The organism is Silvania confinis (assembly GCF_025564085.1).
Taxonomy (GTDB): domain Bacteria; phylum Pseudomonadota; class Gammaproteobacteria; order Enterobacterales; family Enterobacteriaceae; genus Enterobacter; species Enterobacter confinis.
In genome coordinates, this window is record NZ_JAMGZJ010000076.1 from 56778 (window position 1) to 114179 (window position 57402).

The window sequence follows — 57402 nt, forward strand, 5'->3', positions numbered from 1 at the left end:
GACGTTCTGGAAACCCATATCCGTATTCTGGAGCAAGGGGTTTAAGTTTTGTAGTAACGCCGGGCGGCACTGCGTTTGCCCGGCCTGTTTTTGATCCTACCTGCTATGCTTAGAGTCTTACGTGTTTGCTAACCGGAGGACGAAATGGGTATTTTCAGCTTCGTAAAAGAGGCAGGTGAAAAACTGTGGGACAACCTGACGGACCACAAAGGGCAAAGCGATAAAGTCGCAGACCATCTTAAAAAACTCAATATACCGGGTGCCGATAAGGTGCAGGTCAATGTGACCGACGGTAAAGCCAGCGTCACCGGCGACGGGCTGACGCAGGAACAGAAAGAGAAAATCCAGATTGCCGTGGGGAATATCGCGGGCGTCAGCGAGGTGGAAAACAATATCACCGCCAGCGACACCAGCGGCGAAGCCACCTACTACCAGGTGAAATCCGGCGACACCCTCAGCGCCATCTCAAAAACCGTGTATGGCGATGCCTCGCAGTACAACAAAATCTTTGAAGCTAACCGGCCTATGCTCTCGAGCCCCGATAAAATTTATCCCGGGCAGACGCTGCGTATCCCGAAAGCCTGATCGTTGCGGCCCTCTCCTTACAAAGAGGGCCGTTCTGTTTACCAGTACAGCTTCCAGCTCTGAGTACAACGCACCAGCGCTTCGACGTAGAAATAATCCCCCCAGCTGGCGCACTCATCCACGCCCTTATTGCTGGCCAGATGGTAAACCGAGTGCTTCAGCACGCCGTTACCTTTCTCCGTTTTGCCCATCAGATAGTGCTTCGTCAACGAGGACATAATGCCCTGCGCCCACGCCTGATAACGCTCTCTGTCCGGGTCGGTGACCGGCAGATGTTTCACCAGCTCCAGCAGGCCGCACACCGCAATCGCCGCTGAAGAAGCGTCGCGCAGCGCGTCGGTGCCCACCAGCGCCAGATCCCAGTGGCAGACGTAATCTTCCGGCAGACGGTTGAGGAAGTAATTCGCCAGCCGTTTCGACAGGGCGATCATCGTTTCGTCGCCGGTGTAGATATAGCTCAGCAGGAAACCATAAATCCCCCACGCCTGACCGCGCGACCAACAGGAGTCGTCCGCATAGCCCTGCTGGGTATTGCCATAGCGCGGCGCGCCGGTTTTCACATCCATATAGTAGGTGTGGAAGGTCGACGCGTCTTCGCGGATCAGGAATTGCGCCGCCTGCATCACGTGGGCTTGCGCCGCATCAGCAAAGCGCGGATCGCCGGTCTGCTCGGTTGCCCAGTACAGCAGCGGCAGGTTCATGTTGCAGTCGATGATCATCCGTCCGGCCTGCTCGGGATCGCTCAGATCGCCCCACGCCTGGATGATCTTCGCCTTCTCATGGAAGCGTTCAAGCAGTGCTTCAGCCGCCAGTAGCGAGAAACCCCGCGCCTCGCGGTCGCCAGTCAGTCGCCAGGCCGCCACGCAGGAGAGCGTGTACAAAAAGCCAAGATCGTGGGTGTTAGTGTCGTTGCGACTGGCGATCCGCACGCCAAACGAACGGGTGTGTTTTTCCGCCATCGCGCGGAATTTCTCGTCGCCGCTCATCTCCCACGCCAGCCACAGCTGCCCGGTCCAGAAGCTGGTGGTCCACTCGACGTTTTCGGTCAGCGGATAGTACCCGTCCTGACAGGTTTCGGCCGGGAACTGCTCACCGAACTCGGTTAAATGACGGCTAATCAGCTCAAGAATGTGGCTGCGTGCGGAACGTAATTCGTCGTTGAACGCACGTGCCTCGACCGGGACAGGAATATCAGCCAACGGCTCCAGGGCGATATGATTTAACATTTTTCGGTTCCTTCTTTGACGGCAAAAATTAATGTGATGAAGGTTGTTCTGCTACGTTCAGCGTCCGGGTGCCGCGCCATTTGCTCTGACAGGCCGACAGCGTAAAGGCAGAGATAACCGTAAAGGTCAGCGCCGTTGCGCCCATGATGATATAGGTCTGCTCGAAGCCGATGCGGTCATACATATAACCCGCCGGGGATGACACCACCACGTTGCCGACATACAGCATCGCCTGATAGCCCAATAAATACATGGTGGCGTTAACGCGTTTATCGAAATGCTCGGCGATATATTTAAATACCGATACCAGCAGCAGACATATTTCCAGGCCGTAAAGCGGTTTCAACACCGAAATTAACAGATGGGAATCGCACATCCCGGAAATAATCAGTCGTGCACCGACAATCAGGCCGACGATTAATAACCCGCGCTTAGCACCTATAAAGTTGACGAACAGCGGGATCACCATATACATCACGAATTCCATGCCAGACTGGACGGTACCCAGATAGCCAAACACCGCATTGCCCTGATGAATATCGTCGAAGAAGGTGACGAAATAGCGGGAGAATTGCTGTTCGGCGATAAACATCATCCACGCCACCCCCGCTACGTACAGGCAGAAGGCCCAGAACTTGCGGCTGCGCAGCAGAGCGTAGACGTCTGACGGGGCGATTTTGTCTTTGGTCAGCACCTCGTCAGCATGAACGGAGTTAGTGTTCACTTTCAGGTTTAACAGGACGATCAGCATGATGACCGAGGCCACGCTGCCCATAATAAAGTTGTACGACGGTGAGAGGTTAAACAGCAGGCCCGAGAACGAGGACGCCACCGCCCAGCCCAGCGATCCCCACATGCGGATCTGGCCAAACTCCATGCCATTAAGGCGGCTGAAGCGATCGGAATAGGACTCGCACGCCGCCACGCCCGCATACCAGGCAAAGCTTAAATAGAGCGCGCCGATAATAATCCCCAGTAAGGTGTTGGACATTAACAGCGGCTGGTAAACATAGATAAAGAACGGGGCCATCAGGGCCGACATCGCCACCACGAAATAGAGCAGATATTTGCTCATGCCGATCTTATCCAGAATATAGCCGTAGATCGGTTTCAGGATCACCGAGAAGATGCCGTTCACCGCAAATACAGTGCCAATCACCGAGCCGCTGAGATTGGCTTTTTGTCCGAGCCAGATGGCCAACAGGCCAATACTGGCGGACCAGGTAAAGAAATAGAGAAAAATAAAACTGCTGATTTTGTAATATTCAGTTTTGTTACTCATACCATCCTCGCCGATATTCAGGTCCAGGGCTTATAAAAAGAACGACAGCTGACGTTCGCTTCCAGGCTGATGAATAACGGCCTGGTTATTGTTGATTTCGAGCTGCGGGCTTACCGCCGATTGACTCGCATTCGCGCAGGCCATCACCGCGCAGCACAGCCAGCTTTCCCCTTGCGGGAGCGTGGTGGTGAGCACCGGTATTGAGGCACATTCTGCAAACATGATGCTGCTGTTCGGCGGGGTGACGATGCTGTCAGGCTCGCGGGTAATGGCCGGTGAGAGATCGACGATCGCGCTACTGCCGTTGGCGGCGTTCAGCCAGCTGCCGCGCCTGAGCCGCTGATGCTCGGTTTTGGTAACCGCAAAACCCCCCTCAACCGTTTGCAGGGTGCGGGCACTGTTGATGCGGTGCAGGCGCAGATGCCACTCGCCGAACGGCACCAGCCAGGTGTCAATCGTGACGTCCTGCCACGGCGACCAGCGCGAGAAGATGTAGTTTTCATCCACCCTCACCTGCTCGCACTCACGGCGGCCGCGGAAGTAGTTATCGCCATCTGCCAGCAGCAGCATCGAGTCGCAGGCGGCGTGCTTAATACCAAAGCGCCCGCGCTCGATGGTGAAACCAAAGCGGCTGGAGTAGGCAAATTTGGTGTATTTCGCCTCGGTGTTGACGTAGTTGTTCAGCTCCAGCTGTCCGGCGGTGAGCATGGTCACGTGGTCAGCCTGCATCAGGATCTGCTGGGCGTGCGGGATCACGCGCTTTTCGGCCAGCGCTGGCAGCGGTTGTTCTTGTGCCTGCCAGAACGGATGCGTGTCCGGCAGCGCCAGGATCAGGTAGGTTTTCAGCGCCCAGTACGGCGAGCCCGGCGAGTTGTAGTCCTCACACATCGCCAGATTTGGGTAAGCAAAGCCGAGGGTTAGAATCCCGTCGCGATCGGTAATCGGCTGCTGCTGCCACCAGCGCAGATGACGGAGGATCACCCCTTTCACAATCCCCGGGGTGAAGACATCCAGCCCGGAAAAGGCCACCGCGCTCCAGAAGGCAACCATTGCAAAGCGATAGGTCAGGCTACGACCAAACGGCACCGAGGCACCGTCGGCAGCAGACAGGTAAATAAAGTCTTCGGCGAACTGGCGCGAACGCTGGCGCAGGATGTTAGCGCGCGCCTCATCGCCGCTCAGGGTGGCGTAGATCAACCCATAGAAGTGAAACGCCATCGAGATGTAATAATCTTTCGGACGGCCCACACCGTCGGAATACCAGCCATCGCCCAGGTAGTAGGCGTCGATCATCGCAAAGCGACGGTCGATGGCCTGCTGGTCGTAGGGCAAACCGGCGCGCTTAAAGCCGAGCTGGACCATGATGGCGAAGTAGTTCCAGTTGCTGTCCGGCATCTGCGCATCAGTGATTTGGTTCAGCCACGCGTGCAGGTTGGCGAGTTCCGGTTCGCTAAAGTGCGCCGTGAGCTTGTCCTGCAGCAGCGTCAGCCCCAGGCCATAGGCCGCCATCTCCACCAGCCGCTGATCGTAAGGCTGGGTTTCACCCCAGTAGCCCGGGCTTTGTGGATCGGTACCGATTTTGATCGCCGCGAGGTATTTGTCGCTGTACGGCGTGCTGTCGCCCGCCGCCATCAGCGGAAACAGGCCCCACAGCACCCGGGATAATCCTTCCATTTGCGCCACGTCGGTGGCGTAGTGCGCGCAGGTATCGCCCAGCGAAAAGCGGGAACTGCCCGCCGGAAACTGCCGGTCTACCGCCGCCAGCAGGGTGTTCAGGGCCGCCACCAGATCCTGACGGGTAGACAACGGATTTGATTTTTCTTTCTGTGCCGCCAACATGCGCTCGTCCTCGTAATCAACTGCGGCAAAGAATAGTGAATCAGCAAGGGGCAGAAATGTTAGCCCGGTCACACGCGTGAGAGATGAATAAACCGGCAATTGAGGAAATTTAAAAAGGTGGTTTATAAAGGGCAAGGGAAAGGGAAAAGTTGAGTTTTATTGCACTATGCGCCACACGCCAACTGCGGAACATCTTGAACTTATAACGCTGAATGACACCCTCGTGTCGTTCAGCCGCCTGTTCGCCAACACCGTGCGTTATCACCACTGGCACCAGTGCCTGGAGATCCTGTACGTCGAAGAGGGCTTTGGCATCGCGATTGTCGATAACCGCCACTACACCATGCGCCCGGGTCGGCTGTTTTTCTTTCCCCCCTTTACCCTGCACAAGGTGATGGTCGATCCCCAGGCCGAAGCGAACTACCGGCGCACCATCATTCACCTCGACCAGCATGCGGTGCTGAAGGCATTACGTGATTTTCCCCAGACCCAGCAGCGGCTGCAAAAGCTGTCTCAGCGCGGAGGAGAAGCGTGGGTGGCGGATATGGCCCACTGCCATGGCCATCTCAATCATCTGTTTAGCTGCTATCAGCCGCCGATGAACAGCGAGCAGGTGGCCGGTCTGCTGATCGGCCTGTTTGCCATGCTGCCGCACGATGATAAAGGGCAAACCGGTAACAGTCAGGGGATCGCCAGCCAGGTGATGTTCTGGCTCGATGAGCACTACCGGCAGAAATTCAGCCTCGATGCGTTGGCAGGTGAACTGGGGAAATCGCGCAGCTACGTGTCGCGAAAGTTCCATGCAGAAACGGGCGAGAAAATTCACGATTATCTGAATACGCTGCGGCTGCGCAAAGCCTGCGAAAGCCTGCTGCACTCTGATGCCAGCGTGCGCGACATCGCCGCGCGGGTGGGGTTTTCGGATGTGACGTACTTTATCAGCGCCTTCAAAAAGGGCATCGGCGAGACGCCCTTACAGTACCGGAAGAATCACCTAAGCACTCTTCTTCCCCGGCTTTAAGCCGCGATGGAATTCATTGATACGCTTGATGGATTTAATACTGCGCTGCGGCGCAGTGGACGCCACCGACAGTACGATCATCTCCAGGCACAACAGCACCGTTCCGTGCAGCGGGATTTTGCCTTTTTCGCCGCCGCGCGGCACGTGGATCACCACGTTCGCTTCTTTGCTAAAGCGGGAATCCAGCGCGTTGGTCAGCAGTATGGTCGGAATGCCCAGCCGCTTCGCCTCACGTAGCGTCGTTTGCCCCTCGCGATGGGCGGATTTCTGCGCCATCATCACCAGCACGTCGCCGCGCTGTAGGGCAATAAGTTGCTCAGCCAACCCGATCCCGGTGCGGTTGAGCGGTGTGGCGGGCAGCCCCATGCGGCTGAACATGCGGGCGGTGTATTCCGCCAGAACCCCCGACGCGCCAATGCCAAAAATGGCCACCTGACGCGCTTCGCTCAGCAATGCCACCGCCTGCGCCATCGCGTAACGATTGCCCGGCTCAGACAACACCTCGCAGGTGTGCTGATGGCCTTCCAGCACAAAATCGATGCTGGAGTTGACGTCGCTGGTCAGAATATTGACCGTGGTGGAGATCTTTTCGCTGGAGCTGACCGCCGGGCCAAACCAGTGCTCCAGCGTTTGCTTCAGATCGCGCAGCCCGGCAAACCCCAGCGCCTGGATGGCCCGCACCACGGTGGCATCGGAGGTTTTAAGCTGCCCGGCAATTTCCATCGCCGTTTGCTCCATCACCGCTTCGCGGTTCTCATTGATGTACGTGGCGACCTGATTCAGGCGCGGCGTCAGCTGGTGCGCGCGGGCGCGAAAGCGATCGCCATACACATCCACGCGCGATTTATCTTTGCGGATCATTTCGCCTCCGGCAGCGGACGGCCTGCGATCTGCGATTGCACCTGCGCCGCCATTAAGCCCAGCGAGGCGAAGGAGTTGGAGATCGCCTCTTCACGCGAGATCAGCACGTAATGTCCGGTGCGGCAGGCGTTGAGGAACTGGCACCAGCCGGGCATTACCGCCTCCATCGCCGCCAGCTCGTCCTGCGGCTTGCCGCCGGTATCGCCGCGCCAGGTGGCGAAGACAAAATCAGCGTCCAGCTCCGGCAGGCGCTCGGCGCTCACGTCGATCCGCCCGCCTTCCGGGATGCTATCGATCAGCGGCGGGAAGGTAAATCCGGCGTCACGTAGCACCCGGCCCAGCGAATGGTAGCTGTGCATGGCGGTGATTTTTCCCTGGTTGGCCTGAATCACGGAGACGGAGATCTTGCGGGCATCGAGGGTGGCCTTCAGCGCTTTGATCTGTTCCTGGTAGCGGCGTTGCAGAATGCTCAGCCGCGCCTGGGTACCGGTCAGCTGCGCCAGCTTGCGATAGATTTCCGGCGCGCCGCCGTCCAGATGATCGATACTGACCGTCGGGGCGATACGCGCCAGTTGCGCCACCGGCGTGTTGCGGGTCGGCTCGGTGATGATCAGATCCGGCCTGGCGGCGGCAATGGCTTCAATATCAATATCCGCCGTGCCGATAAACTTAATGTCAGAATTATCAAAGTCGACCCCGGTCAGCATTCCGCTGGATCGAATAAAATGGCTGCCGTCCGGGCGCGTGCGTCCGTGGCTGGCGATGGGCGGAACCCCCAGCTCAATCAGCGGGATGGTGATGTCGAGATCGTGCAGCGACACGATGCGTTTCGGGTGGGTGGGCACTTCCACCGCGCGGCCTAAATCATCGGTAAATGTCTGAACAGGTTGTGCCGCGCCGACGGAAAACCCCGCCAGCAGTAGCATCGATAACAGTATGCGCATCGCGCTTTCCCCTTTTAAAAGCGATCCCGACGCTGCCAGAGCAGCACCAGGAAAAACGGCCCGCCAATCAGCGAGACAATAATGCCCGCGGGCAGCTGCAGCGGCAAAAACGCCAGCCGCCCGAGGTTATCCGCCAGTACAACCAGCAGTGCGCCCAGCGTCGCACTGCCTGCGAGCAGCGTGGCCTGGCCGCCGCGCAGTAAAAATCGCGCCATGTGCGGGGCGATCAACCCGACAAATCCGATGCTGCCCACGCAGGATACGCAGGCCGCGGTCAGTAACACCGGGGCGATGACCTGCAGCAGCGCCAGCCGGGCAGTGCGCACGCCCAGCCCGGTGGCGGCCTGGTGGCCCAGCAGCGCCACATCTGCCGCGCGGGCGGTGAACAGCAGCAGTGCAAAGGCGGGAAGCGCCCAGCCAGCCGCCACACCCACCAGCGTCCAGTTAGCCGCATGCAGGCTTCCGGCCAGCCACAGCAGTGCGGTCTGCACGTCGCGCACGTCGGCTGTGGTCATAAAGACCCCGATGCCCGCCGCAAACGCCCACGACACGCCAATACCCACCAGAATAAAGCGCGGACGGGAGATATCCCGGGCCAGCAGCAGAACCAGCAGCGCCGTTAACAAACCACCCGCCATCCCAATGACCGGACGCCAGACCACGCCCAGCGACGGGAACTGAAAAATCAGCAGTAACACCGCCACGCTGCAGCCTTCTTTCACGCCAATCAGACCGGGATCGGCCAGGCCGTTGCGGGTGATGGACTGCATCGACGCCCCCGCCACCCCCAGCATTGCGCCACACAGCAGCGCCATCAGCAGGCGCGGCAGCCGAATATCTTCAACGATATAGCGTGCGTCAACGCTCAGCGCATCCGGATAAAGCAGCCCGCGCGCTATCGCCGACGTGGGGATTGGCAGCGACCCCTGAATCAGGCCGTACAGCATCATGCCCAGCACCAGCAGGACCAGTACCGCCAGCACAAGCAGCGCCTTAGGGCGAACCACAGCACAAAAGCGACCAACGCGCAGCGGACGCAGGCCCGCGCGCAGGATTGCCCGGCTCATTTAAAAATCCTCGTCGCCATAATGATAAACACCGGGGCACCCACCAGCGCAGTTACCACGCCGGTCGCCAGCTCATGCGGCGCAAACAGCGTTCGGGCGGCGATATCAGCCAGCAGAAGAACCAGCGCCCCGCAGCAGGCTGACAGCGGCATCAGCACCCGTAAATCGACCGACACCAGACGGCGGATAATCTGCGGCACCACCAGGCCAATAAAACCAATCGGCCCGGCCACCGACACCGCCGCGCCGCAAAGCAGCGCAATCGCCAGCAACGCTAAAATACGCGTGCGCATCAGAGAAACGCCCAACCCCTGCGCCATGCGGTCGCCCAGCGCCAGCATGTTCAGCGACGGGGCCAGCCCGATGGCAAGCACAAAGCCAATGGCGGACACCCAGGCGGCGGTGCGGGTCGCAGCCCAGTTTAGCCCCGCCAGATCGCCCGCCAGCCAGGTGCGCATCGCCAGCAGGGTTTGTTCATCGAGGATCAGCACCGCAGCGGTCATTGACGAGGCAAATGCCGACAGCGCGACCCCGCAAAGGGTGACTTTCATCGGCGTCAGCCCGGTTCGTCCGGCAGACGACAGGCCAAACACCAGCAAAAATAGCGCTCCCGCTCCGACCGCGGCAATGATCGGGCGACCCACAGGCAGCGTCAGCCCCAGCGCGCTGGTCATCACCACCGCCAGGGCCGCACCGGCGTTGAGGCCCAGAATATGCGGCTCGCCAAGAGGATTGCGGATCACCGCCTGCAATAGCACGCCCGCCACGCCCAGCGCGGCCCCAATCATCAGAGCAGCAGTCAGACGCAACAGGCGCAGATTGATAATCACGTTATGGTCAAAGCTGCGCGGATCGAACGCGACAAAGGCCTGCACCACGGTCTGCGGAGGAATAAAACGCGCGCCAATACCAAGATGGACAATCGCGCCCAGCAGCAGCAGGCCGATGAATACAGCAGACGCCAGGCTGGTGCGCATCATGCCTTTCCGCTACGTCGAAACGGCAGAAAGAACGGTTTCCCGGTGAGTGGATTGATCGACATGTGTACGTCAACGTCGAACACCGCGCCGATCAGTTCAGGCGTACAAACATCGTCTTCGTTGAGCACGCCCTGCACTTTCCCCTCGCGTAAAAAGACCAGCGTATCGCCGTAGTTCACCGCAAAGTTGAGATCGTGTAACACCACCACCACGGTACGCCCATGGTGACGGGTTAAATCGTGCAGAAGCTCGAGGATTTCAACCTGATAGCGCAGGTCAAGGAAGGTGGTCGGTTCATCAAGCAGGATATAGGGGGTGTTTTGCGCCAGCGCCATCGCAATCCAGCAGCGCTGGCGTTGACCGCCGGAGAGGCTTTCGACAGGGAGATGAGCATAATCGAGCGTGCCGGTTAAGCGCAGCGCCTCTTCCACCGCCTGTTCATCGGCATCGGTCCACTGGCGCATAAAGTTTTGCCACGGAAATCGCCCGCGCGCGACCAGCTCAAAAACCGTCAGCCCTTCGGGCAGCAGCGGTGACTGCGGCAAAATGCCGAGCTGACGCGAAACCGCTTTAGTGGGCTGGTGATGAATGGCTTTGCCATCGAGCAGTACCGTACCGCCCATCGGCTGCAGCAGACGCGCAATCGTACTGAGCAGCGTGGATTTCCCGCAGCCATTCGCCCCCACCAGCACGGTCATTTTCCCGGACGGAATGGTGAGGGAAATCCCCTCAATGATGATTGTTTTCTGATAGCCAGCAGAGAGGTTGTCGAGCCTCAGTCCCTGCTCTGTCGCGTTTTGAGCCACGTGTGTGCCAACTTAATCCAGTTACAGACAAATAAAAATAAAACTCATTCTCATACGATTTTGCCGCTGGGCCATGTAGTAGTCAAGGGGATAAACACCCTGGAAAAAGCAGGGGTAAATATCACTACATTGCCCAGGAGTAATATTAATTATTGGTTATTTTTCAATTTGTTAATTGGATATTCATTTAGGAGTATGTCGGGCATTCTGGCTGTAGCTGATTTTTGCTTTTTTCCATTTACTACTACATTTCCGCGTGGTTGAATGATTCTCAATTACATACCCGCACCCACTCAGGCGAACGGGTAGCGCTGTACGGGCAATGACACACCAGCTTCACCCGCGAGCATTCGCAGGGTATTTCGGGATAACGATTAAATGCTTAAGTTCACACCTTCCTTCTCTGGGGTAAAAGGGCGCGCGCTCTTTTCACTGCTGTTTATCGCGCCGCTGGCGCAGTCAGCAGAAAAAACAACGACAAAAGACGGCGAGACGTTAACCGTTATCGCCACACCCGGCGCCAGGACCGAAGCCACAAACGGCTATCAGCCGCTGAATACCTCCACTGCCACGCTGACCACTATGCCGATGCTGGATATTCCGCAGGTGGTGAATACCGTGAGTGACGAGGTGCTGGAAGATCAGCATGCCACTACGCTTGACGAGGCGCTGTATAACGTCAGCAACGTGGTGCAAACCAACACCCTGGGCGGCACTCAGGATGCGTTCGTGCGCCGGGGTTTTGGTGCCAACCGCGACGGCTCAATCATGACTAACGGGCTGCGTACCGTGCTACCACGCAGCTTTAACGCCGCGACCGAGCGCGTGGAGGTGCTGAAAGGCCCGGCGTCCACGCTGTACGGGATCCTCGATCCGGGCGGTCTGATCAACGTGGTCACCAAACGCCCGGAAAAAACGTTCGGCGGGTCTGTCTCTGCGACGTCCACCAGCTTTGGCGGCGGTACCGGGCAGCTGGATGTCACCGGCCCGATTGAGGGCACGCGGCTGGCCTATCGCTTGACCGGTGAATATCAGGATGAAGACTACTGGCGCAGTTTCGGCAAAGAGCGCAGCACCTTTATCGCCCCCTCGCTGACCTGGTTCGGCGACGATGCGACCGTGACGGTGCTCTATTCCCATCGCGATTATCAGGCCCCGTTCGATCGCGGAACGATCTTCGATCTCAGCACCAAAAAGCCGGTCACTGTCGATCGTAAAACCCGTTTTGACGAGCCGTTTAACATTACCGACGGCGAGTCGGATCTGGCGCAGCTGAACGCGGAATACCGCCTGAACAGCCAGTGGACCGCCACATTCGACTACAGCTTTAGCCAGGACAAATATACGGATAATCAGGCCCGCGTGATGGCCTATGATTCTGCCACCGGTAACCTGACGCGGCGCGTAGACGCCACCCAGGGATCGACCCAGCGTATGCACTCTACCCGCGCAGATCTGCAGGGGAATGTTGATATCGCCGGGTTCTACAATGAGATCCTGACCGGTATCTCCTATGAGAATTACGATCTGCTGCGTACGGATATGATCCGCTGTAAGAACGTGAAAGGGTTCAATATCTATAACCCGTCCTACGGCAGTCTGGATAAGTGTACGACCGTGTCTGCCGCCGACAGCGACCAGACTATTCAGCAGGAAAGCTACTCCGCCTATGTGCAGGATGCGCTGTATCTGACGGATAAATGGATTGCGGTCACCGGGATCCGCTATCAGTCGTATACCCAGTATGCGGGCAAGGGCCGTCCGTTTAACGTCAATACCGACAGCCGCGATGACCAGTGGACGCCGAAAGTCGGCCTGGTGTACAAAGTCACCCCTGCGATGTCGCTGTTCGCTAACTATTCGCAAACGTTTATGCCGCAGTCGTCCATTGCCAGCTATATCGGCAATCTGCCGCCTGAAACGTCAAATGCTTACGAAGTGGGTGCTAAGTTTGACCTGTTCGACGGCGTAACCGCCAACATCGCCCTGTTTGATACCCACAAACGCAACGTGCTGTACACCGAAAGCATCGGTGACGAAACCTATGCCAAAACCGCCGGCCGCGTACGGTCGCGGGGCGTAGAAATGGACGTGGCAGGTTCGTTGACCGAGAACACCAACCTTATCGCCAGCTATGGCTACACGGATGCTAAAGTCGAGGAAGATCCAGACTACGCGGGCAAACCACTGCCTAACGTGCCGCGCCATACCGGATCGCTGTTCCTGACTTACGATATTCAGAATGTGTATGCCGGGAATACGCTTACGCTTGGCGGCGGCGGGCACGGCGTGAGTCGTCGCTCAGCCACTAACGGCGCGGACTATTATCTGCCGGGCTACTTTGTCGCGGACGCTTTTGCGGCTTATAAGATGAAGTGGCAGTACCCGGTGACGCTGCAAGTGAACGTGAAGAATCTGTTTGATAAGACTTACTACACGTCGTCGATTGGCACCAATAACCTGGGCAACCAGATTGGCGATCCGCGCGAAGTGCAGTTTACGGTGAAGATGGATTTCTGATGTTAGTGCGGGTTGCCAGGGCGGCGGCGATTGAGCCGCCATGGCACGTTCACCGGTTTGGTCATTCCAGAGAAGTAATGAACGTAAAGTGAAAGGAACCACCACCGAAGCCGTATGCTCCCCCTCACCCCGGCCCTCTCCCTAAATGGAGAGGGAGCCAACCGTGCCAATTTTTTGTGGGATCCCTCAGCCTTCGATGTCCGCCAGATCGCCTTTCTCCTGCAGCCAGTTGCGGCGGTCTTCCGAACGCTTCTTGGCCAGCAGCATATCCATCATGGCGTTGGTTTGCTGCTCATCTTCGTCGCTGATAATCAGCTGCACCAGACGGCGGGTGTTCGGGTCGAGCGTGGTTTCGCGCAGCTGAAGCGGGTTCATCTCGCCCAGCCCTTTAAAGCGCTGCACGTTCGGTTTGCCCTTCTTACGCTTAAGCTGATCCAGCACGCCGGCTTTCTCTTCTTCCGTCAGCGCGTAATAGACCTCTTTACCGAGATCGATACGGTACAACGGCGGTAACGCCACGTGGACATGGCCGTGCTTCACCAGCGCGCGGAAGTGCTTCACAAACAGCGCGCACAGCAAGGTGGCAATGTGCAGACCATCGGAGTCCGCATCCGCGAGAATACAGATCTTGCCGTAGCGCAGCTGGCTCAGATCATCGCTGTCCGGATCCATGCCGATCGCCACGGAAATGTCGTGTACTTCCTGCGAAGCCAGCACTTCATCGGAAGAGACTTCCCAGGTATTGAGGATCTTACCTTTCAGCGGCATGATCGCCTGAAATTCCCGATCGCGCGCCTGCTTGGCCGAACCGCCGGCCGAGTCCCCTTCGACCAGGAACAGCTCGGTGCGATTCAGATCCTGCGCGGTGCAGTCCGCCAGTTTACCCGGCAGCGCTGGGCCGCTGGTGAGCTTTTTACGCACCACTTTCTTGGCCGCACGCATCCGGCGCTGGGCGCTGGAGATCGCCAGTTCCGCCAGCATTTCTGCGATCCGAATATTCTGGTTCAGCCACAGGCTAAAGGCATCTTTCACCACGCCAGAGACGAAGGCCGCACACTGACGTGAAGACAGACGCTCTTTGGTCTGCCCGGCAAACTGCGGATCCTGCATCTTGACCGACAGCACGTAAGCGCAGCGATCCCAGATATCTTCCGCCGACAGCTTCACGCCGCGCGGCAGGATATTGCGGTATTCGCAGAACTCACGCATCGCATCCAGCAGGCCCTGACGCAGGCCGTTGACGTGCGTGCCGCCCTGCATGGTCGGGATCAGGTTAACGTAGCTTTCGGTCAGCAGCTCGCCGCCTTCTGGCAGCCACAGCAGCGCCCAATCCACTGCCTCGGTATCACCGGAAAAGTTCCCGATAAACGGTCGTTCCGGCAGGGTTGGCAAGCCGTTCACCGCTTCGCACAGATAATCGGTCAGGCCATCCTGATAACACCAGCGCTGTTCGCTGTTGTTGACCTCATCCTTAAAGGTGATTTCAACCCCAGGGCATAGCACCGCTTTGGCTTTCAGAATGTGCGTTAAGCGCGAAACAGAGAAACGCGGGCTATCAAAGAAGCTTTCATCCGGCCAGAAGTGGACGCTGGTGCCGGTATTGCGTTTACCGCAGGTACCAATGACCTGCAACTCTTGCACTTTATCGCCGTTCTCAAACGCAATGTTGTGCACCTGGCCGTCGCGGCGCACGGTCACTTCAACACGTTTTGACAGGGCGTTGACCACGGAGATACCGACCCCGTGCAAGCCACCTGAGAACTGGTAATTTTTATTGGAGAATTTTCCGCCCGCGTGCAGGCGACAGAGGATCAGCTCAACCGCCGGGACACCCTCTTCCGGGTGGATATCGACGGGCATGCCGCGACCGTCGTCAATGACTTCCAGCGACTGATCGGCATGCAGGATCACGTCAATGCGTTTGGCATGACCCGCCAGCGCTTCGTCCACGCTGTTATCAATAACTTCCTGGCCCAGATGGTTTGGGCGCGTGGTATCGGTATACATCCCCGGACGGCGGCGAACCGGCTCAAGCCCGGTGAGTACCTCAATGGCATCAGCGTTATAGGTTTGCGTCATGATTTAAACTAGCAATTCGCAGCGATTGTCAGAGGCTTTGCAGTCCAAGAAAATCGACAATCTGGGTGAAATGATCCTCAAAGCCCGTGAAAGCATGGTTCCCGCCTTCTTCTATAGTCTGGCGGCAGAGCGCGTAATACGCTACTGCCTGGCGGTAATCCAGCACTTCATCACCCGTCTGTTGCAGCAGCCAGAGGAGATCTGGCGCTTCCAGCGGGTCTACCTGCATAACTTTGAGGTCGTAAATATGGCGAGACTCTAGCACATATTGCTGTCCGGTGTAGGGGTTCTCGTTGTGGCCAAGATAGCCCACCAGCAGCTCAAAAGGCCGCACCGCCGGGTTCACCACCACCGCAGGCACCATAAAGCACTGAGACAGCCAGGTGGCGTAGTAACCCCCAAGCGATGAGCCCACCACGCCGAACGGCTCGCCGCCGTGGGCCAGCACAATCGACTCCAGCATCTCGGCAGCCTCGGCCGGGTACGGCGGCAGCTGCGGGACGATCATCTCGATATGCGGATGATGAACTTCCAGCCATTGGCGGAACAGCGTCGCTTTTGCGGAGCGCGGGGAGCTGTTGAACCCGTGCAGATAAAGGAGCGCAGACATCAGTATCCTTCTGAGGCGGTATCCGGGCTGAACCGGGCGCTTTGCAGGCGGCAGACTTCGGTCGTCAACGAGCCGTCGGCATGCAGTTCCAGCCAGCGCCAGCCGGGTGCAACGGTATCTAACGTGAAGTTGGCGCAGTGCGGTTTAAACTGCACGCAGGTGGACGGCGTGGCAAGCAGGCGACGCCCGTTCCAGTTGAGATCCTGTTCCTGGTGAATGTGTCCGCAGAGCAAGTTGTTGACCCGTGGGAACTTCATCAGAACGCGATCCAGGGCTGCGGAGTTGCGCAGGCTGTGCTGATCGAGCCAGCTGCATCCCGCCGGCAGCGGATGATGATGCAGTAATAACAGGGTGTGGCGTTGCGGCTCGGCCATCAGTTTGTTTTCGAGCCATTCCAGCTGAAATTCGCTCAGCTCGCCGTGCGGCACGCCGAAAACCTGGCTGTCGAGCAGCAGGATTTGCCAGTTGTCGCCTGGGTAAATTCGTTTTGCAGGTGAGATCCCCGCATCCTGAAGCGCGCTGTACATCGCGGGTTGGAAATCGTGATTTCCCGGTAACCAGACGCAGGGAACGTTAAAGCTCGCGATACCTTCAGCAAAATGCTGATACGCCGCGGCAGTTTGATCCTGCGCCAAATCGCCCGTAGCGACAATCAGGTCACATTCGCGCTTCTGAGCATGAATGGCATTCAGAACAGCGTGATAGCTCTCCCAGGTGTTCACCCCCAACAGGGTTTCATGCTTTTTGGCAAACAGGTGAGTATCGGTAATTTGTAATACCCTGACTGGCGCCCCACCAGCAACAGTCAGGTTCAACAGGCTTTCCAAATGGTGTCCTTAGGTGAGTTTCACGACGCTAACAAACCGGAATCGCCATCGCTCCATGTGCAAAACAGTATCTTAACCAATCGGCCAGAAACTGATTAATTTGATGCTTTTCGTCACGTTGATGCAACTTTTTATTTGGGTAATCATACCGCGCTTTGAAGCGGAAGATCTGCTGACTTGAACACACTTCGGCGACCATCGCGTCATGGTAAAGACGAACCGTCATCGACGGCAGGCTCCAGTAGCTGATCGCGGGCACCGTTTGATCAATCTCAACCAGCGTAGTGTAACGGGTTGATTCGACGATCGTTAACCGATACTGCGCGTTGCTCACCTGATAGCTCACTGTTTCGCCGGGCGCATCGTTACGCGGCAGCAATCGGCGCAGTTGCGCGAAATTGGTTTCGCACAGGCGCATCATTTCAGGGAAGTCAGGTGTATAACGCTTCATTTTGTCCACTCGTGTCGTAAGTCTTGATAATGCAGCTGCAGCCATTGCAAGGCGATGACAGAGGCTGCGTTGTCGATTTTCCCCTCTTCTACCCATTGATAAGCCTGCTCCCGACTTACCACATGAACACGAATATCTTCGTTTTCATCAGCCAGACCGTGAATACCTTGCGCGGTCGTGGCGTCCACTTCACCCACCAGAACCGACAGACGTTCGCTGGTTCCACCGGGGCTTGCCAGATAGTTCGAAATCGGTTTGGTACGTCCAACCACCAGCCCTGCCTCTTCCATCGCTTCACGACGGGCGACATCGTCCGGGGTTTCACCCGCTTCGACCATCCCTGCCACCATCTCCAGCAGCCAGGGGCTGGCGCTGGTATCCAGCGCAGCAATCCGAATCTGCTCTACCAGTACCACTTCGTCACGCACTGGGTCAAAGGGTAGCAACACTGCAGCGTGCCCGCGCTCAAAAATTTCGCGCTTCACTTCGCCGCTCATTTCGCCGTTAAATAGACGGTGGCGAAAACGGTATAACTCCAGTGAAAAAAAACCGCTGTAAAGCGTTTCCCGTGCAATAATTTCTACATCGTTTTTTGTGAAAGTTACTGGCATGTTTTCTGGTTTATCCACCTTGGCCTCCCGGTACAAATGGTGACATTAATGTCAAATTCAATTCTGCTAAACTGCGGTTTCTACTACAGTATGGTAAATTGCTGCAAGTTACCGCCGGATGGCACGGAACGCCAACCTTTTGCAGTGGCAAAGTCTGCTAGAATCGGGTAAATAAATTTCAATTAGATCAGCGCTAACAAAGCTTCACAACAAGGAAAGCAAATGAAGAAATTGCTCCCCATCCTCATCGGCCTGAGCCTGACGGGTTTCAGTGCGTTGAGCCATGCAGAAGACCTGATGCAGGTATATAAACAGGCACGTCTGAGCAACCCGGAACTGCGTAAGTCCGCTGCCGATCGTGATTCTGCATTTGAAAAGATTAACGAAGCACGTAGCCCATTATTACCACAGCTGGGTTTAGGTGCCGATTATACCTATAACAACGGTTACCGTGATGCTAACGGCATTGACTCCAACGTCACCAGTGGTTCACTCTCGTTAACGCAAACGCTGTTTGATATGTCGAAATGGCGTCAGCTGACTCTGCAGGAAAAAGCGGCCGGCATCCAGGATGTGACCTACCAGACCGACCAGCAGACGCTGATCCTCAATACGGCAACTGCCTATTTTAAAGTGCTGAACGCGATCGATACCCTGACCTATACCGAATCGCAGAAACAGGCTATTTACCGTCAGTTAGATCAAACCACTCAGCGTTTTAACGTGGGTCTGGTTGCCATTACCGACGTGCAGAACGCCCGTTCACAGTACGACAGCGTGCTGGCGAATGAAGTGACTGCCCGTAACGATCTGGATAACGCGCTCGAAGGGCTGCGCCAGGTGACCGGCACATACTACCCGCAGCTGGCTTCGCTGAACGTTGACAGCTTCAAAACCGATAAGCCGCAGGCGGTGAACGCCCTGCTGAAAGAAGCTGAAAACCGCAACCTCAGCCTGTTGCAGGCACGTCTGAGCCAGGATCTTGCCCGTGAGCAAATCCGTCAGGCACAGGACGGCCATATGCCAACCCTGAGCCTAAGCGCGTCAACCAGCGTTTCAAATACCGATTACAGTGGTTCAAATGCTGTCAGCCAGGATGCGGACGTCGGCCAGAACAGAGTGGGTCTGAACTTCTCCCTGCCACTGTACCAGGGCGGCCAGGTCACCTCTCAGGTCAAACAGGCACAGTACAACTTTGTTGGTGCCAGCGAGCAGCTTGAAAGCGCGCATCGTAGCGTCGTGCAGACCGTACGTTCATCCTTCAACAACGTGAACGCCTCTGTCAGCAGCATCAATGCCTACAAACAGGCTGTAGTTTCTGCCCAGAGCTCTCTGGATGCGATGGAAGCAGGTTACTCTGTCGGGACGCGTACCATCGTTGACGTGTTGAACGCCACGACCACGCTGTTTAACGCGAAGCAGCAACTCTCGAACGCGCGTTACACCTACCTGATCAACCAGCTGAACATTAAGTCTGCGCTGGGTACGCTCAACGAGCAGGATCTGCTGGCGCTTAACGGCGCACTGGGTAAACCGATCTCCACCGCACCAGACGCCGTGGCACCGGAAACTCTACAGCAAAACGCATCAGCCGATGGATACCCGGCGACCGCCGCAGTCCGTAACTGATGTCACAACCCGGTCTGGTTTCGCCAGACCGGGTTGACCCGACAAAAATACGTAAGCCAACGTAAAAATCCCCCTGTTTTGCCCCTGTCGCTTCAATTTCGACCACTCATACTCTATTCTGAGCGTTATTTTCTATGAATTACCACTGGGTCCAGGAAGACAATAATGAAACGGACAAAAACGATTAATCACGCTTCGTTCCGCAAAAGCTGGAACGCGCGTCATCTCACCCCTGTCGCGCTGGCGTTTACTGCCGTCTTTATGCTGGCAGGCTGTGAGCAAAGCGACGAAACGGTCTCGATGTACCAGAACGCTGACGACTGCTCAACGGCCACCGGTAAAAGCGCTGAATGTACCACTGCCTACAACAACGCATTGAAAGAAGCGGAACGTACCGCACCGAAATACGCCACGCGTGAAGATTGTATCGCTGAATTCGGTGAAGGGCAGTGCCAGCAGGCACCGGCTCAGGCGGGTATGGCACCAGAAAACCAGGCGCAGACGCAATCCAGCGGTAGCTTCTGGATGCCGCTGATGGCAGGTTACATGATGGGCCGCATGATGAGCGGCGGGGCAGGCTTCCAGCAACAGCCGCTGTTCAGCTCGAAAAACCCATCCAGTCCGGCTTACGGTAAATACACCGATGCGGGCGGCAAAAACTACGGTGCGGCACAGCCAGGCCGTACGATGACAGTTCCAAAAACCGCGATGGCACCAAAACCGGCGACCACCAGCACCGTAACCCGTGGCGGCTTTGGCGATTCGGTTGCCAAACAGTCCACCATGCAGCGTAGTGCGACAGGTTCTACCACTCGCTCAATGGGCGGCTGATAATGGAACGAGTCAGTATTGTCGAGCGCCCGGACTGGCGCGAAAAAGCCACCGAATACGGTTTTAACTTCCACACCATGTACGGCGAGCCGTACTGGTGTGAGGATGCCTACTACAAGCTAACGCTCGCCCAGGTTGATAAGCTGGAAGACGTTACTGCAGAATTACACCAGATGTGCCTCAAGGTCGTGGAGAAGGTGATTGCCAGCGATGAGCTGATGACGAAATTCCGCATCCCGAAACACACCTGGGGTTTTGTGCGTCACTCCTGGCAAACCCAGCAACCTTCCTTATATTCGCGCCTCGATCTGGCGTGGGATGGCATTGGCGATCCTAAGATGCTGGAAAACAATGCCGATACCCCTACCTCGTTGTACGAAGCGGCATTCTTCCAGTATATCTGGCTTGAAGATCAGGTCGCGGCCGGCAACCTGCCAGAAGGCAGCGACCAGTTCAACAGCCTGCAGGAAAAGCTGATCGCGCGTTTCGCCGAGCTGCGTGAACAACACGGTTTTAATCTGCTGCATCTTGCCTGCTGCCGCGACACGGTCGAGGACAGGGGCACAGTACAGTATTTGCAGGATTGTGCCGCAGAGGCAGAAGTCGCAACTGAATTTTTGTATATCGAAGATATCGGTTTAGGCGAGCGTGGGCAGTTCACGGATACGCAGGATCAGGTGATCAGCAACCTGTTCAAGCTCTATCCGTGGGAATATATGCTGCGTGAAGTGTTCTCGACCAAACTGGAAGACGCGGGCGTACGCTGGCTGGAACCTGCCTGGAAGAGCATTATCTCTAACAAAGCGCTGCTGCCGATGCTGTGGGAGATGTTCCCGGACCATCCTAACCTGCTGGCAGCGTATTTCGCTGAAGACGATCATCCGCCAATGGATAAATACGTCATCAAGCCGATCTTCTCACGCGAAGGGGCCAACGTTTCCATTATTGAAAACGGTAAAATGCTGGAATCAGCTGAAGGTCCTTACGGCGAAGAAGGCATGATCGTGCAGGAGTTTTGCCCCCTGCCGAAGTATGGCGACAGCTATGTGCTGATCGGCAGCTGGCTTATCAACGATCAGCCAGCCGGGATTGGCATTCGTGAAGATCGCGCGCTGATCACCCAGGATCTGTCGCGCTTCTATCCGCATATTTTTGTGGAATAGCTTGATATGCCGGGTGGCGGCTTCGCCTTACCCGGCATTTATTACCCCACCTGAACCGACAACATACTTAAGCTGCCCATTTCGATGCCATCTACCGGCGTCGTAATCGGTTCCTGACCGTCCCACGCGCCCAGCACGTATAACAGCGGTAGGAAATGCTCTGCAGTTGGGTTTGAGAGCGAGCCACCTTCGTGATCCAGGTAATTAACCAGAGGGTGATCCTCTGTCGGCCCTTGCCAGTTCAGATTCGCTTTAACATAGTCGTTAAACGAGGTTGCCCACGGATACGGCGTGTTTTCCCCATGCCAACGTGCGGTGCGCAGGTTATGTACTACGTTGCCGCTGGCCACCAGCATAATGCCTTCATCACGCAAGGTGGCGAGCTTGCGGCCCATCTCTACATGCCAGGCGGCCGGTTTGGTGCTGTCGATGCTGAGCTGTACCATCGGGATATCAGCGTCCGGATACATTTTGATTAGCACGCCCCAGGAGCCATGGTCAAAGCCCCACGCTTCTTTATCAAGCGTAACAGGGATGGGTGCCAGCAGTTCAACCAGCTGCTGCGCCAGCGCCGGTGAGCCGGGTGCCGGATAGTGCGTGTCGTACAGGGCCTGCGGGAAACCGCCAAAATCATGGATCGTTTTCGGGGCTTCCATCGCGGTCACGCCGGTCCCACGGGTGAACCAGTGTGCAGAAACCACCACGATTGCTTTCGGACGCGGCAAGGTCTCTCCCAGATGACGCCAGGCGCGGGTATAGACATTATCTTCCAGCACGTTCATTGGGCTACCGTGTCCCAAAAACAGCGCTGGCATACGAGAAGAAGTCATGGTGATATCCTTACATAAGATGTCGATTTGATTGCTGTACCTTACCTGCTATCTGGTTAAGATGAACTCAGATAACCATGATGAAGATCATCAGGAAATTTGAATGTAAGGGTTCTGTAAAGGCGACTATACCCTCTCGCTTTGCGCGAGTTTAGCCCTTAATATTAATGAGAATCATTATCATAGGAGAGGTAAATGTCAGTTCCTCTGACTCTGACTATTCTTGCAGGCGCCGCCACCTTTATCGGTGCGATACTCGGCGTATTGGGCCAAAAGCCCTCTAACCGCCTGCTGGCGTTTTCCCTCGGCTTTGCCGCCGGTATTATGCTGCTCATCTCTCTGATGGAGATGCTTCCCGCCGCTCTCGGCACCAAAGGCATGTCGCCGATGCTGGGCTACGGGATGTTCGTTGTCGGCCTGCTGGGCTACTTTGCGCTGGACAGAATTTTACCCCACGCACACCCGCAGGATCTGATGCAAAAAGGGGCGCAGCCGTTACCCAATCTCAAACGCACTGCCCTTTTACTGACGCTGGGCATCAGCCTGCATAACTTCCCTGAGGGCGTCGCCACCTACGTGACGGCCAGCAATAATCTGGAGTTAGGATTTGGTATTGCGCTGGCAGTGGCGCTGCACAATATTCCTGAAGGGTTGGCGGTGGCGGGCCCGATTTATGCAGCCACCGGCTCAAAACGCAAAGCGGTGTTCTGGGCGGGGATATCCGGAATGGCGGAGATCCTCGGCGGGGTGCTGGCGTGGTTAATTCTCGGCAGCCTGGTTTCACCGGTGGTGATGGCAGCCATTATGGCGGCCGTGGCCGGTATTATGGTGGCACTGTCGGTCGATGAACTGATGCCGCTGGCCAAAGAGATTGATCCCAATAACAACCCCAGCTACGGGGTGCTGTGTGGGATGTCGGTCATGGGGTTGAGTCTGGTGCTACTGCAGACGGCAGGTATAGGCTAAAAAAACGCCGGGTTATCCCGGCGTTTTTTATTGATTCGCGATTAGCTGGCTTTACGCTCGTGCGCCTGGCGATACGCCACCAGATCTTCGATAGTGACCACGGCCATGTTGTGCTTAACGGCAAACTCGATGCACTCCGGCGCGCGCGCCATAGAGCCATCATCATTGGTCAGTTCACACAGCACACCGGCTGGCTTGAAGCCTGCAAGCGTGACCAGGTCGATGGTCGCTTCGGTGTGACCGCCGCGAGTCAGGACGCCGCCCGGCTGCGCGCGCAGCGGGAATACGTGGCCCGGACGATTCAGGTCAGACGGTTTTGCGCCATCGGCAATCGCGGCACGCACGGTGGTAACGCGGTCAGCGGCAGAAACGCCGGTGGTTACGCCGCTGGCAGCTTCGATAGTGACGGTAAAACCGGTGCCGTAAGCGCTGGTATTGTTCTCTACCATCATTGGCAGTTCCAGCTGTTTGCGGCGATCTTCGGTGAGACACAGGCAGACAATACCACTGCCGTGACGGATGGTGAGCGCCATCTGCTCAACGGTCATGGTTTCAGCGGCGAAAATCATATCGCCTTCGTTTTCACGGTCTTCATCGTCAAGCACCATTACGCCGCGACCTTCGCGAAGCGCAGCAAGTGCATGTTCAACACGGTCAGTAGAGGTGCCGAAAGAGGAAAGGAGCGTCTGATTCATGGTAAAAAAACCTCATTAAAATTATGGTTACCAGAATCAGGGCAGTCTTAGGAGCGCCGTAGTACGGCAAAAAAATAACGTGAGCGGGCCTCGCCCGACTGGTTCGTTACTCTCTCCCATCCGGACTTTAACCGTCGGCCCCGGAATTACACCGGATCTGCTGACCTTTGAGTTTGCACCCAAAGCGCTCGCGGGCTTTCAACGCAAGGTTGATTTACCGCCGGTGGGGAATTTCGCCCCGCCCTGAGAATAAGCGCAATAACTATAACGCTAATGATTATGTTCGGCAACGCTTAAGCATCGCACAATTGTGGTTTAAGGATCCCCGTAACGCGCTACAATGGTCGTCATAACCTTTTCATTGAGGGAACTACAATGATCGACCCGAAAAAAATTGAACAACTTGCCCGCCAGGTCCATGAATCGATGCCAAAAGGCGTGCGTGAATTTGGTGATGACGTTGAGAAGAAAATCCGTCAAGTGCTGCAAACGCAGCTGATGCGTCTGGACCTGGTAAGCCGTGAAGAGTTTGACGTGCAGACTCAGGTGCTGCTGCGCACCCGCGAAAAAATCGCCCTGCTGGAACAGCGTCTGACCGAGCTGGAAAACCGCAATGCCGTTGAGGAAGTTAAACCGGCGCCGGCAATCCCACCGGTAGACGACGCGAAATAGTACACGGCAAGAAAAACGGGCCTTTCGGCCCGTTTTTTTATTTCTCGCTGTCCTTCTGGATCTTTCTGATGATGTTGGTGGTTGAACACCCGTCCTCAAAGTTGAGCACCATCACTTCACCGCCGTTGGCCCACACTTCTTCGCTCCCCGCGATTTGTTCAGGCTTATAGTCACCGCCTTTCACCAGCAGATCCGGCAGGATCCCGGCGATCAGGCGCTGCGGCGTGTCCTCTTCGAACGATACCACCCAGTCCACGGCTTCCAGTGCACCGAGCACGATCATCCGTTGCTCAAGCGGGTTCACCGGACGGGTTTCACCTTTCAGACGTTTTGTTGAGGCATCGCTGTTGACTGCCACGATCAGACGATCGCCCAGCTTGCGCGCGTTTGCCAGATAAGAGACGTGGCCCGCATGCAGAATGTCGAACACGCCGTTGGTCATCACCACTTTTTCACCACGCTTGCGCGCAGCTGCCACGGCAACTTTCAGTTCAGCTTCGCTCATCACGCCAAAACCGGTCTCGGCACGACCGCGCACTGCGTTTTCCAGCTCGACAGGTGAAACGGTCGAGGTACCGAGTTTACCTACCACCACGCCTGCGGCGGCGTTGGCAAAGTAGCAGGCCTCTTCCAGCGAATTACCCGCCGCAAGCGTCGCCGCCAGCACGCCAATCACCGTATCGCCAGCACCGGTGACGTCATACACTTCCTGCGCCTGAGTCGGCATATGCAGCGGCGGTTTGCCCGGCTGCAACAGTGTCATCCCCTGCTCGGAGCGGGTCACCAGCAGCGCAGAGAAATCAAAATCGGCGATGATTTTCATGCCGCGCTCGACAATCTCTTCTTCGGTTTTGCACTTCCCGGCCACCGCTTCAAACTCAGACAGGTTCGGCGTCAGCAGCGTTGCCCCGCGATAGCGCTCAAAGTCGGTGCCTTTCGGATCGATCAGCACAGGTACACCGGCGTTGCGGGCCAATGAAATCATCTGCTGAACGCTGGCCAGCGCGCCTTTGGCGTAGTCGGAGAGCACCAGCGCACCGATATTGCCCAGCGCCTGGCTGATACGCTCGTGCAGCGGCTCAGGATCCACGCCTTCAAACCCTTCTTCAAAGTCGAGGCGGATAAGCTGCTGGTTGCGCGACAGCACGCGCAGCTTGGTGATAGTCGGGTGCGTCGGAACCGAAACGAAGTCACATTTTACGTTCACATCCGCCAGCGTTTTGCTCAGCGCGCGCGCAGCATCGTCGATACCGGTCAGCCCCACCAGACGCGAATGCGCGCCAAGGGAAGCAATGTTCATCGCCACGTTTGCCGCGCCGCCTGGGCGCTCTTCGATGGTATCAACTTTCACCACCGGGACCGGGGCTTCCGGGGAAATGCGGCTGGTCGGCCCATACCAGTAGCGATCCAGCATCACATCGCCAACAACCATAACTCCAGCACGTTCAAACTCTGGCAGTGTTACTTTCATTCCTGACTCCAGAAAGATTCACAATTTGCGCGCGATAATATCACACTTGTTTTGTTACGCACGGTTCCACCAGCCACTTCTGCCAGCAGGCCCGCACCAGCTCTCGCTCTTGCTCAAAGCAGCTTAGCGGCAGATGGCCTGGCTGTTCCTGCAGGGCCAGATGGTGCAGCTCATCGCGCAGCGTGGTGTAGGCGCGGGTTAACGCCTGCGCTTCCTGCTCGTCCATAATGTCGTTTTGCGCCAGCAGTTCTAAAATGCGCACATTGTCAGACCAGCGGGTCAGCTTCGGTTTGGCGTGCGCGTGGTTCAACACCAGATACTGGGTGATAAATTCGATGTCGGTGATACCGCCTTCATCCGCTTTGATATCAAAGCGATCCTTGTGCTTGTTACCCAGATGCGCGCGCATTTTCTCGCGCATTTCGCGCACTTCGATTTGCAGGGGCCCGTCCTCGCGTGGGGCAGTTAGCACGTCGCGACGAATAGTGTCGAACTGCGCTTTTAGCTGCGGATCGCCATACACCACGCGGGCGCGCACCAGCGCCTGATGCTCCCACGTCCAGGCTTCATTCAACTGATATTCGGCGAACGACTCGGTAGAGGTGACTAACATGCCCGCCGCCCCGGACGGACGCAGGCGGGCATCCACTTCATACAGAATGCCGGATGAGGTGCGGGTGCTGAACAGATGCATAATGCGCTGGGCAAGGCGCAGGTAGAACTGGCGCCCGTCGATTTCACGCTCACCGTCGGTCATGACATCCACCGGGCAGTCGTGAAGGAAAATCAGATCCAGATCGGAGCTGTAGCCCAGCTCCCAGCCGCCCAGCTTGCCGTAACCCACCACCGCAAAGCCACGACCTTCGCGGTCGGCCAGGTGCTTCGGCTGGCCGTAGCGGGCCACCATCTGCACCCACGCCTGATGCACTACCGCGTCGATGATCGCTTCCGCCAGCCAGGTTAAGTGATCGCTCACTTTCATTACCGGCAGGGTTTCCGCGATATCGGCGGCGGCTACACGCAGCATCTGCGCCTGCTTAAACTGACGCAGGGCCTCCAGCTGCTGCTCTTCATCCTCTTCCGGTACGCGCAGCAGATACTGGCGCAGCTCATCCCGATAGGCATCGGTCGCCGTTGGCTGATACAGCGTGTTGGGGTCGAGCAGCTCGTCCAGCAGCAGCGGATAACGCGCCAGCTTGCTGGCCACCATCGGCGAGGCGGCACACAGCGAAATCAGGTGCTTCAGCGCACCGGGGAATTCGCTTAATAGCTCCAGATAAGTGGTACGGGTAATGATACCGCTCAGCAGCGGGGTCAAACGCGACAGCGGCACCGGGGCGTCGGCACGGGAACAAACATCGCTGAGCAGATGCGGCATCAGATGATCAAGCACCTGGCGTCCGCGCGGGCCAATCGCCCGCTTGTTCAGTTCGAGGCGGAAATCAGCAATCAGCGCCACCACCCGAATACGGTCATCATCGCTGAGGTGCGCAAGAACCGGCGTCGTGTCGTCTTCCTGCAGCGCATCCTGCCACAGCTCGCGCCAGTGTTCAGAGAGTTCATCGTCCGGCGATTGGCTCTCATCGTCGCCGATCAGGTCGTTAAAAATACGTCGTACTGCCGCCATATGGCTATCCAGCGCCTCGGTCAGCGCCTGCCAGTCAGCGAGCCGCATCCCCCAGGCCAGACGGGCGCGATTGAGAGAGTCGCCCGGCAGGGTCTGGGTTTGCTCGTCATTAATGCTTTGCAGCAGGTTTTCCAGCCGACGCAAAAAGAGATAGGCCTCGCGCAGGATCAGCGCATCCCCTTCCGGCAGCAGGTTCAGCTGGGCGATGGCAGTCAGCGTCGGCAGCAAAGAGCGGGATTGCAGCGACGGCTCGCGCCCCCCGCGAATAAGCTGGAAGACCTGCACGATAAATTCGATCTCGCGGATCCCGCCCGCCCCGAGCTTGATGTTGTCTTTCAGGCCACGGCGGCGCACTTCGCGGGCGATCATGCCTTTCATGTTGCGCAAGGACTGGATCACGCTGAAATCGATATAGCGCCGGAACACGAACGGCCGCAGCATCGCCCGCAGTTCGTTGGCGTATACATCATCGGTATCGCCCATGATCCGCGCCTTGACCATCGCATAGCGTTCCCAGTCGCGGCCCTGTTCCTGGTAGTAATCTTCCAGCGCAGAAAAGCTCAATACCAGTGGACCGCTGTCGCCAAACGGCCGCAGACGCATATCCACGCGATAGACAAAGCCATCCTGGGTAAGTTGATCCAGCGCTTTAATCAGCCGCTGTCCCAGCCGGGTAAAGAACTGAGCGTTATCCAGCTCGCGACGTCCGCCGCGGGTGGCCCCCTTCTCCGGCCAGGCAAAAATCAGGTCGATATCTGAGGAGAAATTCAGCTCGCCACCGCCGAGTTTGCCCATCCCTAAAATCATTAGCGGCTGCGGGGTGCCCTCATCGCTGCACGGCGTACCCCACTCGCGGCAACAGGCGGCGTATAGCCAGTCGCGGGCGGTGACAATCAGGGTTTCAGCAAGGTGGCTTAGCTGCTGTAAGGTGCTTTCTTCACTGACCAACATCAGCGCCTGCGCCCAGGCGATGCGTACCATGATCCGACGGCGGAACTGGCGCAGCACGCGCATCAGCGCGGCTTCATCGCCGACATCCCCTAACGCGTCGTTAAGCCATTGGGCATAGTGCTGCCACTCGTCCGCCTGAGGTGGCGAGGCTTCAAGCTCCGCCAGCCACTCAGGACAGGCGGTGACGCTCTCCTGCACAAAGTCGCTGAACGTCAACATCTGCTGCGCCTGCTCGCTCAATGATCCGGCGGGCAATGCGTCCGGCAGACGTTCACACACCGTCTGCCACTGCTGCTGTAACTGTGAAGAAAGCGGCATCTTAAAGGTTCCTTGCCTGCGTTAACGTTTTCCGCTGTGCAGCCAGAATGGCTCCTGCGAAATAGCCTCGTTGCGGAAGTGCTCAATTTCAATACGCTGGCGGGTCTTGATGGCATATTGCAACCCCTGCCAGTTTTCCAGCCAGGCGCGGGCCACAGGGCCGTCATAGGCGCCTGACAACAACAGCATGCTGTCAACGTTGCGCGCCAGACGAATCAGCTGATCGGCGTACTGATCGCCCAGCGCTTGCCCGAAGAGCGTTTTCAATTCGGCGGCGTGGCGTGAGAGATGAGTATCGGCAAAGCGTTTAAATGAATCGTCGATTTTGGCTTGCGCCTTCGCGTCGAGGAAAGAACGCCAGCCGCGGGTCACCAGAAACTCGGTCAGCGCCAGTTTCGCCGTCGCAGTTTGAGAGCTGTAAACCGCCGTATCGGCAGAGACGTCAGAGGCCATCAGGGTTTCGGTCTCGGTCAGCAGATCACGTAAGTGAGTGCTCGCTTTACGTGGCACAATGCCGCCAAAGAGCGTCAGACTGTGGCGCACCAGCGCGATCGCCGCCAGCACATCGGCTTTCGCCGCTTTCATGCCACGGATCCACAGCTCTTCGTGGTACTGCCACTGGCTCAGGGCCAGCTCAAGTGCCGCTTCAAAGCCCTGCTCGACCGTTGATTTCGGCGCGACGCGCAGGATCTCGGTCGGTTTCAGGGTGCGTGAGGCATTTCCCTGGGCCAGATGATAACCCCGGGCGGCCTTGCTCAGGCTCCCCTGGCGCAGACCTGACTGGGTCACCAGCTTGCGAGCCAGCTTCAGCAGGTCTCCGGCGTTGCCTTCCAGCAGCTCCAGTTCCAGTTCGCAAATGGCTTCCTGGAACTCACCCGCTTTGACTTCCCCCCGATCGAGGGCGATTTCAATGCGGCTGTTGCCTTCATTTACCAACCACTTTTCGCGCCAGAAATCGGTGCTGAACAGCGGCTGGACATCGTCCGCCAGAGTCGCAGGCAGCTCGCCTTGCGGCCAGACTTCCGTCGGGAAGCGCGCCAGCTCAAGCTGGGGCTGGCTGATGTCAATATTGTATTCCGGGCGCTGATGCAGGCCGCCGACCACGCGGCCGGCGATTTTCATGGTCATCTCGTAACGCCCGTCAACGCCCCGAATGCGCAGCCCCATATCATGACGGCGCAGCCAGAAGTCCTGCGTTTCGTAATAGATGTTGAGCAACTGTACCGGCTCGTGATGAACGCCAGACAGCTGATGCAGATGGTTTTTCAGCGCGTCAACGCTGTCGCTTTCAACGATAAATTTTAATTCGATTTCCTGAGCCATGGCCTTGTTCTTTTGATTGCAGCATCGCGGGGTAAATTACGGCGAACTTACTCGCCACTTTTTTGTCAGTACATAGTATTTTGCGTCAGATTGCCACGCAATGAACAATTTGAACGCCGTTGTCTTTACTCTAGTGGCCAGAAACCCACAGAGGATTCCGAATACTGACGAATACTTTGCGCGGACGCACTGTTGCCACTACTATCGTTCCACTTTTTATGAAAATAACGACTGCCGATGCTTAAATTACGCCTGATTGGACTCACTTTACTTGCTTTTAGCGCTGCTACAGTGGTCCATGCCGAAGAGAAACGTTACGTTTCTGACGAACTGAATACCTGGGTACGCAGCGGCCCGGGTGACAATTATCGCCTCGTGGGTACGATTAATGCCGGTGAGGAAGTGGCGCTGTTACAAAGCAACCCGGACTCCAGTTATGGCCAGGTTCGCGACAACAGCGGCCGTACCGCCTGGATCCCCCTGAAAGAGCTTAGCACCAGCCCGAGCCTGCGCACCCGCGTACCGGATCTGGAAAACCAGGTCAAAACCCTGACCGATAAGCTGACCAATATCGACTCCACCTGGAACCAGCGCACCGCTGAGATGCAGCAGAAAGTGGCGCAGAGTGACGGGGTGATCAACGGTCTCAAAGATGAGAACCAGAAGCTGAAAAACGAGTTGATCGTCGCCCAGAAGAAGGTGAGCGCCGCTAACCTGCAGCTGGACGATAAACAGCGCACCATCATCATGCAGTGGTTTATGTATGGCGGCGGCGTGCTGGGTGTGGGTCTGCTGGTCGGTCTGGCCCTGCCGCATCTGATCCCAAGCCGTAAACGTAAAGACCGTTGGATGAACTAAATAGTCATCTCTGCCACACTTACGTATTATTTTGCCAACATTGGATACGGGAGAGTGTGGCGTGAAGATTTATCTGGTCGGTGGTGCGGTTCGCGATGCGTTATTAGGCCTGCCGGTCAAAGACAAGGACTGGGTGGTGGTGGGCGCCACCCCTCAGGCGATGCTCGACGCGGGCTACCAGCAGGTAGGCCGCGATTTCCCTGTTTTTCTGCATCCGCAAACCAAGCAGGAGTACGCTCTGGCGCGCACCGAGCGTAAATCCGGCTTCGGCTATACCGGCTTTACCTGCTACGCAGCTCCGGACGTCACCCTTGAAGCGGATTTGCAGCGTCGCGATCTGACCATCAACGCCCTCGCGCAGGATGAAACCGGTCATATCGTCGATGCATACGGCGGTAAAGCCGATCTACAAAACCGTATTCTGCGCCATGTCTCCCCAGCATTTTCTGAAGATCCGCTGCGCGTGCTGCGCGTGGCACGTTTTACTGCCCGCTATGCACACCTGAGTTTTCGCATCGCCGATGAAACCATGGCCCTGATGACGGCAATGACCGAAGCGGGCGAGCTGGAACATCTCACCCCGGAACGAGTGTGGAAAGAGACCGAGAATGCGCTCAGCACGCGTAATCCGCAGGTCTATTTCCAGGTGCTGCGCGACTGCGGGGCGCTGAAAATTCTGTTCCCGGAGATCGATGCGCTGTTTGGCGTACCGGCTCCGGCAAAGTGGCATCCGGAAATCGATACCGGCATCCACACGCTAATGACCTTAAGCATGGCCGCCATGCTCAGCCCGGAGGTGGACGTCCGCTTTGCCACCCTGTGTCACGATCTCGGCAAGGGATTAACCCCGCCCGAGTTCTGGCCGCGCCATCACGGCCACGGCCCGGCAGGCGTGAAGCTGGTTGAAGCAATTTGTCTGCGCCTGCGGGTACCGAACGAGATCCGCGATTTGGCAAAACTGGTCGCCGAGTTCCACGACCTGATCCACACCTTCCCGATCCTGAAACCCGCCACCATCGTCAAGCTGTTCGACAGCATTGACGCCTGGCGCAAACCGCAGCGCGTGGAGCAGATAGCGCTGACCAGCGAAGCCGACGTGCGCGGACGCACCGGATTTGAAGCCTGCGATTATCCGCAGGGGCGGTTATTGCGTGAAGCCTGGCTGATTGCGAAAGCGGTACCAACGAAAGCGGTTGTCGAGGCCGGATTTAAAGGCAATGAAATTCGGGAAGAGTTAACCAAACGACGGATTCAGGCGGTTGCCGACTGGAAGGAACAGCGTTGCCCTCAGCCGAAAGACTGAGGGCAGGTCATCAGAAGAACACCACGTACACCGCGGCCGCCACAATAAAGCGATAGATGGCGAACGGAATAAACGAGATACGTTTGATCAGCTGCAGGAAGGTTTTAATCGCGAACAGCGCCACGATAAACGCCGTGATAAAGCCGACGGCAAACATCGGGATATCGGCCGTTGTCAGGAAGTGATAGCTCTTATACAGATCGAGCGCGGTTGCACCCATCATCATGGGAACGGCCAGCAGGAATGAGAACTCTGATGCCGCATAGCGGCTCACGCCCATCAGCATCCCGCCAGAAATGGTCGCCCCGGAACGCGAGAAGCCCGGCCACAGCGCCAGACACTGGAAGCAGCCAATCATAAACGCCTGGCGATAGGTCATGTCATCCAGACCGGGTGCGCGAGGCTCTTTCGGCTTCAGCACTTCGGCAACAATCAGCAGGACCCCGCCCACCACCAGCGCATACATCACGTTGATCGGATTAAACAACGACTTGATGGTGTCGTGGAAGATCAGCCCCAGCACTACCGCAGGCGCCATCCCGAGCAGGATGTGCAGCAGCGTCAGACGTTTTTTGCCAGTGCCTTCGTGCTGTGGATGACCAAAGTGAATGCCAATCAGGCCGAACAGGCGACGCCAGAACATCACCACCACGGCCAGAATCGATCCTAACTGAATCACCACCTCAAAGGTTTTTGCCGTTTCTCCCTCAAATCCCAGCAGGTGGCCCACGATGATCATGTGGCCGGTACTGGAAACCGGTAAAAACTCTGTCAATCCTTCGACCACACCCAGAATTGCTGCGACCAGCAGGGAGTGCATATCGCTCATCAATAAACCCCTAAAAAGACAGAAAAAACGGATTACCCCACGGGCAACCGTATAAGGAACAGCTGTAAGACCGATTTAACAGGAATTGGTTTAGCTATTATGACGTTAAATATTCCCTTTAAGATTTTGGCTACGCTCGATAACCACACCCACATTCGCCGCCCGCGCCACAGCACCGGGTTTGCTGACCTTGATACGCACCCACGGGGAGTTAAAGCGGCTAAGCAGTAACTGGGCCACCTCTTCCGCCACGCGCTCCACCAGCGCAAACCGCTGGCCTTCCACGTGGCTAATGACGGTTTCGCTCACATCGGCGTAGCTCAGACAGTCATTTACGTCATCGCTTTTGGCCGCGGCCGCGTTATCCCAGCCCATTTCGATATCGAACACCAGCTTCTGTTCGATGGTCTGTTCCCAGTCATACACCCCAATAGTGGTGATTACCGAAAGTTGCTCTATAAATACTATATCCATCACGACCTGCCTGGTTTTTGGCTAAACCGGATACCACTCCCGGCGAATTATGCGTATTATCCACAGATGCTAAGTACAACACGACATTTTCAAAACGGAACAGCGTTATGAGTGCAATCGCGCCTGGAATGATCCTCCTCGCCTACCTTTGCGGCTCAATTTCCAGCGCCATTCTGGTCTGCCGTATCGCCGGGTTACCTGACCCACGCGTGAGTGGTTCCGGGAATCCGGGGGCGACCAATGTACTACGAATTGGCGGCAAAGGAGCAGCGGTAGCGGTTTTGATTTTTGACGTTCTGAAAGGAATGCTTCCCGTCTGGGGCGCATATGTATTGGGCGTGACGCCATTCTGGCTCGGGCTGATTGCGATTGCTGCCTGTCTGGGCCATATCTGGCCAGCATTCTTCGGCTTTAAAGGTGGAAAAGGTGTTGCCACTGCATTTGGCGCGATTGCTCCTATTGGTTGGGATCTGACCGGCGTGATGGCGGGCACCTGGCTGCTAAGCGTGTTACTCAGCGGCTACTCATCCATTGGTGCGATTGTTAGCGCGTTAATTGCGCCGTTTTACGTCTGGTGGTTCAAACCGCAGTTCACCTTCCCCGTCTCTATGCTCTCTTGTCTGATCCTCCTGCGTCACCATGACAACATCCAGCGCCTGTGGCGTCGTCAGGAATCGAAAATCTGGACCCGGCTGAAGAGAAAGAAAAAGCCTGACGCGTAGCGATGCTGTCCGGGCCAGGCATGAGAAAGCCTGGCATCACGCCAGGCGGTTCCTGTTATTTACAGCTGTTTCCTGAAACTCCCTGCTGACGCCATACTCCCCACTGACCGCCTTTACCTGGCTCTTCCTGACCCGGGTTGACATACCACTGATTCATCCAGATTTTGCCGTTATAGGACACTTTGGTGCACTTGATTGGGTAAGCAATCTTCGCATTGTACGCCGGGACGGTCTCTGTGGCCGGAGTATCGTCTTTCGCCGGAGTATCATCCTTCGCTGGCGTATCGTCCTTCGCCGGGGTGTCGTCCTGCGCCGGTACCGCCGGTTTAGTGACCTTGATGGTCATACTGTCCTGCGCGGTACGTCCGTCTGCGCCGGTGGTGGTCAGGGTGTAGGTTGCTTCACCTTCGCTATTGGCCGGGATCACAGCGTAAGCATTGGCACTGTCTACGCTATTCACCAGCGTTCCATTGAGCCTCGCTTCCACAAAGAAGGTGCCCGCCCCTTTGGTCACGCTCCAGTTATACGACTTCGCGTTCAGGCTTTTGCTGCCGTCCAGCGGATACGTGCTGACACCGGTCGCTGACGAGATCATGGTGTAATCCGCCCCCGCTGCCGCTGTCGGAGCTGGCTGCGTTTCACCGCCGTTCTTCAGCGCCATGATTTTAGCCACTGCGCGCTCCATATCCGGCTGCGTACCGAGGACCGCCGAGGTACCATTCGCGGCTGGTGTACCGGTCTCCCGCAGGATTTGTCGCATCTGTAGTGGCGTCACCGTAATGCCGTGAGCTTTTGCAATCCCCGACAGACTGGCAACCACGCCCGCAACAATGGGCGTAGACGACGAGGTTCCACCGAAGGAGTGGGTGTAGTTGGCGTTGAGCATATTATTGAACGCGCCATAACCCGTTGTGAAGACATCGCTGCAACCCCAGGATGAGCTGGTCACACGCTTGCCGTAGGTACTGAAGTAGGCTCTCTGCCCCGTTTTCGCACAGAATGCCCCGGCGATAATCGCCCCGGAATCACGCACCTGGGTATCGAATTTGCCATTAAAGCCCGGCGCATCGAGGTTAATGTTGCCGTTACCCGCAGAGGTCACCACAAAAACGCCTTTATCGGTGAGCGCTTTGATGACGTTGAAATAGCCCTGATCGTTTTCGATGGGGACATAGCAGGCTGATGTACAGGTACCGGCCACTTCACCGCCGTAGGTTTGCATGTTCAGCGAAACAACGTCCCCCGCTTTTAGCTGCGGGATCAAATTAAACAGGTGTGATGATGGAAAGCCAGCATAGGCAACCTTGGTTTTCCAGGTGATGCCACGCACGCCGGTACCGATATCCCGCGCCGCCAGAATCCCGGTAGACGCGGTATTGTGTTCCCGCTCGCCGCAGGTGCTCGACGTACTTGTCGCACTCCCCTTACTGAAAGCAGCGGGCGGTAAATTCTGGTGATTAACGTTCCACATACAGTTTTCGGAAGAGACGATAGTAATGTCTTCACCTTCGTTGCCCTTATAGGAATTGACACTGTCGCGGTTAATCCCACCCATATAATAGCCGGGACGCTTTTCGGTGGGTGATTTTAAATAATCCTGCATATCGCGATAATCGGGGATAGCCGTGACACCAAGGTTACTGTTTGCGGTAGATTTTAATTTAGGCTTCGCAGGCGTAGTGCCTTCCGGGCTTTCGTCTAACGAAACAGGAATCGCTTCAGGATAAACGGATTCAATATTTTGATTGTGTTCCAGTTCGTTAATAATGCTGTTGATGTAGTTTTTATTCTGAGTTTGATTGCCCGGCAAGGAAATCCGTAAGTACCGATCGAAACCATAGCGTTTATTGATCGCCGTCATTTCGGCAGCGGCTTCACCTGCGCTTTTATCGACTGGGTACATTTCGGCAACAGTGAGCGCAGGGTCGTTCAGCGTTAATGCTGGCCTGGCTGCCGAATCTGAAGCGGCTTTCAGTTTAACCACAATCGAGTCGTAGGCAACGCCATCCTCAGCGAGCTGGGTTTGCGGGGCGGTTTCAGCATGAGCGGCGCAGGTAATGGCTGCGCAAATTAACAGTGATAAAATACTTTTTTTCATTTTGGCCAACATCCTTTTACTTTGACATGAATAAACCCCCTTCCTTTTTCAGCATGAATTAAAAATATCATCAGGCCTATAAGACCTCTCCCTGCAAAGAATAAGAATACTCTCAAGAAACAATAAAATAATCGACATTGAATATGTCAACAAAGGATGAGAGTAAAAATAACCAAAAACACGTCCCAAGGATTTAAAATAGCTAACGCAAGTATACTTTACTATAAAAATGTTTCTATGACCGCATTTAGCCGGTATCACCTTAATATAAAATGCGGTCTGCCTGCCCTGATAATAATTATCATCGTATAACACGATTAAGGAATAAAACGATGCAGCTCAATATTGCCATTGCCGACGAGCACACCATTGTTCGTCGGGGTGTGAATGCCATGCTCATGGGGAGCCGTTCTGCCGGGATGGATACTTTTGATGCTCTGACACTCTGTTTCACCGGCGAAGCGGCATCGACCGCTGAGCTGATTGCCCTGCTTGCACAGCACACGCCCGATATTCTGTTGCTGGGACGCACGCTCTCCTCTCCGCAGAGCCAGAATCCGCTCAACGGGATGCAGGGGCTGGCGCTAGTGAAGTGGTTAACCCATCACTACCCTGCGCTAAAAGTCATGATGCTGTCGCCGGATAAGAACCCGTTGCTGATCCGACTGATGCTGGAAGCCGGTGTCAGAGCCTATCTCAGTCGTCATGCTGACGAGAAAACCCTTAAGCAGGCGCTGAATTCGGTGGTGAATAACGACATTTATGTTGATCACACGCTGACGAGCATGCTTTTTCAGAGTGGAAAAGCCCCCCGGGAGACGCTCTCCCTGCGCGAACATGAGGTGCTGCGCTATATATGCCGGGGTCTGAGCCTGACGGATATCGCACGGCGTCTGCACCTCAGCATTAAAACCGTGAGTGCGCATAAAATGCGGGCGATGGAAAAACTGGGGGTAAGCAACAGCTGCCAGCTATACAGTCTGCTGGCCAGTACCCGGATGTTTGATATCGCTATCTAACATCCGGGCGTCGGGGATCAGGCTGCGGGCAGCTCCGCCAGCGGCCAACGCGGACGGACAGAGACGCTCAAATCCGCCGTTTCATTAGGTTTCAGACGCACCATACCCGCATAGGCGATCATCGCGCCGTTATCGGTACAGAACTCCGGGCGGGCATAGAACACTTCTCCCCGGCGCTTTTGCATCATCTCCGCCAGCTTTGCACGTAATGTGCGGTTGGCGCTGACGCCCCCCGCCATCACCAGACGCTTAAAGCCGGTCTGATCCAGCGCACGTTTGCACTTGATCATCAGCGTATCCACTACCGCATCTTCAAAGGCACGGGCGATGTCCGCACGCGTCTGATCGTCGCTTTCATTATTACGGATAGTATTCGCTGCAAAAGTTTTCAGGCCCGAGAAGCTGAAATCCAGCCCCGGTCGGTCGGTCATCGGGCGTGGGAAGACAAAACGGCCTTCGGTGCCCTGCGCAGCCATCTTCGACAGCATCGGGCCGCCGGGATAATCGAGACCCAGCAGCTTGGCGGTTTTGTCGAAGGCTTCTCCGGCCGCATCATCAACAGATTCGCCCAGCAGAGCATATTCACCAATGCCGGTCACGCTGATAAGCTGGGTATGGCCGCCGGAAACCAGCAGCGCCACGAACGGAAATTCCGGCGGATTGTCTTCCAGCATCGGCGCCAGCAGGTGCCCTTCCATATGGTGAACCGGAATTGCCGGAACATCCCACGCAAACGCCAGCGACCGTCCAATCGTTGCACCCACCAGCAGCGCACCCACCAGGCCCGGACCGGCGGTGTAAGCCACCGCATCAATATCTTTTGCCGTTAAGCCGGCCTCTTTCAGCGCCGCCTGAATAAGCGGCACCGTTTTACGCACATGGTCGCGAGAGGCCAGTTCCGGCACTACGCCGCCGTAGTCAGCATGCAATTTCACCTGACTATACAATTGGTTGGCAATCAGCCCTTTTTCATCGTCGTAAATGGCGATGCCGGTCTCATCGCAGGATGTTTCAATACCCAGTACACGCATGACTTGTTTTACCTCACTCAGATACCGCGCAGTGTAGAGCCTGGGCGGGTTGATGTAAAACTTTCCTCACCCCCACTGTTCTCTTCGTGTATACTCCTCACCCTTATAAAAGTCCCTTTCAAAAACGGCCGCGGTGCTTTACAAAGCAGCAGCAATTGCAGTAAAATTCCGCACCATTTTGAAATAAGCTGGCGTTGATGCCAGCGGCAAACCGAATTTATAAAGGTGAGAGTTACATGCCGGTAATTAAAGTACGTGAAAACGAGCCGTTCGACGTAGCACTGCGTCGCTTCAAGCGTTCATGCGAGAAAGCAGGTGTTCTGGCGGAAGTTCGTCGTCGTGAGTTCTATGAAAAACCAACGACCGAACGTAAGCGCGCTAAAGCTTCTGCTGTGAAACGTCACGCGAAGAAACTGGCTCGCGAAAACGCACGCCGTACTCGTCTGTACTAATCTGTTGAGGACACGCGTCCTCAATTGACAGACAGAGTAGTAGTCGTAAGGCCGTGCTTCCGGAAGGAATGCGCGGCTTATTTTCGTTTATGAATCAGTATTTACACCAAATTATTCACACTGGATCAAAGAAGACAGTTTGAAGGATGAAGTGTAATCACGGGGCCTATGGCTGGACGAATCCCACGCGTATTTATCAATGATCTGCTGGCAAGAACCGACATCGTCGATCTCATCGACGCGCGGGTAAAGCTGAAAAAGCAGGGCAAGAACTACCATGCGTGCTGTCCGTTCCATAACGAAAAAACCCCCTCTTTCACCGTAAACGGTGATAAACAGTTCTACCACTGCTTCGGCTGTGGCGCGCACGGCAACGCCGTCGACTTTTTGATGAACTACGACAAGCTCGAGTTCGTGGAAACCGTCGAAGAGCTGGCTGCCATGCACAATCTTGAAGTGCCCTATGAAGCCGGAACGGGTCTTAGCCAGATAGAACGTCATCAACGACAAAACCTCTATCAGCTTATGGACGGATTGAATGCGTTTTATCAGCAATCCTTCACCCAATCCAACGCTGAGCCTGCACGCCAGTATCTGGAGCAACGCGGTCTAAGCGCCGAGATAGTCGAGCGTTTTGCTATTGGTTTTGCACCACCAGGCTGGGATAACGCGTTAAAACGTTTCGGTGGCAATGTCGATAACAGACAGCTACTGCTCGATGCCGGGATGCTGGTCACTAACGACCAGGGAAGAACGTACGACCGTTTCCGCAATCGTGTGATGTTCCCGATTCGCGACAAACGAGGCCGGGTTATTGGTTTTGGTGGCCGCGTACTCGGTAACGATACGCCGAAATACCTGAACTCCCCGGAAACCGATATTTTCCATAAAGGCCGCCAGCTGTATGGCCTTTATGAAGCCCAGCAGCACAACGCTGAACCACCGCGTCTGCTGGTTGTCGAAGGTTATATGGATGTTGTCGCCCTGGCACAATACGGTATCAACTATGCCGTTGCCTCACTGGGTACGTCTACCACGGCTGACCACATGCATATGTTATTCCGAGCGACAAACAACGTTATTTGCTGTTACGACGGCGACCGCGCCGGGCGCGATGCCGCATGGCGCGCCCTGGAAACCGCAATGCCATACATGACTGACGGTCGTCAGCTACGCTTTATGTTCCTGCCCGACGGTGAAGACCCGGATACGCTGGTACGTAAAGAAGGTAAAGACGCTTTCGAGGCACGGATGGAGCATGCACAACCGCTCTCCATGTTCTTATTTAACAGGCTCTTACCGCAGGTTGATCTCAGTACGCCAGATGGAAGTACGCAGCTCGCTGCCCTGGCGTTACCGCTGATCAGCCAGGTTCCGGGCGACGCGCATCGAATTCAGCTGCGCCAGACACTGGGCCTGAAGCTGGGGATTTTTGATGATTCTCAGTTGGATCGTTTGATGCCGAAACAGGCCGAAAGTGGGGTCGTGCGCCCAACGCAGCAGATAAAACAGACTCCTATGCGTATACTTATAGGGTTGCTGGTGCAAAATCCAAACCTGGCGCCGCTCGTCCCCGCTATGCATGGGCTGACTCAGGCAAAGTTACCAGGGCTCAACCTGTTTACCGAGCTGGTGAACATTTGTGTTGCGCAACCGGGCCTGACAACAGGCCAGCTTTTAGAGAGTTATCGCGGTAAAGGTGAATACTCAACACTTGAAAAACTCTCAGCCTGGAACGATATAAAGGATGAGAACGTTGAAAAAATGTTCACCGACACGCTAAACCGAATTTTTGATTCAATGCTTGAACAGCGACAAGAAGAGTTGATAGCTCGCGATCGCACACAAGGTTTAAGCAGTGAAGAGCGCAGGGAGTTCTGGGAAATCAGACAGGCCCTGGAAAAAAAATGAATTTAACGGCTTAAGTGCCGAATATCGTTCGGGTAGATCCCGACAGCCGCACTGAGAGGCAGCGGCAAAAATATAAGTACGCCCTCGCTTTAAATGTTGGTAGCTGCACCGCCAACACCAATCAAACGAATAAGTGTGGATACCGTCTTATGGAGCAAAACCCGCAGTCACAGCTGAAACTTCTTGTCCAACGTGGTAAGGAGCAAGGCTATCTGACCTATGCCGAGGTCAATGACCATCTGCCGGAAGATATCGTCGACTCCGATCAGATCGAAGACATCATCCAAATGATCAATGACATGGGCATTCAGGTGATGGAAGAAGCACCGGATGCCGATGATCTGTTGCTTGCTGAAAACTCAAACAACACCGACGAAGATGCAGAAGAAGCTGCTGCACAGGTTCTGTCGAGCGTTGAGTCTGAAATCGGCCGCACAACCGACCCGGTTCGCATGTACATGCGTGAAATGGGTACCGTTGAACTGTTGACCCGTGAAGGCGAAATCGACATCGCTAAGCGCATCGAAGACGGGATCAACCAGGTTCAGTGCTCCGTTGCCGAATACCCGGAAGCCATCACCTATCTGCTCGAACAGTACGATCGCGTTGAAGCTGAAGAAGCGCGTCTGTCCGATCTGATCACCGGTTTTGTCGATCCGAACGCTGAAGAAGACATGGCGCCAACGGCGACGCACGTCGGTTCTGAACTGTCTCAGGAAGAGATGGCTGACGAAGAAGAAGAAGAAGAGGAAGAGAGCGACGACGACAGCAGCGATGACGACAACAGCATCGACCCTGAGCTGGCGCGTGAGAAATTCGGTGAACTGCGTACCCAGTACGAAATCACCCGCGACACCATCAAAGCCAAAGGCCGTAGCCATGCTGCCGCGCAGGCTGAGATCCAGAAACTGTCTGAAGTCTTCAAACAGTTCCGCCTGGTGCCAAAACAGTTCGATTACCTGGTTAACAGCATGCGCGTGATGATGGATCGCGTACGCACCCAGGAACGTATCATCATGAAGCTGTGCGTTGAACTGTGCAAAATGCCGAAGAAGAACTTCATCACCCTCTTCACCGGCAACGAAACCAGCGAAACCTGGTTCAACGCGGCTATCGCGATGAACAAACCATGGTCTGAAAAACTGCGTGACGTGTCTGACGACGTGCATCGTGGCCTGCAGAAGCTGCAGCAGATTGAAGAAGAGACCGGCCTGACTATCGAGCAGGTTAAAGACATCAACCGTCGCATGTCTATCGGCGAAGCGAAAGCCCGTCGTGCGAAGAAAGAGATGGTTGAAGCGAACTTGCGTCTGGTTATCTCTATCGCGAAGAAATACACCAACCGCGGCCTGCAGTTCCTGGATCTGATTCAGGAAGGTAACATCGGTCTGATGAAAGCGGTTGATAAGTTCGAATACCGTCGTGGCTACAAGTTCTCCACCTACGCAACCTGGTGGATCCGTCAGGCAATCACCCGCTCTATCGCGGATCAGGCGCGCACCATCCGTATTCCGGTGCATATGATTGAGACGATTAACAAGCTCAACCGTATTTCTCGCCAGATGCTGCAGGAGATGGGCCGCGAGCCGACGCCAGAAGAGCTGGCAGAACGCATGCTGATGCCAGAAGACAAAATCCGTAAGGTGCTGAAAATCGCCAAAGAGCCAATCTCCATGGAAACGCCAATCGGCGACGATGAAGATTCGCATCTGGGTGATTTCATCGAGGATACTACCCTCGAGCTGCCGCTGGACTCTGCCACCACTGAGAGTCTGCGTGCCGCCACCCACGACGTTCTGGCGGGCCTCACCGCCCGTGAAGCGAAAGTTCTGCGTATGCGTTTCGGTATCGACATGAACACCGACCATACGCTGGAAGAGGTGGGTAAACAGTTCGACGTTACCCGCGAACGTATCCGTCAGATCGAAGCGAAGGCCCTGCGCAAACTGCGCCACCCGAGCCGCTCTGAAGTGCTGCGTAGCTTCCTGGACGACTAATCTCGCCGGAATCGAAAAAGCTCCCAATGGGAGCTTTTTTTATGCCTGCTATCTGGGCGGACATGCCTCGGATTTTTCTCTCTCCCTGTGGGAAAGGCCTGGGTGAGGGCATCACACCGCACCGAACCTACAGTCCCCGCACCATCAGCGCTTCATCCAGCTCACGATACGCCTCGACCAGCTTCTCCAGCGTCGCTCTGTTCAATCCACTCGGATTCGGCAGCACCCACACCTGGGTCACGCCGATGGTGATGCGCTGCTTGCCCCACTGCGCTCCTCGCTGGCTGAACGCCTGTTCATACGCCTGCTTACCCAGAATCGCCAACACCGCAGGCTGATAGTCCTCAATCTTCTTAATCAGTTCACGCCCGCCGCTGCGCAGCTCATGGAGATGCACCTCGCTTGCCTGCACCGTCGGCCGCTCCACCAGCATGGTGATACCGCAGCGGGTATCCAGCAGTTGCTGCTCCTCTTCCGGCTTCAACAGCTTGTCGGTAAACCCGGCCTGGTAAATAACCTTCCAGAAACGGTTTCCGGGATGCGCAAAGTGGAAACCGGTATGGGCAGAGGACTTGCCCGGGTTGATACCGCAGAACGCCACCCGCAGCCCGGGTGCAAGAATATCGCCGATCATTTTTACTCCTGCTGATAGATCACTCAGCAAGTATAAAGGATTGAAAATGTGTTGTTTATAAAAACAGCAGGCAGGCGCGTATAGCTGGATTGCCGCGAGGAGTTACTTTATAATCCTCCGCCACGGCCCCTTAGCTCAGTGGTTAGAGCAGGCGACTCATAATCGCTTGGTCGCTGGTTCAAGTCCAGCAGGGGCCACCAGATAAAACAAGGGCTTACACCAACAATGTGAGCCCTTACTTTTCCCAGTATACCTTTAGGACACCCCAGCACAGTATTAACAGTTAGAAGCTGGTACTAATCTCGCCCCAAACCTTTAGCAACTCCCGCGGCCAATAGCTTTTTTTCAGACTCGATCATCCTGCAAAGTTCTTACCTGACGGTGAAATGACGCCAATCACCTCGCGTGCCGCAATGCAGGGCCGGTCATCATTTCGCGGTTCCGCCTGGATATAGCTGCCCCCTCTTCCAACTGGCGCTTCAGTTCCCGCAGTTCTACCGGTTCGAGCTGGAGGCCGCCATGCTCGAGTCTGGCAATGGTCAGTAACTCTATTTCGCGTGGCGTCATGGAGTCTTTCCCTGCTGGGCAAGCCCGCTCAGAACGCATTTATTGAAAGTTATAATAAACGATTTCGAGATGAGTGCCTGAATGAGCAGTGGTTCAGCGAATTTTTTCACACAAGGAAAACGATTAGCGACTGACGGCAGGATTATAACGAGTGCCGTCCACATCCATCGCTCGATTACCAGACTCCAGCTGAATTTGCAGCGGACTGGCAAAATTGGAGATATGAATAAAAACCAACAGACATTACTCACTGAAGGTTGTTTCTACCTCTGGTGACTGGTCATACCTTAACCAATGAAATATGCTGTTTTTTTCTCTTTTATCTATCGATTGTAATACTTTTTTTATGATAACTTCATAATATTTATTTTTAACACAATAGAGGTTGTTATGGAAGATTTCTATTCATGCCCTGTTTGTAATTCAGACCTGAAAGTTATTGATAATAAATTTTGTGAAATTAGATCAGAGCTTGTTTTTAATGAGTTAGAATTCAGACAATATCTTTGTGAGAAGTGTAAGCACTCCTGCACTTATCATAATGTTCCTTTGGATATAATTTACAAAGCAGAAACAGCTCTGGCTACGGATAGAGAATTAGGTGACTTTAGAAAAGAATTTATAAAAAGGAATCTAAATTTAAGCACTATCGATGGCCTTGCGATTGAAATTGGTGGTGGTCCTGGTGAACTTGCTGAAGATCTTCGCAGCGAATGTGGGCATGAAAAAGGCATAGTGGTTGATTTTGTTGATAGGGTATCTTTCGAAAGTTTAAATTTTGTTCATTCTGATTTAAACGATTGTAAGGATCATTTCGCATCATCGCTTGCAGAGTACAATATCAAACACAAAAGAAATATATTTGTTTTGTCCCATGTTCTTGAGCATATTTTTAAACCATCTGAATTGCTGAGCGTTCTGAAAGAATTTAAGAATAGTTATTTCTTCATTGAGGTTCCTGATTTTGGCGTTCCACATAGCAAACTTGATTTAAGATATTCTATTAATTGCCCTGACCATATTCACTACTTCAATTCGCAGTCATTTTTATCTCTAATCCAAAATACTGGGTTTAATATCATTGCTTTTGAGCGCCAAAGTAGTCCATTAGTTCCAGCGTTGCGGGTTTTATGTAATGCAAGTGATTTAATTAACTCCATTGGAGACTATGAAGAACATCTTCAATTAGTTAGCGACGAGATTGCAGAGATTATAAATAAACATAGTGCTACGCATTCTATTTATTTGTGGGGATTATCCGCATTTGCAGCAGAGGCTATCAGAAAGACACCTGGAAAGGTCAAAGGAATATTTGACACTAAATATGAATTTGATATTTTTCAAAACATCCATGTATTTAAAGATCCTGTTAATTATAATTTTATGCATGGGGAAAACCCTGTTTTTATCTGCGGCTCTACATTCTCAGTTGTTCAGGAGGCGATGAGAAATAAACTGGCTATTTTATCGCCTGACTACACTTTGCTGACTGTCCCATATGAATAATATTGCTCATGTCAAAAAACATCTCCTGAAATAAATTGTTCTGGACATAGTTTCTTTGATTTATGATGGAAAGAAACTGGACTGACCGCACCAGATCAGGTATTTCCTATCATTACGACGAGGTCTGTTTAAAGGCCTCCGGACTGATCTCGAATAGGTGATTGTGGCTCTGGTTGTAGATACTTTTTCTTCATAGCTTGGTCGCTGGTTCAAGTCCAGCAGGGGCCACCAGACACTACAAGGGCTGACGAGCAATCGTCGGCCCTTTTGCTTTTAACAACATCCAAAACCCACATCCCCCTACCCCAATAAAAAAGCGAGAGAGACTATCGCCCCTCCCGCTAAACGTGACAACACCTTACATCATCTGGAATACCAACGAGATGACCATGCCGAAAGTGATGCCATACACCCAGTTATGCTGCGCCATCACCCGCATCCGCTTACGATTGCTGATAGTGATGTTTTCCAGCAGGTTGTGAGCAGTGCGCCTCTGGCTGACATAGTGGGTAATAATATCTTTTGAACAATGCCGGAAATGCTGGATGTCATCCCTGATAAACTCATCGACCTCTCCTTTGTTGGCCTTGAGCTCGCGCACGATCCCTTCTAACAGCTTTTCCATTCCTTTGACGCGCAGGACAACATCATCTTCCAGTTTCATCAGTTGCATAATTCAGATCCATGATTGCAATTCAGTTCCCGAGGACAACGTCCGTTTTCCCCTGCAATAATGATGCGCGCCGCGGGTTTTGGTATCAACCCGCTAAATGTTAATTATATTAAACTGGAAAAAGTTTCATTTTCAGCCGCCGGTTACCATCAGCACTTCATCGACAAAGCTTTTGGCACGCGGAATATCATGCTCATCAACATGTTCAATGATCAGCGGGATGTTCGGGTACTTTTGCGCCAGCAGATTCAAATACAGCGGATAGTTCAGCGCGCCTAATCCGGCTGCCGGCAGCTCAACCGAGCCCGCCCCACGGAAGCTGTTATGCTCTGCCGCCCCGCCGCCAAATTTCTCGGCGACCGCATCGGTTCTTTTGCAATCTTTGGCATGGGCGATTTTGATTTTGCTCTCCAGCACATCAAAAATACTGTGCAGGGTGCTGTCGATATGGTCGATATTGCTATCGTCAAAATAGTTGGTGGGATCCAGCGCCAGGCCGATGCCGGGATGATCAACCTCGCGCAACAGTCTGGCGACCTGCGCGACCGAACCGATAATATTGTTGACGTAGTTCTCGACCAGGAATACTGCGTTATGTTCATACGCAAAGGTCGCCAGATCTTTGGCGATCGCTTTAAATTCCTGGTACGCCTCTTCGGTGCTGTTTTTAGGATCGTACAGCCAGTCGCTGTCGGTATTATAGGTCCCCGTTTCGCTGATGACGTACGGAGTACCAAAATCGCGGGCGTGGGCGAGGATCTCTTTCACTGCGGCGATATTCTCGGCGCGCTTCACCGGATCCGGATGCACTAAGTTGGTGTAGGCCGAAATCGCCACGATCGGCAGCGAGGCCCGACGAAACGCGTCCCGCACCTGATGCGCTTTTTCTGGCGTGATATGCCCCCGACGCAGATCCACATCGGTGAACTCAAGATCCAGCTGCACGCAGCCCATCCCTGCCTGCTGTATTTTGGCGATGGTATGATTCAGGGTGCCCGGGTAATATCCGGTGAAAATGCCGACGTTAATCATTGTGTATTCTCCAGTAGAATTTCATTGAGATAAACGGTTCTCTCTTCCTGAATAGAGACATAGCAAGCTTCAATGCAGGCCAGGGTACTGAGGTTGTCTTTGGCACTAAGAAGAGGTTCCACCCCCTCTTCAATCGCACACAGCAAATTGGCCATGGTCCCAATAAAGGCATCCGGGAACCATTGCCGTTCCCACTGCGGCGTCACCCACTCTGGGTTATTTCGCGTCGCCAGCTTCAGCGTGCTGCCGCAATATTCCGGCGCCCGGCGATGCCAGCCAAAATCGCCTTCTGCCAGCCCTTCGGTTCCCTCTACGCGCCAGTTGATGTAGTTATTTTTTGCACAGGGTTCGCCGGGCCAGGCCCACACGTCATCCAGACTTGTGGCGATAAGACCATTCGCATACTGGAAGCTGTACTGAGTGATGCCATCGGTATGCTCGAAAGACGTTCGCGGATCGGTACGGCATATCGCCGTGACTTTAAGCGGATTGCCAAATAAAAAGCGGAAGGTATCGATGTGATGGATCGCCATGGCATACAGCTCGAGCTTTTTATATTCCTGCAAAAAGAGCTGCCAGTCCGGAATGGCGCGCATGTCGATGCTGGCAATAACCGGGCTACCTATCAGTTGATTCTCAAGGATATATTTCAACGCGCGTATCGATGGGTCGTAACGCATATTCGAATTCACCGCGATGGGAATACCGCTCTGTTCACTGAGGCGCACAATCTCGCGCCCCGCTTCCAGCGACATCGCCAGCGGCTTCTGGCACAGAATGCCTTTAATGTGGCGGGCGGGAGAATTGGGGCCGCAAATAAAGCGCACGATCTCGAGCTGGACATGCGGGGGAACCGCAATATCAATAATCTCGATGGACGGGTCGCAGACCATCTCCTGCCACGTCTCGTAGATTTTATCGATGCCAAATACTTCGGCGAGCCGGTGGCAATGGTGTTGTTCCCTCGAGGTAATACCGACGGGCGTAAACCCGGCCTTCTGATAGGCCACCAGGTGGCAATGCTCAACAATAAAACCGGCGCCGATAATCCCGATTTTATAATCCTGTCGTTTGGGCATAGCAGGTCGGGTGGCCTGCTCTAATTGATGTAATAGCGTGTCCATAAAACCTCATCATCACGTTGAAGTAGCGAACGACAGCCTGTGATCCTGTTAACGCAGCTCAGGTACAACGTTGTCACGAATACGCTGGCGTCTTGCGACATAGGCCGGGAGCGGCTGCACGCCGGACTGTTCGGTAAACCACGCAAACGGATCGGTACTCGCCACCAGCGCAAAGTTGGCCCATGGGTTGAAGGAGCCTGAGCGGATCACCACTTTGGCCCGGTGGGCAATGTCGTGGCACAGCGTTTCGTGGCTGGCCGCGTGAAACTCCGCCCCGGAACCGGTGTAGATGGACTGCACGTCACGGTACAGCTGCGGATGGCAATCCCGGACTTCGCTGGCAAAATGGACCTCCTCGGCGAAGATCTCCTGGCGCAGCACCTGCAGGATCTCGAGGACGTCTACCGTCCCGGGCCAGAATCCGAGATCGATACGTTTAGCCTGAGGAGGTATTGGAAAACCCGCGTCCGTCACCAGCACGATGTCGGTGTGGCCGAGGGTGGCTAATGCAGCGGCAAGTTCAGGATGTAAAATTCTGTCGGGTCTCATTTTTTATTCCTCTGCAACGTTGATGCTGTTCATAAAGGCGTCGACATCACAACGATTGTGATACGAAGGGACGGTTTCCCAGTCGGTGCAGCAAAGAGCAGCCGTCGCATTGGCTAACAGCACGGCCTTTGCAATCGGCATGCCCTCATCCAGGGCAACAGCCAACGCGGCATTAAAGCTGTCGCCCGCGCCATTGCTGTCGACCACCTCGACTTTACAGGGTGGGATTTCTTGCGTGTCGTGTTGGCTGAAGACCGCCGAGCCCGCCTCCCCCAGGGTCATCACCACATACTGACAACCCGTTTCAAGCAGCAGATCGGCAATCTCGCGGTTACTGCGCGCATCATCCGGAGCAAGCCCCAGCGCCACGCGGGCTTCGGTTTCATTCGGGGTCAGGTAGTCGATGGCGCTCAGGTCGAGACCGCGTAAATCGCGCGCGGGTGCCGGGTTAAGAATGGTGGTTTTCCCCAGCGTTTTGGCTTTTCGCAGGCCGTACAGTGCGGTTTCGAGCGGGATTTCAAGCTGAGCGAGCACCACGTTGCACGCCCGGATCTGCGACAGCGCGTCATCCACCAACGGGGGGGTAAAGAGCTTATTGGCTCCCATGTCCACCACGATGATATTGCGCGCATCGTTATCTTTAACGATGAGTCCGGCCCCGGTAGGTAACGCGTTGGTGAGCGTCAGCGCCCGAATATCCACCCCCTCCTGCTGCATCAGGCTGACAAACTCATGTCCGAAGGCGTCATCGCCGACCACGCCAGCGTAAGCGACCGTCGCGCCCAACCGGGCGGCCTGAACGGCCATATCGGACCCTTTTCCGCCCCAGGTCTGGCGAAAATCACGGCCGATCAGGGTTTCCCCGGCCAGAGGGATACGGTCGGTTGTCATCACCAGCGCTTTCGCGTAGCTACCGAGAATAAATACACTCATCGCTTTCTCCGTTCACTGTGCTGTTTGTTTTTCTTTGCAGAACGAAGTGCCGTCAGCGGAATGCCGACGGCATCCGTCAATCAGTAAGCGTTAATATCGCCTGTCAGGCCTTTCACCAGTTCAGGGCCAGAACTGGTGCCGACTAACTCCGCTCCCGCGATAAACATCTCTTTCATTTTTTCCAACGTGTTGACTTTACCGGAAACTTTTACGCGGCAAGGTGACTGAATATTGGCTTTGAGAAGTCGTACATCTTCCGCTGTTGCGGCGCATCCTCCTTTGCCCCAGCCGCTGGATTGTTTCACCCAATCAATACCGGCTTCGTACGCAAAGCGAGTGGCCTTAATTTTCATCGCCTCTTCGGTGATAAACCCGAACTCCAGCATCGCCTTCACTTTCATCCCCAGGTCGTGGGCAACGTGGGTGACCTCTTTCAGCTCGTTGAAATAGCGGTCATCCATGCCCCCGAGCAGGAATCCAGGGTTCGGCGGGAAATCGAACTCATCAGCGCCCTCTTTGGCCAGCTCACGCACCACGGCGACTTTCATTGCGGTGGTGTCATTGGCCTGCGGGAAATTCACGGTGGTCGCCACGCGCACGCCGCTGCCTTTCAGGACGTCCTTCGCTACAGCAACCCAGCAGGGGGCGATCATCGCAGCGTCAAACTGATACTCCATGCAAATATTCAGGTGCTGGATCAGCCCGTCATAGGTCAAATCTGCGTTGACGTTAGTGAACTGGATGGCCTTGGCGACCTGGCGGGGATCGTTGAAATCAATCATCTACATCTACTCCTGTTGGCTACGTTGATGACATTCAATTTAGGCAGCCGCCGCCAAAAGTGTGATGGTCAGGATTCCCCGCTGCATGGACAGAATTTCCACGTCTATAAAGTTGTGAGCCTGTTCAAAAATCTACCGGTGCCCGGGCGACAGAACATGTCTTTTTCCCCGCGCCATGCTTTGATGAATCAAGGGCTCAGCGGCATTTTCTTGCTCACATTGGAATCAGGTAGGGATAAGCGGATGCAACAAACTCAGGTTCTGGCGAACTGGTATCGGGAATCAGACAAGTTTTCGACGTTAATGAACTACCAGATCCTGCGCGCCGGACATATTCGAACAGCCGAGAACTTCCGCGTCCGACGCCAGTCGGTGGTGGGGCATGAACTGATTTTTTGCCTGCAAGGCAGCGGGTTTGTGCGGCTGGAAAACACCCTCTATGAGGTGCAGGCCGGGTGTCTGGTCTGGCTGCCCGTCCGCTGGCCGCACGAGCATTACCCGAACAAAAACGATCCCTGGGAGATATTGTGGCTGCGCATTGATAGCGCAAAGCTCAGCAATATCATGCAGATACTGGATGTGACTCAGAACCCCGTTTTCCAGTTCGACAACCCCGAGAAGATCACTGAGATTTATCACCATATCTTCAGCCTGATGCACAGCCACACCTTAGTGACGGATGCGCAGTGCGACGAACTCTGCGCCCGGCTGATCTGCACCCTGCTGGAGAACCGAAGCGCCGAGGCAACGAAGTCCCCGGTCATTACCCATCGCGGGCTGGGACGGCTGATTTACCAGATCCACAGCCACTACAGCGACGACTGGAATATTGAGAAATTTATGCAGCACTGTCAGGTGAGCAAGTCCCAGCTGTTCCGCCTGTTTCAAACCACCTTTAACCAAAGCCCGCTGAAATGGCTGAAGAACTATCGCCTGTCACAGGCGCGTCGGCTGCTGGTCGAAACCCAGGAGACCATCGGTCGTATCTCAGGCCAGGTGGGATATAACGATCCCCTGCATTTTTCCCGCGATTTCCATCGCGCGGTGGGATTATCGCCCAGTGAGTTTCGCCGTCGGGAACAGCGGATGGACTGGGAGCAGAGTAAGGGTGAGTGCCTGGATAAAGAGAGTACGGAAGGTTAAAGCATAAGAACACCTTCACCCCACTCCATATCACGAGAGCAGGGTGAATAGAGATGTTCTCGAACAGAATATCCCTATTGCCCATAATATATAAAAACCCGTATCAAGCGTGTTATCGATTCACATTAAAATAACCCCTAATCTAAATATCCACGGTTGTTATTGAGATTAATCCAATGTTCATATAATTTACGAATTTAGTTACATTCAGATAACATTATCGACATGGGATTAACATGAATTTTAATTCATTTTTTATTGCCGTGACCGATTTCAATATTTTTCCTCATCAAATCGTTTATTTTCAAATATGCAATATTGCTCTACAAATGCAGGCTGAAGGTATGATGAATAAATACAAATTACATGAGTTTTTGGATGTACAACGTCTTCAGACCCTGCAGGATAATTTTTCAAAATCGATGATGATCGCGCTGGTGGTGGTGGATGAAAATGGCGTTCCCGTCACCAGGCCCAGCGGTTTTTCGGACTTCTGCGCACGCTCTCGCCTCAACCCTAATCTGACCCATCACTGTTATGAAAGCGATAAAGCCGGCGGGCGTGCGGCGATGCAGGCCCGCGAACCGGTGGTGTACCGCTGCTACTGCGGTTTTGTGGAATTTGCCGTCCCGATCATGATTAACGATCACTACCTCGGCGCATTTATTTCCGGTCAGGTAAAGGTAGAAGAGGAAAAAGAGCGCAGTATTCCTTATATTCTTAATAACAATGAAATCTGGGAAGAGAATCCCTGGCTGATCAATCTGCATCAAACTACGCGCAGAATGAACTACGAACGTTTTGAATCCACTGCCTCTACGCTATTACACGTTTCTTCATACCTGGTGGAACAGGCGCACGCCAATAATATTCAGCGTGAGTTGCGTACAAAAGATCTTGAGCTGACCAATGAATTAAGAATGCGCGTTGAAATTGAGCGTTCGTTACACGAAGCCGAATTCAAAGCACTATCTTATCAGATCAACCCACATTTTTTATTCAACGTATTAAATACCATAGGCCGTCTGGCATTTCTTGAAGATGCCCAGCGCACCGAAACCATGGTGCACGATTTTTCCGACATGATGCGCTATCTCTTACGCAAAAATAACCATGGGTTGATTACGCTGCGCAATGAAATGAATTACGTGAACAGTTATATGTCGATACAGAAAGTGCGGATGAGCGACCGCTTCGATTATCTGTACGACATCCCCGAGAAGTATCTGGATGTGGTCTGCCCCTTTTTGATCCTGCAACCTCTGGTGGAGAACTTCTTTAATTACGTGGTAGAGCCACGTGACACCAGCAGTCATCTGCTGATCCGCGCCACCGATGACGGTCAGGATGTGATTATCGAGGTCACCGATAACGGCGACGGCATCCCTGCGGATGCTATCACCCAGATTTTATCCGGCGATCAAAATCTTCAAAAAGGCAGCATCGGCATCAACAACATAAAAAATAGATTAACGCTGTTATTTGGTGAGAGCTACGGCCTGGAAATCATGAGCGCCAACAAGCCCAGGATGGGTACAACCATTAAACTTCGGTTCCCCATGCTGGAAGCCTGATAGCAGGAAGAGGACATATGTTTAACATTGTTATCGTTGAAGATGAGCCCATCGAACTTGAATCACTGAGACGGATAATTTCCCAGTGTGTGGAAAACGCCGTTATTCACGAAGCCTCCACGGGCAAAAAAGCCATTCAGCTGATCGACCAATTTAACCACATCGACATGATCTTCGTGGATATCAATATTCCGCTGCCAAACGGCAATCAGGTGATTGAATATCTGAGAAAAAAAAGCGCTGACACCAAAGTCATCGTCACGACGGCGAATGATGATTTCGATATCGTGCGCAGCATGTATAACCTCAAAGTGAATGATTATCTGTTGAAGCCGGTGAAAAAAAGCATCCTGATCGACACCATCAAAAAAACGCTCGAGGTTAACGAAGACGATAACGAAAAATCCCGGGCGCTGAAGCAAAAAGTGTTCACCCTGATCGACGAATGCCGCTATGCCCCGTGGCACAGTCTGCTTTTCGACATGATTAACGGCGCGTGTCATATCGACGGGCATAACGAGGAACAACGCAAAGAGGTTATCGATTTCCTGGAGATCGTCAGTCAGTATACGACCGTGCAGGGCGAAAAATTAGCGCCAACCCACCGTAAAGTCACCGCCATGATAAAAGACATCAATCAGTACGGCATCATAGAAAACCGTTATTTTCGGGTGATATTTGGCCTGCTGACCATTAGCGAAGAGCTGTTTGACTATGCATTTAAAAATTATAGCGGCAATATCGATTTTATTGAGCGGGCGAAATTTCATATTGAAAAAAACATTCTCAGAAATCTGACCCTCGACGATGTTGCCGCGAAATCGTTCGTCAGTCCCTGCTACCTGAGCCGGGCATTCAAGAAAATCACCGGCATCGGGTTCTCGAATTATATCGCCACGCGCAAAATCACTATCGCCAAATCGCTGCTGCAGTTTAGCGATATGAAGGTAAATACCATTGCGCTGGAGCTGGCTTATCAGGACTCCAACTACTTCTGTCGGATCTTCAAAAAAGAGACCGGCCTGGCCCCTTCTGATTACCGGAAAATCGTTACACCGGCGGAGTCGGCAGCCCTGGCGTAATTTTGCGCTAGCCTGCAAATGAAAACAAAATAGTCCAACACACCCGCAAGATAGTTTACGCCCCCTTGTCTGGTTGCCCCCTAAGATAGGAATAAACCTTCCAGACAAGTGGCCTCGCTTTGAACGACTACCTGTTTACCTCCGAATCCGTTGCTGAAGGCCATCCGGACAAAATGGCCGACCAGATTTCCGATGCCATTCTGGATGCCATTCTGCTGCAGGACCCGTGGGGCAAAGTGGCCTGCGAATGCCTGGTCAAAACCGGCGTCGCTATCGTCGCAGGTGAAATATCTACCCATGCCACGGTCGATATCGAACAAATCGTCCGCAGCACCATTAAAGAGATTGGCTACGATCATTCTCGGCTAGGCTTTGACGGCAATACCTGTGGCGTACTGAATATTCTCGGCAAACAGTCCAGTAATATTGCCGACGGCATTCGCGGTCGCTCTCCAGAAGCGCTGGGCGCAGGCGACCAGGGCATCACCTTCGGCTACGCCTGTGATGAAACCCCGGAACGGATGCCCGCCACGCTGATTTACGCCCATCGCCTCATGGAACGCCAGGCACAGCTGCGTAAGTCTCAACGGCTGCCATTTTTACTGCCCGACGCCAAAAGCCAGGTCACCCTGCGCTATCAGGATAACCAGGTGCATTCGGTGGACACCGTGGTGGTGTCTACCCAGCACAGCCCGGATATTTCGCTGGCGACACTGCGTGAAGCCGTTATCGAAGAGATCATCAAACCGGTCATGCCATCACGCTGGCTTACGCCGCACACCCGTTTTCTGGTCAATCCGGCAGGGCCGTTTGTGATTGGCGGCCCGGTGGGCGATTGCGGTTTAACCGGGCGCAAAATCATCGTCGACACTTATGGCGGTGCGGCCTGTCACGGCGGTGGCGCATTTTCCGGTAAAGATCCGTCAAAGGTTGACCGTTCTGCCGCTTACGCCGCCCGTTACGTGGCGAAAAATATTGTCACTGCCGGCCTCGCGTCGCGCTGTGAAATCCAACTGGGGTGGGCCATCGGCCTGCCCCACCCCGTTTCCGTCAGGATCAACACGTTTGGCACGCAAAACGTGTCAGCAGACGTGTTGCAGCAGGCGGTTAACCGTCATTTTGATCTCAGCGTCTACGGCATCATCAGCATGCTTGACCTGCTGGTCCCCCGCTATCGTAAAACGGCCTGCTACGGCCACTTTGGTCGCGACAGCTTTCCGTGGGAACGCACGGATAAAGCGGCGCTATTACGCGAAGACGTTGGCCAGTAAGCCGACGCGCGCGCAGCATAATGTGAATTTATCTACAGGAGAAGAGTATGTCCGGGCAAAGTTTAGGCTTGATCGAAACCGTCGGAATGGCAGCGGCGGTGGAAGCCGCGGATGCCGCCATGAAATCCGCTAACGTCAGCCTGGTGGGCTATGAGCTAACCAAAGGCGGCGGGATGGTCACGGTAAAACTGGAAGGCGAAATTGGCGCGATTAACGCCGCCGTGGCAGCAGCCATCAACGCAGCTAGCCGGGTCGGGAAGGTCTACGCCCACAAAGTTATCGCCCGTACCGCTCAGAATATTGAGCATATTATTCATTCGACAGAGACGGTCGGCGTCGTCCAGCCTGAGCCTGAGCTTGAAACACCCGTCCCGGTCGTCGAACAACAGGTTGAAGAAACGCCCGCTCAGACCATCCCGGTGGTCAATATTGAGACATCTGGCAGCGCATCCTGCATGGATATTGCTGATGAAACGCCGCAAGATCCCATGAAGAAAGTGCCACGTCCGGGCCCGAAGAAAAAATAACGCGACCAGGCGTAAAAATGCCGCACTGAATACCCGTTCAGCGCGGCATTTTTTTATCCCGCACAAAACAAAAAAACCAGCAGGCGTAACCCACTGGCTTTTCTTAAACATCAAACAACTACATTAACGGAACTAACGTGAACAGCCCGATAGTCGCCAGCACGTTAACTGCCGTCGTCATGATGGCGATGGCCATCGCCGGCGGGTCAATATGGGTATCGCCATGGACCAGAAAGATACGCGACATCAGTTCACCTAGCAGCGCGCAAATAATACCGACAACGCCCGCCCATATCAGGCTGCCCGACAGCACTGCCGTCAGCGCGGCGGGCAGTGCGATGTGGTGCGACACGGGCACCTGCGTGTTGAAATGCAAAAAGATCAGCGAGAACGCAGAAATACCGAACGCCAGCAGCGCACCGTTGCCGCCGAACTTCAGCCCTAAAAACCCAGCCATCAGGCCGATACCCAGGCCCAGTACCGAAAGCTGCGGAATGCGGCTGTGGTAAGGCATCCAGCATTTATCCTGTGGCGGGTAGCAGTGACGGATCCCCTTCTCCGGCTTGCCAAACAGACCCGTTTTACCGAACATCAGTCGGCTCACTATTCCGGAGATCACCACCGTCAGCGCCACCGTATCGGTCCAGGCATTACCGGATGGGAACGCCGGGATCTGGTTCAGCCCCCAGGCGATGAGGTAACCGCCCGCCCCGAATATCCCGCCCACCAGCAGCACGTCATAGGCCGCCAGCCCGCTCAGCCCGGCGGTGATATCGCGCCCGGAGCCCAGTTTGCCTTTCTTAGCCGCGTATGCCGTCGCCGCCACGCCTGCGGCAAAGCCGCCAGTGTGCGGCCCAAACAGACCAAACGGAAACGTAATAAAATCCGATGGCGCGCCGGTAATAATTTGCACTACCGCCATGGCGATCACCAGAAGCCCAACGAATTCAAAAGCCGCCAGCGCGCCAATCGCCGCGCCAAATATGCCGCCGCCGAAGGCAACGAGAATATCTAAGCTATTCATATAGCTCACCTCTGTAATGGGATTAAATTAAAGGACAACATAAATTAAATACAGAATGCAGACTCACTCCGGGTAATTTTATTATTAGAATAATATCGCGAA

52 protein-coding genes, 1 tRNA gene, 1 pseudogene and 1 riboswitch (1 of these 55 cut by a window edge) are annotated in these 57402 nt (G+C 54.8%); of the genes and pseudogenes, 24 read left to right on the forward strand and 30 right to left on the reverse strand.

The features are described from left to right. Together M8013_RS12630 and lysM are read left to right on the forward strand one after the other, a co-directional pair. Positions 1-45, forward strand: the 3' portion of a protein-coding gene (locus M8013_RS12630; RefSeq protein WP_271268157.1) for a putative quinol monooxygenase. Its footprint begins 270 nt before the window's first position; only the last 45 of its 315 coding nucleotides appear in the window; its start codon lies off the left edge, out of view; its stop codon occupies positions 43-45. Positions 46-144: 99 nt separating this feature from the next. Next, the gene (lysM, locus tag M8013_RS12635) at positions 145-585 is read left to right on the forward strand and encodes a peptidoglycan-binding protein LysM (protein WP_271268158.1); all 441 of its coding nucleotides are present in this window, start codon (positions 145-147) and stop codon (positions 583-585) included. Between the two features lie 38 nt (positions 586-623). On the opposite strand, the gene M8013_RS12640 is transcribed toward lysM, so the two are convergent. From M8013_RS12640 to M8013_RS12650, 3 genes are read right to left on the reverse strand one after another with little or no spacing between them, the layout of a single operon-like run. Further along, a complete protein-coding gene (locus M8013_RS12640; protein ID WP_271268159.1) occupies positions 624-1811 on the reverse strand; it encodes a glycoside hydrolase family 88 protein in 1188 nt (395 codons plus the stop codon). A 28-nt stretch (positions 1812-1839) separates the two neighbouring features. After that, positions 1840-3093: an oligosaccharide MFS transporter gene (locus M8013_RS12645; RefSeq protein ID WP_271268160.1), complete on the reverse strand. Its 1254-nt coding sequence runs from the start codon at positions 3091-3093 to the stop codon at positions 1840-1842. Positions 3094-3123: 30 nt separating this feature from the next. Next, positions 3124-4932: a DUF2264 domain-containing protein gene (locus M8013_RS12650; protein ID WP_271268161.1), complete on the reverse strand. Its 1809-nt coding sequence runs from the start codon at positions 4930-4932 to the stop codon at positions 3124-3126. 166 nt (positions 4933-5098) lie between these two features. Between M8013_RS12650 and M8013_RS12655 the strand changes: the two genes are divergently transcribed. Continuing rightward, entirely contained in the window at positions 5099-5953 is an 855-nt protein-coding gene (locus tag M8013_RS12655) for a helix-turn-helix transcriptional regulator (RefSeq protein WP_271268162.1), read from the forward strand. Here M8013_RS12655 and M8013_RS12660 read toward each other — a convergent pair. The 5 genes from M8013_RS12660 to M8013_RS12680 are packed head-to-tail and all read right to left on the reverse strand — an operon-like array spanning position 5927 to position 10611. After that, positions 5927-6814, reverse strand: coding sequence for a MurR/RpiR family transcriptional regulator (locus M8013_RS12660; protein WP_271268163.1), 888 nt, complete (start codon positions 6812-6814; stop codon positions 5927-5929). The two genes, M8013_RS12655 and M8013_RS12660, sit on opposite strands and share 27 nt — an antisense overlap. Further along, on the reverse strand, positions 6811-7758 hold the full coding sequence (locus M8013_RS12665; RefSeq protein ID WP_271268164.1) for an ABC transporter substrate-binding protein: 948 nt from the start codon (positions 7756-7758) through the stop codon (positions 6811-6813). The genes M8013_RS12660 and M8013_RS12665 overlap by 4 nt, the downstream gene beginning before the upstream one ends. Positions 7759-7772: 14 nt before the next feature. After that, the gene (locus tag M8013_RS12670) at positions 7773-8825 is read right to left on the reverse strand and encodes a FecCD family ABC transporter permease (protein WP_271268165.1); all 1053 of its coding nucleotides are present in this window, start codon (positions 8823-8825) and stop codon (positions 7773-7775) included. Continuing rightward, positions 8822-9805, reverse strand: coding sequence for a FecCD family ABC transporter permease (locus M8013_RS12675; protein ID WP_271268166.1), 984 nt, complete (start codon positions 9803-9805; stop codon positions 8822-8824). The genes M8013_RS12670 and M8013_RS12675 overlap by 4 nt, the downstream gene beginning before the upstream one ends. Then, positions 9802-10611, reverse strand: coding sequence for an ABC transporter ATP-binding protein (locus M8013_RS12680; protein ID WP_271268167.1), 810 nt, complete (start codon positions 10609-10611; stop codon positions 9802-9804). Before M8013_RS12680 ends, M8013_RS12675 begins: the two co-directional genes overlap by 4 nt. 378 nt (positions 10612-10989) lie before the next feature. Here M8013_RS12680 and M8013_RS12685 point away from each other — a divergent pair, with 378 nt between their 5' ends. Next, on the forward strand, positions 10990-13131 hold the full coding sequence (locus M8013_RS12685) for a TonB-dependent siderophore receptor (protein ID WP_271268168.1): 2142 nt from the start codon (positions 10990-10992) through the stop codon (positions 13129-13131). Between the two features lie 186 nt (positions 13132-13317). Here the strand turns inward: M8013_RS12685 and parE are convergent, their stop codons facing one another. From parE to nudF, 5 genes are read right to left on the reverse strand one after another with little or no spacing between them, the layout of a single operon-like run. Further along, positions 13318-15210, reverse strand: a complete 1893-nt coding sequence (gene parE, locus M8013_RS12690) for a DNA topoisomerase IV subunit B (protein ID WP_271268169.1) — start codon at positions 15208-15210, stop codon at positions 13318-13320. A 28-nt stretch (positions 15211-15238) separates the two neighbouring features. After that, the gene (gene yqiA, locus M8013_RS12695; protein ID WP_271268170.1) at positions 15239-15820 is read right to left on the reverse strand and encodes an esterase YqiA; all 582 of its coding nucleotides are present in this window, start codon (positions 15818-15820) and stop codon (positions 15239-15241) included. Then, complete coding sequence (gene cpdA, locus M8013_RS12700; protein ID WP_271268171.1) at positions 15820-16647, reverse strand: 3',5'-cyclic-AMP phosphodiesterase; 828 nt, start codon at positions 16645-16647, stop codon at positions 15820-15822. The genes yqiA and cpdA overlap by 1 nt, the downstream gene beginning before the upstream one ends. A 28-nt stretch (positions 16648-16675) precedes the next feature. After that, positions 16676-17098: a DUF1249 family protein gene (locus M8013_RS12705; RefSeq protein ID WP_271268172.1), complete on the reverse strand. Its 423-nt coding sequence runs from the start codon at positions 17096-17098 to the stop codon at positions 16676-16678. Next, positions 17095-17709, reverse strand: coding sequence for an ADP-ribose diphosphatase (nudF, locus tag M8013_RS12710; RefSeq protein WP_271268391.1), 615 nt, complete (start codon positions 17707-17709; stop codon positions 17095-17097). Before nudF ends, M8013_RS12705 begins: the two co-directional genes overlap by 4 nt. 222 nt (positions 17710-17931) lie before the next feature. On the opposite strand from nudF, the gene tolC reads away from it, so the two are divergent. The 3 genes from tolC to M8013_RS12725 all read left to right on the forward strand — a co-directional run bounded on the left by tolC (position 17932) and on the right by M8013_RS12725 (position 21332). Beyond that, the gene (gene tolC, locus M8013_RS12715; protein ID WP_271268173.1) at positions 17932-19338 is read left to right on the forward strand and encodes an outer membrane channel protein TolC; all 1407 of its coding nucleotides are present in this window, start codon (positions 17932-17934) and stop codon (positions 19336-19338) included. A gap of 165 nt (positions 19339-19503) precedes the next feature. Further along, positions 19504-20169 carry a DUF1190 family protein gene (locus tag M8013_RS12720; RefSeq protein WP_271268174.1) on the forward strand — a complete coding sequence of 222 codons (666 nt, stop codon included), beginning with the start codon at positions 19504-19506 and terminating at the stop codon, positions 20167-20169. Positions 20170-20171: 2 nt separating this feature from the next. Beyond that, positions 20172-21332: a glutathionylspermidine synthase family protein gene (locus M8013_RS12725; protein WP_271268175.1), complete on the forward strand. Its 1161-nt coding sequence runs from the start codon at positions 20172-20174 to the stop codon at positions 21330-21332. Positions 21333-21373: 41 nt separating this feature from the next. Here M8013_RS12725 and ygiD read toward each other — a convergent pair whose 3' ends face one another. Next, the gene (gene ygiD / locus M8013_RS12730) at positions 21374-22162 is read right to left on the reverse strand and encodes a 4,5-DOPA-extradiol-dioxygenase (RefSeq protein ID WP_271268176.1); all 789 of its coding nucleotides are present in this window, start codon (positions 22160-22162) and stop codon (positions 21374-21376) included. Between the two features lie 195 nt (positions 22163-22357). On the opposite strand from ygiD, the gene zupT reads away from it, so the two are divergent. Further along, the gene (zupT, locus tag M8013_RS12735) at positions 22358-23128 is read left to right on the forward strand and encodes a zinc transporter ZupT (RefSeq protein ID WP_271268177.1); all 771 of its coding nucleotides are present in this window, start codon (positions 22358-22360) and stop codon (positions 23126-23128) included. Positions 23129-23169: 41 nt separating this feature from the next. Here zupT and ribB read toward each other — a convergent pair whose 3' ends face one another. Next, the gene (gene ribB / locus M8013_RS12740) at positions 23170-23823 is read right to left on the reverse strand and encodes a 3,4-dihydroxy-2-butanone-4-phosphate synthase (RefSeq protein ID WP_271268178.1); all 654 of its coding nucleotides are present in this window, start codon (positions 23821-23823) and stop codon (positions 23170-23172) included. 104 nt (positions 23824-23927) lie between these two features. Then, a riboswitch (FMN riboswitch) is annotated at positions 23928-24078 on the reverse strand. 120 nt (positions 24079-24198) lie between these two features. On the opposite strand from ribB, the gene ubiK reads away from it, so the two are divergent. Further along, the gene (gene ubiK / locus M8013_RS12745) at positions 24199-24495 is read left to right on the forward strand and encodes a ubiquinone biosynthesis accessory factor UbiK (protein ID WP_271268179.1); all 297 of its coding nucleotides are present in this window, start codon (positions 24199-24201) and stop codon (positions 24493-24495) included. Between the two features lie 37 nt (positions 24496-24532). Here the strand turns inward: ubiK and hldE are convergent, their stop codons facing one another. The 3 genes from hldE to M8013_RS12760 are packed head-to-tail and all read right to left on the reverse strand — an operon-like array spanning position 24533 to position 30185. Then, entirely contained in the window at positions 24533-25966 is a 1434-nt protein-coding gene (gene hldE / locus M8013_RS12750) for a bifunctional D-glycero-beta-D-manno-heptose-7-phosphate kinase/D-glycero-beta-D-manno-heptose 1-phosphate adenylyltransferase HldE (RefSeq protein WP_271268180.1), read from the reverse strand. A 40-nt stretch (positions 25967-26006) separates the two neighbouring features. Further along, entirely contained in the window at positions 26007-28862 is a 2856-nt protein-coding gene (glnE, locus tag M8013_RS12755; protein WP_271268181.1) for a bifunctional [glutamate--ammonia ligase]-adenylyl-L-tyrosine phosphorylase/[glutamate--ammonia-ligase] adenylyltransferase, read from the reverse strand. A gap of 21 nt (positions 28863-28883) precedes the next feature. Continuing rightward, positions 28884-30185, reverse strand: coding sequence for a CYTH domain-containing protein (locus M8013_RS12760; RefSeq protein WP_271268182.1), 1302 nt, complete (start codon positions 30183-30185; stop codon positions 28884-28886). 237 nt (positions 30186-30422) lie between these two features. Here M8013_RS12760 and M8013_RS12765 point away from each other — a divergent pair, with 237 nt between their 5' ends. Both M8013_RS12765 and M8013_RS12770 read left to right on the forward strand, forming a co-directional pair. Further along, positions 30423-31043, forward strand: coding sequence for a TIGR04211 family SH3 domain-containing protein (locus tag M8013_RS12765; RefSeq protein ID WP_271268183.1), 621 nt, complete (start codon positions 30423-30425; stop codon positions 31041-31043). 61 nt (positions 31044-31104) lie between these two features. Then, positions 31105-32346: a multifunctional CCA addition/repair protein gene (locus tag M8013_RS12770; protein WP_271268184.1), complete on the forward strand. Its 1242-nt coding sequence runs from the start codon at positions 31105-31107 to the stop codon at positions 32344-32346. Positions 32347-32356: 10 nt separating this feature from the next. Here M8013_RS12770 and bacA read toward each other — a convergent pair whose 3' ends face one another. Together bacA and folB are read right to left on the reverse strand one after the other, a co-directional pair. After that, a complete protein-coding gene (gene bacA / locus M8013_RS12775) occupies positions 32357-33175 on the reverse strand; it encodes an undecaprenyl-diphosphate phosphatase (RefSeq protein ID WP_271268185.1) in 819 nt (272 codons plus the stop codon). Between the two features lie 105 nt (positions 33176-33280). Continuing rightward, on the reverse strand, positions 33281-33649 hold the full coding sequence (folB, locus tag M8013_RS12780; protein WP_271268186.1) for a bifunctional dihydroneopterin aldolase/7,8-dihydroneopterin epimerase: 369 nt from the start codon (positions 33647-33649) through the stop codon (positions 33281-33283). A gap of 107 nt (positions 33650-33756) precedes the next feature. Between folB and plsY the strand changes: the two genes are divergently transcribed. After that, positions 33757-34371: a glycerol-3-phosphate 1-O-acyltransferase PlsY gene (gene plsY / locus M8013_RS12785; protein ID WP_271268187.1), complete on the forward strand. Its 615-nt coding sequence runs from the start codon at positions 33757-33759 to the stop codon at positions 34369-34371. Between the two features lie 55 nt (positions 34372-34426). Here plsY and M8013_RS12790 read toward each other — a convergent pair whose 3' ends face one another. Beyond that, positions 34427-36469 carry a S8 family peptidase gene (locus M8013_RS12790; protein ID WP_271268188.1) on the reverse strand — a complete coding sequence of 681 codons (2043 nt, stop codon included), beginning with the start codon at positions 36467-36469 and terminating at the stop codon, positions 34427-34429. A gap of 332 nt (positions 36470-36801) precedes the next feature. On the opposite strand from M8013_RS12790, the gene M8013_RS12795 reads away from it, so the two are divergent. Then, on the forward strand, positions 36802-37488 hold the full coding sequence (locus M8013_RS12795) for a LuxR C-terminal-related transcriptional regulator (RefSeq protein WP_271268189.1): 687 nt from the start codon (positions 36802-36804) through the stop codon (positions 37486-37488). A gap of 17 nt (positions 37489-37505) precedes the next feature. On the opposite strand, the gene tsaD is transcribed toward M8013_RS12795, so the two are convergent. Beyond that, positions 37506-38519, reverse strand: a complete 1014-nt coding sequence (tsaD, locus tag M8013_RS12800) for a tRNA (adenosine(37)-N6)-threonylcarbamoyltransferase complex transferase subunit TsaD (protein ID WP_271268190.1) — start codon at positions 38517-38519, stop codon at positions 37506-37508. 236 nt (positions 38520-38755) lie between these two features. Here tsaD and rpsU point away from each other — a divergent pair, with 236 nt between their 5' ends. The 3 genes from rpsU to rpoD all read left to right on the forward strand — a co-directional run bounded on the left by rpsU (position 38756) and on the right by rpoD (position 42879). Then, positions 38756-38971 carry a 30S ribosomal protein S21 gene (gene rpsU / locus M8013_RS12805; protein ID WP_001144069.1) on the forward strand — a complete coding sequence of 72 codons (216 nt, stop codon included), beginning with the start codon at positions 38756-38758 and terminating at the stop codon, positions 38969-38971. 168 nt (positions 38972-39139) lie between these two features. After that, positions 39140-40882: a DNA primase gene (dnaG, locus tag M8013_RS12810; RefSeq protein WP_271268191.1), complete on the forward strand. Its 1743-nt coding sequence runs from the start codon at positions 39140-39142 to the stop codon at positions 40880-40882. A gap of 14 nt (positions 40883-40896) precedes the next feature. Next, the gene (rpoD, locus tag M8013_RS12815) at positions 40897-42879 is read left to right on the forward strand and encodes an RNA polymerase sigma factor RpoD (protein WP_271268192.1); all 1983 of its coding nucleotides are present in this window, start codon (positions 40897-40899) and stop codon (positions 42877-42879) included. 127 nt (positions 42880-43006) lie between these two features. Here the strand turns inward: rpoD and mug are convergent, their stop codons facing one another. Next, on the reverse strand, positions 43007-43513 hold the full coding sequence (gene mug / locus M8013_RS12820) for a G/U mismatch-specific DNA glycosylase (protein ID WP_271268193.1): 507 nt from the start codon (positions 43511-43513) through the stop codon (positions 43007-43009). A 124-nt stretch (positions 43514-43637) separates the two neighbouring features. Between mug and M8013_RS12825 the strand changes: the two genes are divergently transcribed. The 3 genes and pseudogenes from M8013_RS12825 to M8013_RS12835 all read left to right on the forward strand — a co-directional run bounded on the left by M8013_RS12825 (position 43638) and on the right by M8013_RS12835 (position 45586). Next, positions 43638-43713 (forward strand) — tRNA-Ile (locus M8013_RS12825). 384 nt (positions 43714-44097) lie between these two features. Continuing rightward, positions 44098-44310 (forward strand): annotated as a pseudogene (locus M8013_RS12830) (integrase core domain-containing protein); the annotation flags it as partial. 160 nt (positions 44311-44470) lie between these two features. Continuing rightward, positions 44471-45586: a class I SAM-dependent methyltransferase gene (locus M8013_RS12835; protein WP_271268194.1), complete on the forward strand. Its 1116-nt coding sequence runs from the start codon at positions 44471-44473 to the stop codon at positions 45584-45586. Positions 45587-45944: 358 nt separating this feature from the next. On the opposite strand, the gene M8013_RS12840 is transcribed toward M8013_RS12835, so the two are convergent. The 6 genes from M8013_RS12840 to deoC form a co-directional block, all read right to left on the reverse strand. Continuing rightward, entirely contained in the window at positions 45945-46259 is a 315-nt protein-coding gene (locus M8013_RS12840) for a hypothetical protein (protein WP_271268195.1), read from the reverse strand. 132 nt (positions 46260-46391) lie between these two features. Beyond that, positions 46392-47291, reverse strand: coding sequence for a sugar phosphate isomerase/epimerase family protein (locus M8013_RS12845; protein ID WP_271268196.1), 900 nt, complete (start codon positions 47289-47291; stop codon positions 46392-46394). Further along, on the reverse strand, positions 47288-48415 hold the full coding sequence (locus tag M8013_RS12850) for a Gfo/Idh/MocA family protein (RefSeq protein ID WP_271268197.1): 1128 nt from the start codon (positions 48413-48415) through the stop codon (positions 47288-47290). Before M8013_RS12850 ends, M8013_RS12845 begins: the two co-directional genes overlap by 4 nt. Before the next feature lie 48 nt (positions 48416-48463). Further along, positions 48464-48964 (reverse strand): RbsD/FucU domain-containing protein, encoded by a 501-nt coding sequence (locus M8013_RS12855; RefSeq protein WP_271268198.1) that lies wholly within the window; start codon positions 48962-48964, stop codon positions 48464-48466. 3 nt (positions 48965-48967) lie between these two features. Then, positions 48968-49897 (reverse strand): ribokinase, encoded by a 930-nt coding sequence (locus tag M8013_RS12860; protein WP_271268199.1) that lies wholly within the window; start codon positions 49895-49897, stop codon positions 48968-48970. A gap of 80 nt (positions 49898-49977) precedes the next feature. Further along, the gene (deoC, locus tag M8013_RS12865; protein WP_271268200.1) at positions 49978-50679 is read right to left on the reverse strand and encodes a deoxyribose-phosphate aldolase; all 702 of its coding nucleotides are present in this window, start codon (positions 50677-50679) and stop codon (positions 49978-49980) included. Between the two features lie 243 nt (positions 50680-50922). On the opposite strand from deoC, the gene M8013_RS12870 reads away from it, so the two are divergent. From M8013_RS12870 to M8013_RS12890, 5 genes are all read left to right on the forward strand, one after another. Further along, complete coding sequence (locus tag M8013_RS12870; RefSeq protein ID WP_271268201.1) at positions 50923-51822, forward strand: AraC family transcriptional regulator; 900 nt, start codon at positions 50923-50925, stop codon at positions 51820-51822. A gap of 344 nt (positions 51823-52166) precedes the next feature. Then, complete coding sequence (locus M8013_RS12875; RefSeq protein ID WP_271268392.1) at positions 52167-53396, forward strand: PocR ligand-binding domain-containing protein; 1230 nt, start codon at positions 52167-52169, stop codon at positions 53394-53396. Between the two features lie 17 nt (positions 53397-53413). Further along, a complete protein-coding gene (locus tag M8013_RS12880; RefSeq protein ID WP_271268202.1) occupies positions 53414-54478 on the forward strand; it encodes an AraC family transcriptional regulator in 1065 nt (354 codons plus the stop codon). A 119-nt stretch (positions 54479-54597) separates the two neighbouring features. Continuing rightward, on the forward strand, positions 54598-55749 hold the full coding sequence (gene metK / locus M8013_RS12885; protein ID WP_271268203.1) for a methionine adenosyltransferase: 1152 nt from the start codon (positions 54598-54600) through the stop codon (positions 55747-55749). Positions 55750-55796: 47 nt separating this feature from the next. Beyond that, positions 55797-56276, forward strand: coding sequence for a BMC domain-containing protein (locus tag M8013_RS12890; protein WP_271268204.1), 480 nt, complete (start codon positions 55797-55799; stop codon positions 56274-56276). 118 nt (positions 56277-56394) lie between these two features. Here M8013_RS12890 and M8013_RS12895 read toward each other — a convergent pair whose 3' ends face one another. After that, the gene (locus M8013_RS12895; RefSeq protein WP_271268205.1) at positions 56395-57300 is read right to left on the reverse strand and encodes a DUF7973 family transport facilitator; all 906 of its coding nucleotides are present in this window, start codon (positions 57298-57300) and stop codon (positions 56395-56397) included. Positions 57301-57402: the final 102 nt, after the last annotated feature.

What these genes read in the sequence shown, in the direction of transcription:
- lysM (WP_271268158.1), top strand. Translation starts at nt 145, where the DNA reads ATGGGTATTTTCAGCTTCGTAAAAGAGGCAGGTGAAAAACTGTGGGAC.
- M8013_RS12640 (WP_271268159.1), bottom strand. Translation starts at nt 1,811, where the DNA reads ATGTTAAATCATATCGCCCTGGAGCCGTTGGCTGATATTCCTGTCCCG.
- M8013_RS12645 (WP_271268160.1), bottom strand. Translation starts at nt 3,093, where the DNA reads ATGAGTAACAAAACTGAATATTACAAAATCAGCAGTTTTATTTTTCTC.
- M8013_RS12650 (WP_271268161.1), bottom strand. Translation starts at nt 4,932, where the DNA reads ATGTTGGCGGCACAGAAAGAAAAATCAAATCCGTTGTCTACCCGTCAG.
- M8013_RS12655 (WP_271268162.1), top strand. Translation starts at nt 5,099, where the DNA reads ATGCGCCACACGCCAACTGCGGAACATCTTGAACTTATAACGCTGAAT.
- M8013_RS12660 (WP_271268163.1), bottom strand. Translation starts at nt 6,814, where the DNA reads ATGATCCGCAAAGATAAATCGCGCGTGGATGTGTATGGCGATCGCTTT.
- M8013_RS12665 (WP_271268164.1), bottom strand. Translation starts at nt 7,758, where the DNA reads ATGCGCATACTGTTATCGATGCTACTGCTGGCGGGGTTTTCCGTCGGC.
- M8013_RS12670 (WP_271268165.1), bottom strand. Translation starts at nt 8,825, where the DNA reads ATGAGCCGGGCAATCCTGCGCGCGGGCCTGCGTCCGCTGCGCGTTGGT.
- M8013_RS12675 (WP_271268166.1), bottom strand. Translation starts at nt 9,805, where the DNA reads ATGATGCGCACCAGCCTGGCGTCTGCTGTATTCATCGGCCTGCTGCTG.
- M8013_RS12685 (WP_271268168.1), top strand. Translation starts at nt 10,990, where the DNA reads ATGCTTAAGTTCACACCTTCCTTCTCTGGGGTAAAAGGGCGCGCGCTC.
- parE (WP_271268169.1), bottom strand. Translation starts at nt 15,210, where the DNA reads ATGACGCAAACCTATAACGCTGATGCCATTGAGGTACTCACCGGGCTT.
- yqiA (WP_271268170.1), bottom strand. Translation starts at nt 15,820, where the DNA reads ATGTCTGCGCTCCTTTATCTGCACGGGTTCAACAGCTCCCCGCGCTCC.
- M8013_RS12705 (WP_271268172.1), bottom strand. Translation starts at nt 17,098, where the DNA reads ATGAAGCGTTATACACCTGACTTCCCTGAAATGATGCGCCTGTGCGAA.
- nudF (WP_271268391.1), bottom strand. Translation starts at nt 17,709, where the DNA reads ATGCCAGTAACTTTCACAAAAAACGATGTAGAAATTATTGCACGGGAA.
- tolC (WP_271268173.1), top strand. Translation starts at nt 17,932, where the DNA reads ATGAAGAAATTGCTCCCCATCCTCATCGGCCTGAGCCTGACGGGTTTC.
- M8013_RS12720 (WP_271268174.1), top strand. Translation starts at nt 19,504, where the DNA reads ATGAAACGGACAAAAACGATTAATCACGCTTCGTTCCGCAAAAGCTGG.
- M8013_RS12725 (WP_271268175.1), top strand. Translation starts at nt 20,172, where the DNA reads ATGGAACGAGTCAGTATTGTCGAGCGCCCGGACTGGCGCGAAAAAGCC.
- ygiD (WP_271268176.1), bottom strand. Translation starts at nt 22,162, where the DNA reads ATGACTTCTTCTCGTATGCCAGCGCTGTTTTTGGGACACGGTAGCCCA.
- zupT (WP_271268177.1), top strand. Translation starts at nt 22,358, where the DNA reads ATGTCAGTTCCTCTGACTCTGACTATTCTTGCAGGCGCCGCCACCTTT.
- ribB (WP_271268178.1), bottom strand. Translation starts at nt 23,823, where the DNA reads ATGAATCAGACGCTCCTTTCCTCTTTCGGCACCTCTACTGACCGTGTT.
- ubiK (WP_271268179.1), top strand. Translation starts at nt 24,199, where the DNA reads ATGATCGACCCGAAAAAAATTGAACAACTTGCCCGCCAGGTCCATGAA.
- hldE (WP_271268180.1), bottom strand. Translation starts at nt 25,966, where the DNA reads ATGAAAGTAACACTGCCAGAGTTTGAACGTGCTGGAGTTATGGTTGTT.
- glnE (WP_271268181.1), bottom strand. Translation starts at nt 28,862, where the DNA reads ATGCCGCTTTCTTCACAGTTACAGCAGCAGTGGCAGACGGTGTGTGAA.
- M8013_RS12760 (WP_271268182.1), bottom strand. Translation starts at nt 30,185, where the DNA reads ATGGCTCAGGAAATCGAATTAAAATTTATCGTTGAAAGCGACAGCGTT.
- M8013_RS12765 (WP_271268183.1), top strand. Translation starts at nt 30,423, where the DNA reads ATGCTTAAATTACGCCTGATTGGACTCACTTTACTTGCTTTTAGCGCT.
- bacA (WP_271268185.1), bottom strand. Translation starts at nt 33,175, where the DNA reads ATGAGCGATATGCACTCCCTGCTGGTCGCAGCAATTCTGGGTGTGGTC.
- folB (WP_271268186.1), bottom strand. Translation starts at nt 33,649, where the DNA reads ATGGATATAGTATTTATAGAGCAACTTTCGGTAATCACCACTATTGGG.
- plsY (WP_271268187.1), top strand. Translation starts at nt 33,757, where the DNA reads ATGAGTGCAATCGCGCCTGGAATGATCCTCCTCGCCTACCTTTGCGGC.
- M8013_RS12790 (WP_271268188.1), bottom strand. Translation starts at nt 36,469, where the DNA reads ATGAAAAAAAGTATTTTATCACTGTTAATTTGCGCAGCCATTACCTGC.
- M8013_RS12795 (WP_271268189.1), top strand. Translation starts at nt 36,802, where the DNA reads ATGCAGCTCAATATTGCCATTGCCGACGAGCACACCATTGTTCGTCGG.
- tsaD (WP_271268190.1), bottom strand. Translation starts at nt 38,519, where the DNA reads ATGCGTGTACTGGGTATTGAAACATCCTGCGATGAGACCGGCATCGCC.
- rpsU (WP_001144069.1), top strand. Translation starts at nt 38,756, where the DNA reads ATGCCGGTAATTAAAGTACGTGAAAACGAGCCGTTCGACGTAGCACTG.
- dnaG (WP_271268191.1), top strand. Translation starts at nt 39,140, where the DNA reads ATGGCTGGACGAATCCCACGCGTATTTATCAATGATCTGCTGGCAAGA.
- mug (WP_271268193.1), bottom strand. Translation starts at nt 43,513, where the DNA reads ATGATCGGCGATATTCTTGCACCCGGGCTGCGGGTGGCGTTCTGCGGT.
- M8013_RS12835 (WP_271268194.1), top strand. Translation starts at nt 44,471, where the DNA reads ATGGAAGATTTCTATTCATGCCCTGTTTGTAATTCAGACCTGAAAGTT.
- M8013_RS12840 (WP_271268195.1), bottom strand. Translation starts at nt 46,259, where the DNA reads ATGCAACTGATGAAACTGGAAGATGATGTTGTCCTGCGCGTCAAAGGA.
- M8013_RS12845 (WP_271268196.1), bottom strand. Translation starts at nt 47,291, where the DNA reads ATGATTAACGTCGGCATTTTCACCGGATATTACCCGGGCACCCTGAAT.
- M8013_RS12850 (WP_271268197.1), bottom strand. Translation starts at nt 48,415, where the DNA reads ATGGACACGCTATTACATCAATTAGAGCAGGCCACCCGACCTGCTATG.
- M8013_RS12855 (WP_271268198.1), bottom strand. Translation starts at nt 48,964, where the DNA reads ATGAGACCCGACAGAATTTTACATCCTGAACTTGCCGCTGCATTAGCC.
- M8013_RS12860 (WP_271268199.1), bottom strand. Translation starts at nt 49,897, where the DNA reads ATGAGTGTATTTATTCTCGGTAGCTACGCGAAAGCGCTGGTGATGACA.
- deoC (WP_271268200.1), bottom strand. Translation starts at nt 50,679, where the DNA reads ATGATTGATTTCAACGATCCCCGCCAGGTCGCCAAGGCCATCCAGTTC.
- M8013_RS12870 (WP_271268201.1), top strand. Translation starts at nt 50,923, where the DNA reads ATGCAACAAACTCAGGTTCTGGCGAACTGGTATCGGGAATCAGACAAG.
- M8013_RS12875 (WP_271268392.1), top strand. Translation starts at nt 52,167, where the DNA reads ATGATGAATAAATACAAATTACATGAGTTTTTGGATGTACAACGTCTT.
- M8013_RS12880 (WP_271268202.1), top strand. Translation starts at nt 53,414, where the DNA reads ATGTTTAACATTGTTATCGTTGAAGATGAGCCCATCGAACTTGAATCA.
- M8013_RS12890 (WP_271268204.1), top strand. Translation starts at nt 55,797, where the DNA reads ATGTCCGGGCAAAGTTTAGGCTTGATCGAAACCGTCGGAATGGCAGCG.
- M8013_RS12895 (WP_271268205.1), bottom strand. Translation starts at nt 57,300, where the DNA reads ATGAATAGCTTAGATATTCTCGTTGCCTTCGGCGGCGGCATATTTGGC.